Source organism: Streptomyces mesophilus, assembly GCF_040300965.1.
In the GTDB taxonomy this organism is placed as follows: domain Bacteria; phylum Actinomycetota; class Actinomycetes; order Streptomycetales; family Streptomycetaceae; genus Streptomyces; species Streptomyces mesophilus_A.
The window spans coordinates 1-41,452 of the sequence record NZ_JBEPEW010000070.1 but is presented as its reverse complement, the minus strand read 5'-3'; the positions used below and the strand labels follow the sequence as shown (position 1 = coordinate 41,452).

36 protein-coding genes and 1 pseudogene are annotated in these 41,452 nt (G+C 70.4%); 19 read left to right on the top strand and 18 right to left on the bottom strand.

Annotation, left to right across the window (positions count from 1 at the left end):
• The first annotated feature begins 167 nt into the window (after positions 1-167).
• A complete protein-coding gene (locus ABT367_RS23610) occupies positions 168-797 on the top strand; it encodes a LysE family translocator (protein ID WP_352255072.1) in 630 nt (209 codons plus the stop codon).
• 35 nt (positions 798-832) lie between these two features.
• Here the strand turns inward: ABT367_RS23610 and ABT367_RS23605 are convergent, their stop codons facing one another.
• Positions 833-1,528, bottom strand: a complete 696-nt coding sequence (locus ABT367_RS23605; RefSeq protein ID WP_352255070.1) for a TetR/AcrR family transcriptional regulator — start codon at positions 1,526-1,528, stop codon at positions 833-835.
• A 123-nt stretch (positions 1,529-1,651) separates the two neighbouring features.
• On the opposite strand from ABT367_RS23605, the gene ABT367_RS23600 reads away from it, so the two are divergent.
• Both ABT367_RS23600 and ABT367_RS23595 read left to right on the top strand, forming a co-directional pair.
• Positions 1,652-3,133 carry an APC family permease gene (locus tag ABT367_RS23600; protein ID WP_352255069.1) on the top strand — a complete coding sequence of 494 codons (1,482 nt, stop codon included), beginning with the start codon at positions 1,652-1,654 and terminating at the stop codon, positions 3,131-3,133.
• 46 nt (positions 3,134-3,179) lie between these two features.
• Positions 3,180-4,820: an amidohydrolase gene (locus tag ABT367_RS23595; protein ID WP_352255068.1), complete on the top strand. Its 1,641-nt coding sequence runs from the start codon at positions 3,180-3,182 to the stop codon at positions 4,818-4,820.
• A gap of 427 nt (positions 4,821-5,247) precedes the next feature.
• Here the strand turns inward: ABT367_RS23595 and ABT367_RS23590 are convergent, their stop codons facing one another.
• Entirely contained in the window at positions 5,248-6,234 is a 987-nt protein-coding gene (locus ABT367_RS23590) for an ArsR/SmtB family transcription factor (RefSeq protein WP_352255067.1), read from the bottom strand.
• A gap of 91 nt (positions 6,235-6,325) precedes the next feature.
• Here ABT367_RS23590 and ABT367_RS23585 point away from each other — a divergent pair, with 91 nt between their 5' ends.
• Positions 6,326-7,537 carry an MFS transporter gene (locus ABT367_RS23585; RefSeq protein ID WP_352255066.1) on the top strand — a complete coding sequence of 404 codons (1,212 nt, stop codon included), beginning with the start codon at positions 6,326-6,328 and terminating at the stop codon, positions 7,535-7,537.
• 45 nt (positions 7,538-7,582) lie between these two features.
• Here the strand turns inward: ABT367_RS23585 and ABT367_RS23580 are convergent, their stop codons facing one another.
• From ABT367_RS23580 to ABT367_RS23570, 3 genes are all read right to left on the bottom strand, one after another.
• Positions 7,583-7,915, bottom strand: a complete 333-nt coding sequence (locus ABT367_RS23580; protein ID WP_352255065.1) for a glyoxalase superfamily protein — start codon at positions 7,913-7,915, stop codon at positions 7,583-7,585.
• Positions 7,916-7,963: 48 nt separating this feature from the next.
• Complete coding sequence (locus ABT367_RS23575; protein WP_352255064.1) at positions 7,964-8,329, bottom strand: SAV_915 family protein; 366 nt, start codon at positions 8,327-8,329, stop codon at positions 7,964-7,966.
• A 150-nt stretch (positions 8,330-8,479) separates the two neighbouring features.
• A complete protein-coding gene (locus tag ABT367_RS23570) occupies positions 8,480-9,979 on the bottom strand; it encodes an acyl-CoA synthetase (RefSeq protein WP_352255063.1) in 1,500 nt (499 codons plus the stop codon).
• 178 nt (positions 9,980-10,157) lie between these two features.
• Between ABT367_RS23570 and ABT367_RS23565 the strand changes: the two genes are divergently transcribed.
• On the top strand, positions 10,158-12,572 hold the full coding sequence (locus ABT367_RS23565) for a penicillin acylase family protein (RefSeq protein ID WP_352255062.1): 2,415 nt from the start codon (positions 10,158-10,160) through the stop codon (positions 12,570-12,572).
• Between the two features lie 182 nt (positions 12,573-12,754).
• On the top strand, positions 12,755-15,730 hold the full coding sequence (locus ABT367_RS23560; protein WP_352255061.1) for a carbohydrate binding domain-containing protein: 2,976 nt from the start codon (positions 12,755-12,757) through the stop codon (positions 15,728-15,730).
• Positions 15,731-15,752: 22 nt separating this feature from the next.
• Here ABT367_RS23560 and ABT367_RS23555 read toward each other — a convergent pair whose 3' ends face one another.
• From ABT367_RS23555 to ABT367_RS23545, 3 genes are all read right to left on the bottom strand, one after another.
• Entirely contained in the window at positions 15,753-16,856 is a 1,104-nt protein-coding gene (locus tag ABT367_RS23555) for a calcium:proton antiporter (protein WP_352255060.1), read from the bottom strand.
• Between the two features lie 70 nt (positions 16,857-16,926).
• Positions 16,927-18,477, bottom strand: coding sequence for an acyl-CoA synthetase (locus tag ABT367_RS23550; RefSeq protein ID WP_352255059.1), 1,551 nt, complete (start codon positions 18,475-18,477; stop codon positions 16,927-16,929).
• A 97-nt stretch (positions 18,478-18,574) separates the two neighbouring features.
• Entirely contained in the window at positions 18,575-19,678 is a 1,104-nt protein-coding gene (locus ABT367_RS23545; protein ID WP_352255058.1) for an NAD(P)H-dependent flavin oxidoreductase, read from the bottom strand.
• Between the two features lie 193 nt (positions 19,679-19,871).
• Between ABT367_RS23545 and ABT367_RS23540 the strand changes: the two genes are divergently transcribed.
• Positions 19,872-21,683, top strand: coding sequence for a serine hydrolase (locus ABT367_RS23540; RefSeq protein WP_352255057.1), 1,812 nt, complete (start codon positions 19,872-19,874; stop codon positions 21,681-21,683).
• A gap of 13 nt (positions 21,684-21,696) precedes the next feature.
• Here the strand turns inward: ABT367_RS23540 and ABT367_RS23535 are convergent, their stop codons facing one another.
• Positions 21,697-22,524, bottom strand: coding sequence for a hypothetical protein (locus ABT367_RS23535; RefSeq protein ID WP_352255056.1), 828 nt, complete (start codon positions 22,522-22,524; stop codon positions 21,697-21,699).
• A gap of 177 nt (positions 22,525-22,701) precedes the next feature.
• Between ABT367_RS23535 and ABT367_RS23530 the strand changes: the two genes are divergently transcribed.
• On the top strand, positions 22,702-23,226 hold the full coding sequence (locus ABT367_RS23530) for a VOC family protein (RefSeq protein ID WP_352255055.1): 525 nt from the start codon (positions 22,702-22,704) through the stop codon (positions 23,224-23,226).
• 116 nt (positions 23,227-23,342) lie between these two features.
• Here the strand turns inward: ABT367_RS23530 and ABT367_RS23525 are convergent, their stop codons facing one another.
• The 7 genes from ABT367_RS23525 to ABT367_RS23495 all read right to left on the bottom strand — a co-directional run bounded on the left by ABT367_RS23525 (position 23,343) and on the right by ABT367_RS23495 (position 32,203).
• Complete coding sequence (locus ABT367_RS23525; RefSeq protein ID WP_352255054.1) at positions 23,343-24,911, bottom strand: phytoene desaturase family protein; 1,569 nt, start codon at positions 24,909-24,911, stop codon at positions 23,343-23,345.
• A gap of 139 nt (positions 24,912-25,050) precedes the next feature.
• On the bottom strand, positions 25,051-27,300 hold the full coding sequence (locus tag ABT367_RS23520) for a serine/threonine-protein kinase (protein WP_352255053.1): 2,250 nt from the start codon (positions 27,298-27,300) through the stop codon (positions 25,051-25,053).
• Between the two features lie 35 nt (positions 27,301-27,335).
• Positions 27,336-28,217 carry an oxygenase MpaB family protein gene (locus ABT367_RS23515; protein WP_352255052.1) on the bottom strand — a complete coding sequence of 294 codons (882 nt, stop codon included), beginning with the start codon at positions 28,215-28,217 and terminating at the stop codon, positions 27,336-27,338.
• 46 nt (positions 28,218-28,263) lie between these two features.
• Positions 28,264-28,740 (bottom strand): hypothetical protein, encoded by a 477-nt coding sequence (locus ABT367_RS23510; protein ID WP_352255051.1) that lies wholly within the window; start codon positions 28,738-28,740, stop codon positions 28,264-28,266.
• A 47-nt stretch (positions 28,741-28,787) separates the two neighbouring features.
• Positions 28,788-29,210, bottom strand: coding sequence for a hypothetical protein (locus ABT367_RS23505; RefSeq protein ID WP_352255050.1), 423 nt, complete (start codon positions 29,208-29,210; stop codon positions 28,788-28,790).
• An 84-nt stretch (positions 29,211-29,294) separates the two neighbouring features.
• Positions 29,295-30,821 (bottom strand): YfcC family protein, encoded by a 1,527-nt coding sequence (locus ABT367_RS23500; protein ID WP_352255049.1) that lies wholly within the window; start codon positions 30,819-30,821, stop codon positions 29,295-29,297.
• Positions 30,818-32,203: a M20/M25/M40 family metallo-hydrolase gene (locus ABT367_RS23495; RefSeq protein WP_352255048.1), complete on the bottom strand. Its 1,386-nt coding sequence runs from the start codon at positions 32,201-32,203 to the stop codon at positions 30,818-30,820. Before ABT367_RS23495 ends, ABT367_RS23500 begins: the two co-directional genes overlap by 4 nt.
• A 327-nt stretch (positions 32,204-32,530) precedes the next feature.
• On the opposite strand from ABT367_RS23495, the gene ABT367_RS23490 reads away from it, so the two are divergent.
• The 7 genes and pseudogenes from ABT367_RS23490 (at position 32,531) to ABT367_RS23460 (ending at position 36,500) form a co-directional block, all read left to right on the top strand.
• The gene (locus ABT367_RS23490; RefSeq protein WP_352255047.1) at positions 32,531-33,460 is read left to right on the top strand and encodes an expansin EXLX1 family cellulose-binding protein; all 930 of its coding nucleotides are present in this window, start codon (positions 32,531-32,533) and stop codon (positions 33,458-33,460) included.
• A gap of 318 nt (positions 33,461-33,778) precedes the next feature.
• Positions 33,779-33,922 (top strand): hypothetical protein, encoded by a 144-nt coding sequence (locus ABT367_RS23485; protein ID WP_352255046.1) that lies wholly within the window; start codon positions 33,779-33,781, stop codon positions 33,920-33,922.
• Between the two features lie 17 nt (positions 33,923-33,939).
• A pseudogene (locus tag ABT367_RS23480) lies at positions 33,940-33,987 on the top strand (hypothetical protein); the annotation flags it as partial.
• A gap of 3 nt (positions 33,988-33,990) precedes the next feature.
• Positions 33,991-34,137 carry a hypothetical protein gene (locus ABT367_RS23475; RefSeq protein ID WP_352255073.1) on the top strand — a complete coding sequence of 49 codons (147 nt, stop codon included), beginning with the start codon at positions 33,991-33,993 and terminating at the stop codon, positions 34,135-34,137.
• Positions 34,138-34,180: 43 nt separating this feature from the next.
• Positions 34,181-34,537 (top strand): PRC-barrel domain-containing protein, encoded by a 357-nt coding sequence (locus tag ABT367_RS23470; RefSeq protein ID WP_352255045.1) that lies wholly within the window; start codon positions 34,181-34,183, stop codon positions 34,535-34,537.
• Between the two features lie 25 nt (positions 34,538-34,562).
• Positions 34,563-34,925 (top strand): ANTAR domain-containing protein, encoded by a 363-nt coding sequence (locus tag ABT367_RS23465; RefSeq protein ID WP_352255044.1) that lies wholly within the window; start codon positions 34,563-34,565, stop codon positions 34,923-34,925.
• A gap of 162 nt (positions 34,926-35,087) precedes the next feature.
• Entirely contained in the window at positions 35,088-36,500 is a 1,413-nt protein-coding gene (locus tag ABT367_RS23460) for a carotenoid oxygenase family protein (RefSeq protein ID WP_352255043.1), read from the top strand.
• A gap of 60 nt (positions 36,501-36,560) precedes the next feature.
• Here ABT367_RS23460 and ABT367_RS23455 read toward each other — a convergent pair whose 3' ends face one another.
• Complete coding sequence (locus ABT367_RS23455; RefSeq protein ID WP_352255042.1) at positions 36,561-37,739, bottom strand: acyl-CoA dehydrogenase family protein; 1,179 nt, start codon at positions 37,737-37,739, stop codon at positions 36,561-36,563.
• A 191-nt stretch (positions 37,740-37,930) separates the two neighbouring features.
• Here ABT367_RS23455 and ABT367_RS23450 point away from each other — a divergent pair, with 191 nt between their 5' ends.
• Positions 37,931-38,419 carry a glutathione peroxidase gene (locus tag ABT367_RS23450; RefSeq protein ID WP_352255041.1) on the top strand — a complete coding sequence of 163 codons (489 nt, stop codon included), beginning with the start codon at positions 37,931-37,933 and terminating at the stop codon, positions 38,417-38,419.
• A 57-nt stretch (positions 38,420-38,476) separates the two neighbouring features.
• Here the strand turns inward: ABT367_RS23450 and ABT367_RS23445 are convergent, their stop codons facing one another.
• Entirely contained in the window at positions 38,477-39,058 is a 582-nt protein-coding gene (locus ABT367_RS23445; protein WP_352255040.1) for a cupin domain-containing protein, read from the bottom strand.
• A 47-nt stretch (positions 39,059-39,105) separates the two neighbouring features.
• Here ABT367_RS23445 and ABT367_RS23440 point away from each other — a divergent pair, with 47 nt between their 5' ends.
• The 3 genes from ABT367_RS23440 to ABT367_RS23430 form a co-directional block, all read left to right on the top strand.
• A complete protein-coding gene (locus tag ABT367_RS23440) occupies positions 39,106-39,690 on the top strand; it encodes a DinB family protein (protein ID WP_352255039.1) in 585 nt (194 codons plus the stop codon).
• 489 nt (positions 39,691-40,179) lie between these two features.
• Positions 40,180-40,854 (top strand): HAD family hydrolase, encoded by a 675-nt coding sequence (locus ABT367_RS23435; protein ID WP_352255038.1) that lies wholly within the window; start codon positions 40,180-40,182, stop codon positions 40,852-40,854.
• Between the two features lie 190 nt (positions 40,855-41,044).
• On the top strand, positions 41,045-41,452 hold a 408-nt coding region (locus ABT367_RS23430; protein WP_352255037.1), incomplete at its 3' end, for an MmcQ/YjbR family DNA-binding protein.

Below are 41,452 nucleotides of genomic sequence, written 5' to 3'. Positions count from 1 at the left end.
GCCGTGTCCACCGCGCTGCGTGCACCGCGCTGTGTGCACCGCGCTGTGTGCACCGCGCTGTGTGCACCGCGCTGTGCTCACCTGGCTTGAGCGCCGCGCAGCCGCGCAGCCGCGCCAGTTCCCGTAACCCGATTCCTCCAGGCCGCGGCAGATGGGAAGATCACCGGATGCCGGTCGATGCGCACCTTCTCGCCGCGTTCACGCTGAGCACGGTCATCGCTCTGGTCACCCCGGGGCCGGACATGCTGTTCGTGCTCGGGTGCGGCATGCGGGGCGGTGCCCGTGCCGGGCTGCTGGCCACCGCGGGCGTGATCACGGGAGACGCGCTGTACATCGTCGCGGCGGCCGCCGGACTCGCCGCACTGCTCACGGCGTTCCCTGTCGTGTTCACTGTGCTTCGGATCGCGGGGGCCGCGTATCTGATCCACCTCGGCGTACAGATGATCCGTCGCCGCAGGAGAAGTCAGGCCGGCGACCAGGTCGCCGGCGGGATGCCGGGACGGCGCGCCTTCCTCAACGGCGTGGTGTCCTCCATGGCCAACCCGCAGACGTTCGCGTTCATGGCCGCCTTCCTGCCCCAGTTCATCGATCCGGCGGCGGGGCCGGTCTGGCTGCAGTTCGCCGTCCTCGGCGGCGTATTGATCGTCCTGGAGTTCCTGGCCGACGGCACAGTGGGTGTCCTGGCAGGACGGATCGGCGGCTGGCTGCGCGGCCGTGAGGCGGTGCGCCGCAGGATGGACGCCGCGACCGGAACCGTCTTCATCGGCCTGGGCGTCACCCTCGCCACCGACCGCTGACCTCAGCCTCCCTCACCTCGAGGCGGCCTTCCCGGTCACCCCTGGCCCGCCCGAACCTCCAGCGCCGACAGAAACAGCTCGAGCGCGGTCTCGAACGAACTGACCGCCATCAGCGGCAACTCACCCCGCACCTCCGCCAGTTGCGGAAACTCACCCTCCGACAGCACCTGATAGGCCTCCGCCCAGGCCCGCGTATCCGCCCCCCGCCGCTCGGGCGCGAGCGCCTGGTGCGCCGCGTCCAGGGCAGCGTGGCCGAGCACCGTGTCGATGAACGCCGCGTAGTGCCGTACCGCCGTGGCCTTGTCGAAGCCGCCGCGCCGCATCAGGCCGATCCCGATCTCCACGGCACGGAACTCATGGGGACGGCGCGTCACACGGTACGCGGCGAGCGCGGCGATCTTCGGATGCCGGCTGTAGCCCCCGTAGACGCGGTGGGCCATCTCGCGCAGCCCCGCCAGCCAGTCGCCCTCGGGCGCGAAGCCGCCCATCGTCTCGCCGATGATCCGGTCGGCCACGGCGAGCAGCAGATCGTCGGTGTCGTGGAAGTACCGGTAGAGCGCGCTCGGATCGCAGCCGAGCGCCGCACCGAGCCGGCGGACGCTCAGCGCCTCCGCGCCGTGTTCGCCCGCGAGGCGCAGCGCGCAGTCGACGATCAGCTCCTCGGTGAGGACCGTGCCCGCCTTGGTCGGTCTGCGCCGCCGCCGCTCGACCGGAACCCGCCCTGCCGCCATGGCATTCCCTCCCTCGGCCGCCCTTATGTCAACACCATTGACGCAACTTTGGCAAGGCTGTTTGCTCATCGCCTCCGCTCGGCTCGTGCATCACTCCTTGTCCCTGGCCTGAGGAGCTCAACGATGAACAGCTCTACGTCCTCCGGCGCGCCCCCGCGGCTGCACCGTTCCCTCGGCGTCGTCGACGGCGTCGCGCTGGCCGCGTCCAGCACCGCCGCCACCACCAGCGTGGGCATCGGCATGGGCGCGCTCGCCGCGACCGTCGGTCTGCACGCCCCGGCGATCCTCCTGGTCGCCTTCCTGCCGATCCTGGGCATCGCCACGGCGTACGCCCGCCTGAACCGCTCCGAGCCCAACATGGGCAGCGGATACGTGTGGGTCGGCAAGTCGATCGGGCCCTGGCTCGGCTTCCTGACCGGCTGGGTGACGCTCGTCGGCACCGTCATCTTCATGGCGTACACGAGCGCGGTGACCGGCTCGGTGGTCCTGCAGTTCGCGAACAAGGCGGGGCTTCACGAGCTCCTGGGCATCGGGCTCGACCCCAACTCGACCGCGTTGAGCACGGTGTTGGGGCTCGGGGTGCTCGCCGCGGTGACGGTCACGGCTGTCACCGGCGTACGGCATGCGACGCGCTTCCAGACCTGGCTGCTCGTGTTCGAGTACGCGGTGCTGCTCGTGTTCTGCGGCTGGGCGATCGTCACCGGGGAGCACGCCTTCGACTGGTCCTGGTTCGACCCGTTCGCGATCGGGGACGGCACGGCCTTCGCGCAGGGCCTGGTGCTCGCGGTGTTCTTCTTCTGGGGCTGGGACGCGGCGTTCAGCGTCACGGAGGAGACCAAGGACACCCGGGACGTGGGACGTGGCGGATTCATCGCCCTGTTCACGATGCTGGCGATCTTCCTGTACGGGTCCGTCGCCTTCCAGCGCGAGTTCTCACTGACCGAGCTGATCGAGCAGGGGCCGCAGGGACTCACGTATCTGGGCGAGCAGTTGGCCTCCGAGCCCTGGGCGACGCTGCCGCTGCTCGCGCTGATGTGCTCGGCCGTGGCGTCCCTGCAGTCCAGCGTCATCCCGACCGCGCGCGGTCTGCACGCGATGGGGCGCGACCGCACGATGGGGCCGCTGTGGACGAGGATCAGTCCGCGCTACGGGTCCCCGGCCGCCGGCACCGTCGCCGTCATGGCCATCGCCGCCGTCGTCGCGCTGCTCGCGCTCGCCATTCCGAAGCTGAACGAGATGATCCTCGCCGCGGTCAACTCCATCGGCCTGATCGTGGCCCTGTACTACGGCCTCACCGCACTCGCCTGCGCCGTACGCTTCCGCTCCGATCTGCGCACCGCTCCCGGGCAGGCCGTCCGCTCGGTCCTCGCCCCGGGACTGTCCGGAATCGCCCTGCTCTGCATCGGCGGCTATCTCGGACACTCGTACTTCACGATGAGCGATCACTTCGAACTCAGCCCGGACAACGGCTGGTTCATGCTCGCCGTGCCCTCCTCGGTGGTCGCGTCCGGACTGGTGATGGCCGCCTGGGCGAAGTACCGGCGGCGCTCGCCCTACTTCGAGAAGCGGGGCTTCTCGCTCGCCGCACCCGAGTCCACTCGCTGAGTCCTTTTCTGTACCGCACACCGTTTCGACCGCAAGGAGTTCCTCGATGCACGCCGATCTGGTCTTCACCGGCGGCCCCGTCCACACCGTCTCCCCCGCTCGTACGCGCGCCACGTCCGTCGCGATACGCGGGGAACGGATCGTCGCCGTCGGGCAGGACGAGGTGCGCGAGCTGATCGGGCCGCGTACCGAAGTCGTCGACCTGAAGGGGAAGTTGCTGATCCCGGGCTTCCAGGACGCCCATGTACACCCCGTCGGCGGCGGGATCGAGCTGGGACAGTGCGATCTCAGCGGCGCGACAACGCTCGACGCGTACCGCCGCCGGATCCGCGCCTACGCCGACGCCCACCCGGACGCCGAGTGGATCACCGGCGGCGGCTGGGCGATGGAGGCCTTCCCCGGCGGCCTGCCCACCGCCGCCGAACTGGACACGTTGGTGCCCGACCGTCCCGTGTACCTCACGAACCGCGACCACCACGGTGCCTGGGTCAACTCCCGCGCCCTGCACCGCGCGGGCATCGACGCCCGGACACCCGACCCTGCCGACGGCAGGATCGAGCGGGACGCCGACGGCTCCCCCACCGGGATGCTGCAGGAAGGCGCCGCGAACCTGGTCGGCAGACTGCTGCCCGAACTCACCCTTCAGGAGACGATCGCGGGCCTCCTGCGCGCCCAGCACCTGCTGCACTCGCTCGGGATCACCGCCTGGCAGGACGCGCTGCTCGGCGAGCTCGGCAACCTCAAGGATCCGACGCCCGCGTATCTCGCCGCCGCGGGCGACGGCCGGCTCACCGCGCGGGTCGTGGGCGCGCTGTGGTGGGACCGGGCGCGCGGCACCGAGCAGCTCGACGAACTCCTCGCGCGCCGCGAGGCGGGGACGGTGGGCCGGCTGCGCTGCACGAGCGTCAAGATCATGCAGGACGGTATCGCCGAGAACCACACGGCCGCCCTGCTCACCCCCTATCTGGACGGCTGCGGCTGCACATCGGACAACAGCGGCATCAGCTTCGTACCGCCCGAGGAGCTCCAGAAGTACGTGACCGCACTGGACGCGCACGGATTCCAGGTGCACTTCCACGCGCTCGGCGACCGTGCGGTACGCGAAGCCCTCGACGCGGTGGAGGCGGCGCGGCGCGCGAACGGCTTCTCCGATACGCGGCCGCATCTGGCCCACCTTCAGGTCGTGCACCCGGACGACATCGGGCGCTTCCGTGCCCTGGGCGCGAGCGCCAATCTGCAGGCGCTGTGGGCCGCGCACGAACCGCAGATGGACGAGCTGACGATTCCGTTCCTCGGCGCCGAACGCTCGGCGACGCAGTACCCGTTCGGTGCGCTGCTGCGCTCGGGGGCGACGCTCGCGGCGGGCAGCGACTGGCCGGTCAGCAGCCCGGATCCGGTGCAGGCGCTGCATGTGGCGGTCAACCGGCGGCTCCCCGAGGCGCCCGAGGGGACCGGGGTGTTCCTGCCGGAGCAGCGCATCGACCTGGGGGCCGCGCTGGCCGCGTACACGGCGGGCAGCGCGTATGTGAACCATCTCGACGACGAGACCGGGACGATCGCGCCTGGGTATCTGGCGGATCTGGCGGTTCTCGACAGGGATCCGTTCGCCGGGCCCCCGGAGGAGATCTGTGCGGTCCGGGTGGAGCAGACGTTCGTGGGGGGCGCCCGGGTGTTCTCGCGCTCGTAGCCCGGAGGTCCCTGGGGCAGCGCGGCGGCCCGTCCTTCCGGAAGTTCCGGACGGACGGGCCGCGGGCTTCGTGATACGTCCCCGAGCAGGACGCCTCGCGCATCGATCGGCCGCTCCTCGACTCCGGTCGCCCTCACCAGGTGAGGACAGCGACGTGACCGGAGCCCACGCCTATCTCCTGCCGGTACATCCGCTCCTCCACGGGCCACGGGGCGGAGCCTTCTCCGCAACATAGGCAGCACCATGTCCCGTCCCCGAGGAGAACCCCGCCGCCGCCGCGCCGCCGCTCGGCGGGGTCCAATCGGATGACGAACCGTCAGCAAGTTCCGCCGATCGTTTGACATCGCGTCAGGAGTTCGGGGTGGCTGGTTGACGCGCCGTCAGGATGCAGGGGCCGACCGTCAGAAACCCTCACACCGGGGGAGGTTCATGCCTTGCCGTCCTGGCCCGCTGCCGCACTGACCAGCACTTCTCCCGCGGCCGACCGGAAGTACAGGACCGAGCGCGCGGACCTGCGGCGCACCGCGAGCCCCGCGTCGAGCAGCACTTTGAGGTGGCGGCCGACCGATCCGAGGCCCTGTCCGGTGAGGGCCACGAGCTGAGTGGTGGACTTCGGAGAGTCGAGCAGGACCAGGACACGCGCTCGGGCCGGTCCCAGGAGCGCGCCGAGCGCTTCCGGCACGCGCGCACGATCGGCCTCGGCGAGCACACCGGAGCATGTGTACACCACCGCGTGCCGGCTGCCGTCCGGCCGCCAGGCGACCCAGGCGCCCTTCATGGTCACCGGGACGAACAGAAGCTGGGTGGCGTCGAGTTGGCGCGGCGGATAGTCGTACGCGTTGATCCGCAGCCGGCCGTCACCGAGCCAGCGCATCCCGGGTCGCAGTCCGTCGAGTGCGGCGCTCCAGCCGCTCCTGCCGAGCTGCGCGGTCCGGGCGGCGATATCGGCCTCGAGGATCCTGCGCCGGCGGTCCCAGTCCGGCCGCACCGTGTGCGTCCAGACCCAGTGCAGGAGGTCCGCCGTGCGTTCGGCCAGGTCGTCGCGGTCCAGCTCGGGAGGCAGTGGTCCGCCGAGCGAGACCGTCAGGTCGGCGCGCGCGGCCGCCGCAGGGGTCGCAAGGAGCTCGGTCAGCTCTTCCTCGAAGGTCGACTTGCCCGCGGGGTCGGGAGCGGGCGTCAGGTAGTCCGCGGTCCAGGCGGGGCCGAAGGCGGCGTCGATGATCTGCGCGGTGAGCGGTGCGGCGGCGAGGTGGGCGCGGTAGGCGGGCAGGTGGGCGTCGAGCCAGGCGCGCTCGCCGGGGTGATGCGGTACGCCGCGTACGAGGGCCCGGAGGGCGGCGATGGTCTCGGTCAGCGGGGAGATCACGAAGCGGCTGTTGGCGAGCGTGTCGGTGCTGATCAGCCACAGGCCCATGGTCCGGCTCCGCTCCGTTCGACCAACCAGTGCTTTCGCGTCAGCGCGAAACTCTAACGCCCGCCGTCCACTGCCTGCGCACCCTCCCTCCATGCGCACCTACCGCGACCTGTTCTCCACGCCCGAGTTCACGCCCCTCTTTCTCGCCTCCGCCGGCCATGTCGCCGGGCAGACCATGAGCGGTCTGGCGCTCGCCACCCTGGTGCATGCGGCGACCGGTTCGCCGCTGCTGACCGCGCTCGCCATGTTCGGCCCCTCGCTCGCCCAGGTGCTCGGCGCGACGCTGCTGCTCTCCGCCGCCGACCGGCTGCCGCCGCGCGCGGCGATGACGGGCCTCGCCGTGCTTTTCGCGGCAGGCACCGCCGTACAAGCGCTGCCGGGGATGCCGGTGTGGGCCCGTTTCGCCGTGCTCATCTGCCTGGGGATGGCCGGTGCGCTCGGCGGGGGCGTGCGCTACGGCCTGGTCAACGAGGTACTGCCCAGGGACGGTTATGTGCTCGGGCGCTCGCTGCTCAACATGTGCGCGGGCACGATGCAGATCGCCGGATTCGCCCTCGGTGGCGTGCTTGTGGTGACGCTGTCCGCACGCGGAACGCTGCTCGTGGGCGCGGGTCTGTATCTGCTCTCGGCGCTCTGCGCCCGCTTCGGCCTGTCCCACCGGCCCGCCCGCGCGCAGGGCCGGCCGTCCGTGGCGCAGACCTGGCGCACCAACGCCCTGCTGTGGTCGGACCGTTCGCGCCGCCGCGTCTACCTCGCGCTGTGGGTCCCGAACGGCCTCGTGGTCGGCGCCGAATCGCTCTTCGTCTCGTACGCACCGTCGCGGGCGGGTGTGCTCTTCGCGTGCGCGGCGGGCGGCATGCTCCTCGGCGACATCCTCGTCGGCCGTTTCGTCCCCCCGACCTGGCGCCGACGCCTGGGCGTACCCCTCCTGCTGCTGCTCGCGGCGCCGTACCTGCTCTTCGCCCTGACGCCGGCGGTTCCGGTGGCGCTCCCGCTCGCCGCACTCGCCTCGGTGGGCTTCGCGGCGAGCCTGGTCCAGCAGGAACGCCTGATGGCGCTCACCCCGCATGAGCTGAGCGGCCACGCGTTGGGCCTGCACACCTCCGGCATGCTCACGATGCAGGGCGTCGCGGCGACCCTCGCGGGCTCCCTCGCCCAACTCACTTCGCCCGCGGCGGCGATCGCGGTGATGGGGTGTCTGTCGCTTGCGGTCACCCTGACGCTCGCCCGGGGGCTCGGAGCAGCTGATGCCCGCGCAGCGGCCCCCGTACCCGCGAGGACCGCGGAGAGCAGTGCGTCCTGAGACGGCACCGCTCATGCCGCATCGGGCAACGTCCGCCGACGAGGGTCATTCCGTCGGCGTGCCGATCCGCAGCCGGTTGCCGTCAGGGTCGCGCAGCTCGATCTCACGCGCCCACGGGGCATCCTCCACCCGCACACCGAACTCGGAGGCGACGGCCTCGACATCCAGAACGCGAAGGTAGACCAAGGTGTCGGGGCGGGCATCGCCGTTGTGCTCCGACAAGAACAACCGCACCCCGCCCCGGGCGACCTCGACGAATGCGGGAAGGTCCGGGGCGAAGCGGTGTTCCCACTGTTCGGCGAAGCCCAGCCGCGCGTACCAGGCGACCGCCGCCGCAGCGTCCTCGACGCGAAGAATGGGAATGACTTCCTCGTGCATGGCGCCATCGTCGCAGACCGCCCGGGGCGGACCTTGCCCGATGCGGTACTAGCAGGTCGTACGGCCGCTCATCGCACGCCGGTGCCCGGCTCGTCCGACCGTACGGTCCTGCGTCTCGGTCCTCTTCGGACGTGGCGCCGAGAAGAGCGGATCCACCGTGAGCAGCGCGATCCCGACCGGGGCGGCCAGGGCGCGCAGGGCCGGTTCGGACAGGCGGATGCGGGGGTGGTGCGCGCCCAGGAGTGAGGTGAGGCGCTGCTCGGACGTGAAGGCGACGGCGGTGCGGAAGCCGAGGGGCGTGCGGAAGAAGCGGGGACTCATGCCCGTGGGACCCGGCCGGACGGGGACGAACAGGGGTCCGGCCGGGCCCTGTTCACCAGGCTCGGCGTCCTCGGCGAAAGCGGCTGACGACATGACGTACTCCTCACGGGGCGTGCGGGCCCGGGCGGCGATCGCTGCTGAAGCGACGATATGCCCGGGTGCGCCGGACGTGCGCAGCCGTCTCACCATGCTGACGCCGGCTTGACGCACGGCTGTCGGCGTCCCGCTCCGTGAGGCCGGTGGTCAGCCCTCGTCCGCGAACCGGTCCCGCAGCTCCCGCTTCAGGATCTTGCCGCTCGCGTTGCGCGGCAGTTCGTCGACGAACAGGACGCGCTTGGGGGCCTTGAAGGCCGCGAGCTGCTCCTTCGCGTGCGCGACGAGGTCCGCCTCGGTGACCTCGCCGCGGGCCACGACCACCGCCGTGACCGCCTCGATCCAGCGCTCGTCCGGCAGCCCGATGACGGCCGCCTCGGCCACCGCCTCATGGGTGTACAGCGCGTCCTCCACCTGCCGGGAGGCCACCAGGACTCCCCCGGAGTTGATCACGTCCTTGACCCGGTCGACGACGGTGAAGTAGCCCTGGGAATCCCGCACCGCGAGGTCACCCGAACGGAACCAGCCGTCCCGGAAGGCTTCCGCGGTCTCCTCGGGCTTGTCCCAGTAGCCCTCGCACAACTGCGGTGACCGGTAGACGACCTCACCCGGTGTGCCGTCCGGCACCTCCTTGCCGGACTCGTCCACGACCCGGGCCTCCACGAACAGCACCGGCCGCCCGCACGAGTCCATCCGGCCCTCGTGCTCCTCGGGTCCGAGCACCGTCGCAAGCGGCCCGATCTCGCTCTGCCCGAAGCAGTTGAAGAAACCGAGCCCGGGCAGCCGGGCCCGCAGCCGTTCGAGCACGGGCACGGGCATGATCGACGCCCCGTAGAAGGCCTTGCGCAGCGCGGTCAGATCGCGCCGGGCGAAGTCGGGGTGGTTCGCGAGGGCGATCCACACGGTGGGCGGCGCGAACAGGCTGTCGTGTCCGGCCTCGACCAGATCGAAGATCCGCTCCGCCGCGGGCGCGTCGATCACGGTGTTCTCCGCGCCGACCGCGAGATACGGCAGCAGGAACACGTGCATCTGCGCCGAGTGGTACAGCGGCAGCGAGTGCACGGGCCGGTCGGTCTCCGCCAGGCCGAGGGCGTGGATCGCGCTGACGTACTCGTGGACCAGGGCGCGGTGCGTCATCATCGCGCCCTTGGGCAGGGCCGTGGTGCCGGAGGTGTACAGGAGCTGCACCAGGTCTTCCGGGGACGGTTCGGGGCCGTCGTACGCCGGGGCCGTCCGCAGCCGTTCGAGCAGCGAGTCGTCCTGGTCGCGCAGTGCAAGGACCCGTACGTCATCGGGGAGTCGGCCGGCGAGCGCGGGATCGGCCAGGACCAGGGTGCTCCCGGACTGGCCGACGATGTACGCGAGATCGTCCCCGGTGAGGTGATGGTTGACCGGGACGTGCACCAGACCCGCGCGCGAGCAGCCGAGGAAGCCGATCAGATAGGCGTCGGAGTTGTGGCCGTAGGCCCCCACGCGGTCGCCGGGCGCCAGGCCCGCGTCGCTCAGGACCCGCGCCGCCCGCGAGACCGCGTCGTCGAGTTCGGCGTAGGTCCATGTGCGGTCCGCGTAGCGCAGCGCCACCCGCTCGGGGGTGCGCCGGGCGCTGCGGCGGAGCATGGCGTCGACCGTGTTGCTGCGTACACCCGTCATGCACGTGATCCTGTGCCGGACCGCGGACGCGGGTCAAGAGCCGTGTGCGCGGGACGCTCCTGTGTACCGGCACAGCCCTCCTGTGACCCGGCACAACCACCGCGCACGGAGGGACGACAGGTGACCTACCGGTAGGTACGCTCAACTGCCCCTGCCCGCACACCCGTTGGGAGGACCCATGCGCCAGCGCGCGAGACGTTTCGTACTCCTCGCCACCGCGCTGCTCACCGCGGCCGCCACCGCAGCGCCCGCGCCCGCCGCAGACCAGGACCGCGGCGACCGGCATCCGTCGCACGGCGGACTTTCGGCCACCATCCGCTACACCGAGTACGGCATCCCGCACATCCTCGCGGGCAACTACACCGATCTGGGCTTCGGCACCGGGTGGGCCCAGGCCCAGGGCAATGTCTGTGTCCTCGCCGAGGGGTTCGTGACGCTGCGCGGCGAGCGGTCCAAGTACTTCGGCGTGGACAAGGCGCCCGACGGCTCGCTGTCGTCGGCCACGACGAACGCCTCCAGCGACCTGTTCTTCCGCGGGGTCAAGGAAGCCGGCACGGTGGAGAAGCTCGCCGAACTCCCGCCGCCGCTGGGCAACCGCCCCGAGCAGAAGAAACTGATCCGCGGGTTCGCGGCCGGCTACAACGCCTGGCTGAAGCAGAACCGCATCACGGATCCGGCATGCAAGGGCGCCGACTGGGTGCGGCCGGCGTCCGAACTCGACATGTCACGACTCGCGTTCGCGCTGTCCGTCCTCGGCGGCCAGGGCCGTGCGGCGGACGCGATCACCAGCGCGCAACCGCCTGCCGCGGGCGCGCGGTCCAAGGACGTCTCCCCCGCCGAGAAGGCCGAGGCCGCTCGCGCACTGTTCGCCACGGACGAGTCGGCGATGGGCTCCAACGCGGTCGCGTTCCACGGCAGTACGACGGCGAACGGCCGCGGTCTGCTGCTCGGCAACCCGCACTACCCCTGGCAGGGCGGACGCCGCTTCTGGCAGGTGCAGCAGACCATCCCCGGTGAGCTCAATGTCTCCGGCGGCTCGCTGATCGGTGCGGTGACCCCGTCCATCGGGTTCACGCCGTACGTCGCCTGGAGCCACACCGTGGCCACCGGCGTACCGATGAACCTGCACCAACTGGCCCTGGATCCGGCCGATCCGACCACTTACCTGGTGGACGGAAAGCCGCGCAAGATGACCAAGCGCACCGTCACCGTCGAGGTGAAGGGCGGCGCGCCCGTCACCCGCGACCAGTGGTGGACGGAGTACGGCCCGGTGGTCACCTCACTCGGCGCCGAGCTGCCGCTGCCGTGGACGGCCACGACCGCGTACGCGCTGAACGACCCCAACGCGGCCAATCTGCGCGCCTCCGACACCGCTCTCGGCATCGCGAAGGCCCGCAGCGTCAAGGGCGTCCAGGACGTCCTCCGCACCACTCAGGGGCTGCCCTGGGTGAACACCATCGCCGCCGACTCGGGCGGGCACTCGCTGTACACGCAGTCCCAGGTGCTGCCGCGGATCACCGATGACATCGCCGCGCGCTGCTCCACCCTGCTGGGCAAGGTCACCTACCCGTCCGCGGGTCTCGCGGTGCTCGACGGTTCGCGCTCCGACTGCGGTCTGGGACGTGACCAGGACGCCCTGCAGCCCGGGATCCTCGGTCCTTCGCGGATGCCGACCCTGGTGGACGCTCCGTACGCGGAGAACTCCAACGACAGCGCCTGGCTGGCCAACGCCGACCGCCCGCTGCGCGGGTACGAGCGGGTCTTCGGCAATATCGACACCCCTCGCTCGATGCGTACCCGAGGCGCCGTCGAGGACGTGGCCGCGATGGCGGAGCGCGGGAAGCTGACCGTCGCGGATCTGCAGCGGCAGCAGTTCGCCAACCGGGCACCGGCCGGCACCCTGGGCGCTGCCGCGGCGGCGGGGGCCTGCGCTCAGCTGCCGGGCGGCAAGGCAACAGGCAGTGACGGCGCGGTCGTCGACGTGACGAAGGCGTGCGCGGTCCTGAAGAGCTGGGACCGGACCATGGACACGGACAGCCGGGGCGCGCTGCTCTACGACCGGTTCTGGCGGGGCATGCGCTCCGCTCTCGGCTCGCAGGGCGTGTGGACGGTGCCCTTCGACCCGGCCGACCCGGTCCGCACCCCGCACACCCTCAACACCGCCTCGCCCGCGTTCGCCCGCGCCCTGGCCGATGCCGTCACCCAGCTCACCTCGGCCGGCATCGCCCTGGACGCCCGCCTCGGTGAGAACCAGTACGTCGTACGGGGCGGCAAGCGTCTGGCCGTGCCGGGCGGCACCGAGTCCCTGGGCGTATGGAACAAGATCGAGCCGGTGTGGGACCCCAAGTCCGGCTACACCGAGGTGAGTACGGGCTCCAGCCATATCCAGGCGGTCGGCTGGGACGGCTCGCGCTGCCCGGTCGCGCGGACCCTCCTGACGTACTCCCAGTCGCAGAACCCGAACTCGCCGCACTTCAGCGACCAGACGCGGCTGTTCTCCCAGGAGCGGTGGGTGACCTCACGCTTCTGCGAGAAGGACATCCACCGGTCGCCTGACCTGAAGGTGGTGAAGGTCAAGGAGCGCCGTCACTGACGGACCATGCTCAGCGAAGGCCCGAGGGTCGTGCCCCTCGGGCCTTCGTGCTGCGCGCTCCCTTTACGCGCCTGTCGTGTACCTGTAACTTCCGCGCTGCAATAACTTGCAGGAACTTTCCGGTTGTTCTTGCAGTCGCGCGCTGAACTCCTCACCCGGCAGCCCGTATCGGAGAGACGCCCATGAGACACAGACCCTTCCGCCTGCCACGACGTCTGCTCGCGTCGTTCACAGCGGCGGCCGGCCTACTGACCCTGGTCTCCGGGACGCCCGCCGCCGGTTCGGCGCCGGAGGCGACGGCCGCCGGCGCGAACACCGCGACCGTCTTCTACTACACGAAGACCAAGAACTGGCCCTCCACCTACCTCCACTACGCGCCGGACGGCGGCTCGTGGACGACCGTGCCCGGTACACGGATGGAAGCGGCCTGCACGGACTGGGTGAAGCAGACCGTGGACCTCGGCTCGGCCACCGGTCTGGCCGCCACCTTCAACAACGGAAGCGGCACTTGGGACAACAACGGCGGCGCGAACTACGACCTGGGCACGGGCGTCCTCACGGTCAAGGACGGCGTGGTCGCCCACAGCGACCCGTGCGCCGGCACCGACCCGGGCGAGCCCGGCAACGAAGCCACCGTCTACTACTCCACGGCGACCTCCGGGTGGACCACGGCCAACCTGCACTACGCCCCCACCGGCGCCTCCTGGACCACACCTCCTGGCATCGGTATGGCGGCCGCCTGCACCGGCTGGTGGAAGAGGACCGTCAGCCTCGGGACGGCCACGACTCTGCAGGCCACGTTCAACAACGGCAACGGCGTGTGGGACAACAACAACGGTGCCGATTACGCCCTTTCGGCCGGGCTCACCACCGTGAAGGACGGCACGGTCACCAAGGACGCCAAGGATCCCTGCGCCACCCAGGAGCCCGACACCCAGCCGCCGACGGCACCCGCCAAGGTCACCGCGAACGCCACCCACACGTCCATCGTGCTGACCTGGGAGGCGGCGACCGATGACACGGCGGTGACCAAGTACCAGGTCACCCGCACCGGCGGCACCAAGGGAACGGTCGTCACCGACGTCGGCTCAACCGTGCTCTCCGACACGGGACTGGAGGAGCGCACCGTCTACACGTACACGGTGAAGGCCCTGGACGCGGCCGGTAACACCTCGCACGCCTCCGCCGAGGCCAAGGCGACGACGGGCGAGAAGGCACCGGAGCCCGCCGCCGGGACCCCGCTGGGCACGGATCCGCGCAAGGACCCGATCTACTTCGTCCTCACGGCCCGCTTCCGCGACGGCGACCCGGGCAACAACCGCGGCGGCAGTCAGCATGTGAAGTCCGGCAACGCGGCGAACGACGACCCGATGTTCCGCGGCGACTTCAAGGGCCTGGTCGACAAGCTCGACTACATCAAGGCCCTGGGCTTCTCCGCGGTCTGGGTCACCCCGGTCGTCCTCAACCGCTCGGACTACGACTACCACGGCTACCACGGCTACGACTTCTACAAGGTCGACCCGCGTCTGGAGTCCGCCGGCGCCTCGTACCAGGACCTGATCAACGCCGCACACGCCAAGGGCATGAAGATCTACCAGGACGTCGTCTACAACCACAGCTCCCGCTGGGGCGCCAAGGGCCTGGCCACGCCGACCGTGTACGGCGTCCGCGACTCCCAGTGGAGCTGGTACTACGACGAGAAGAACGAGGGCTTCACGTACGACGGCCTGACCGTCGAGCCCAAGTCGGGGAAGTCCTACTACAACGGCGACCTGTGGTCGACGGCCGAGCCCTCCGGGAACACCTGCCTCAACTGGGGCAAGCCCACCGGCGGCAAGAGCCCGGAAGGCTACACCCTCTACAACTGCCAGTGGCCGAGCCCCACTTCGGGCATGTTCCCCAAGGACCTGTACCACCAGTGCTGGATCGGCAACTGGGAAGGCGAGGACTCACGCTCCTGCTGGCTGCACGAGGACCTCGCCGACTTCGACACCGAGAACACGGCCGTCCAGAACTACTTGATCGGCGCCTACAACAAGTACATCGACATGGGCGTCGACGGCTTCCGCGTGGACACGGCCGTGCACATCCCGCGCACCACCTGGAACCGCCGCTTCCTGCCGGCCATCAACGAGCGGGTGACCCAGCGGTTCGGTGCGGACAAAGCCAAGAACTTCTTCGTGTTCGGCGAGGTCGCGGCCTTCGTCAACGACAAGTGGAACCGCGGATCGGTGAACCATTCCGCGCAGTTCTACACCTGGAAGGAGCGCAAGGAGTACGCGGCCGACGACGCCGCGGCCGCGCTCGAGATGTACGCGTACGAGCAGCAGCAGGGCACCGGCAGCCAGCCCACGTCCACCAACGCCTTCCTGGACGGCAACAGTTATCACGCCCCGGACCACAGCAAGTTCTCCGGGATGAACATCATCGACATGCGCATGCACATGAACTTCGGTGATGCGCCGAACGCTTTCGGCAACGGCAAGGACTCCGACGACTCCGTCAACGACGCCACGTACAACGTGGTCTATGTGGACAGCCACGACTACGGGCCGAACAAGGGCAGCGAGCGCTACGCGGGCGGCACCGACGCGTGGGCCGAGAACATGTCCCTGATGTGGACCTTCCGGGGTATCCCGACGCTGTACTACGGCTCGGAGATCGAGTTCCAGAAGGGCAGGAAGATCGACTGCGGGCCGAGCTGCCCGCTCGCCACCACCGGCCGCGCCTACTTCGGCGACCATCTGGCGGGGTCGGTCACGGCCACCGACTTCGGCAAGGCCGGCTCGTCGAGCGGCACGGTCGCCACGACGCTGGACCAGCCCTTGGTCAAGCACCTGCAACGGCTCAACCTGATCCGGCGGGCCGTGCCCGCGCTGCAGATGGGCCAGTACTCCACGGAGGGCATCAGCGGCCAGATGGCGTTCAAGAGGCGCTACACCGGCGGCGGCACGGACAGCTTCGCGCTGGTCACGGTCACCGGGTCGGCCACGTACACCGGAATCCCGAACGGCACGTACACCGACGCCGTCACCGGAGACGTGAAGACCGTCGCGAACGGCACGCTGTCCGTCGTCGCCCCCGGCAAGGGCAACCTGCGCGTGTACGTCCTGAACGGCCCCGGGAAGATCGGCGACAGCGGTCCGTACCTCAGGTAGAGCTACGGAACCTCAGGTAGAGCTACGGGCTGATCGCCAGGAACACGAACGACGCGAACACCACGAGGTGCACCCCGCCCTGGAGGAGAGTCGCCTTGCCCGGCACCACGGTCAGGGCGCTCACCACCATCGTCAGGGCGAGCAGCACCATATGGGTGGCGCCCAGGCCCAGCTCGAGCGGGCCGTCCAGCCAGATCGAGGCTACGGCGATCGCGGGAATCGTCAGACCGATACTCGCGATCGCCGAGCCGTGGGCCAGGTTGAGGCTGATCTGGACCCGGTCGCGGCGGGCCGAGCGGAAGGCCGCGAGGGTCTCGGGCAGCAGCACGAGCAGTGCGATCACGACACCGACCGCCGACTGCGGCAGCCCCGCCTTGTCGATCACGGACTCGATCGTGGGCGAGATGCCCTTGGAGTTGCCGACCACCGCGACCAACGAGGCAAGCAGCAGCACCAGGCTGACGAGGGTCTCGCGATTGGTCGGCGGATGGGCGTGCGCTTCCTCGTCGAGCACCTCGCCATCGCGGGTGACGGGCAGGAAGTACTCGCGGTGGCGGATCGTCTGCATCGCCACGAACAGCAGATAGAGCCCGATCGAGACGATCGCGGCGAAGGCCAATTGCGCGCTGGTGAACTGCGGCCCCTGGACCCCGTGGGTGAAGGTCGGCAACACGAGGCTGAGGGTCGCGAGGGTGGCCACGGTCGACAGCGCCGCGACCGTCCCGTCCGTGTTGAAGGCGGCTACGCCATTGCGCCAGGCGCCCACGAGCAGAGTGAGGCCGACGATGCCGTTGCAGGTGATCATGACGGCGGCGAACACGGTGTCCCGGGCCAGCGAGGACGCTTTCGGCCCGCCGTCCGCCATCAGGGTGACGATCAGGGCCACCTCGATCAGCGTGACGGCGACCGCGAGCACCAGGGAGCCGAAGGGCTCGCCCACCTTGTGCGCCACGACCTCGGCGTGGTGGACGGCGGCGAGGACCGCGGCGGCCAGGCAGACGGCGACGATCGCCACCATGAAGCCGGGCAGGTCACGGCCCCAGGTGAAGGCCAGGACCACGAGGGCGATCAGCGGGACGGCGGTCGTCCCGACGGTGGTGAAGGTGCCCGGTTTCGCAGCTGCCATGATCCAACGCTGACAGCTCCCCGGACAGACCACACCCCCGGTGCCGGGGCTCCGGGGGTGGCTGGCGGGATCACATGGGCCGCTCGTGGCCCTCCCAGTAGGGCTCGCGCAGCCGCCGCTTGTACAGCTTCCCGTTGGGGTCGCGCGGCATGGTCTCGATGAAGTCGACGCTCTTGGGACGCTTGTATCCGGCGAGCTGCCGCTCGCAGTGCGCGAGGATCTCGGTGGCGAGCGCGTCGCCGGCCGTGTACCCCTCGGACGGCTCGATGACCGCCTTGACCTCCTCGCCCCAGTCGGCGTGCGGAATGCCGAAGGCGGCGGCGTCCGCGACGGCCGGGTGGGTGAGCAGCGCGGACTCGATCTCGGCCGGGTAGATGTTCACGCCGCCCGAGATGATCATGTCGATCTTGCGGTCGCGCAGATACAGATAGCCGTCCTCGTCGAGCATCCCGAGGTCGCCGACGGTGAAGAAGTCGCCGATGCGGTTCTTCTTCGTCTTCTCCTCGTCCTTGTGGTACGAGAAGCCGCCGGTCTTCATCTGCATGTAGACCGTGCCCAGTTCACCAGGTGGCAGCCGGTTGCCGTCGTCGTCGAAGATGGCCAACTCGCTGATGGGCCAGGCCTTCCCGACCGTGCCCGGCTTCTTCAGCCAGTCCTCCGCGGTCGCAAACGCACCGCCGCCCTCGCTGGCCGCGTAGTACTCCTCGACGCAGGTCCCCCACCACTCGATCATCGCCCGCTTCACATGGTCGGGGCAGGGCGCGGCGCCATGGATCGCGTGCCGCATGGACGACACGTCGTACGAGGACTTGACCGCGTCCGGCAGCGCGAGCAGCCGGTGGAACTGGGTCGGCACCATATGCGTGTGCGTGCACTTGTACGTGTCGATCAGACGGAGCATCTCCTCGGGCGTCCACTTGTCCATCAGAACCAGCGGATGCCCGATGTGCAACGACGCACCCGCGAACTGCAACACCGCCGTGTGGTACAGCGGCGAGCAGACGAGGTGCACATTGCCGTCGAAGGGCTTGATGCCGAAGATCCCGAGGAAACCGCCGAGATGCGCCTCCTCCGGCAGCTTCCCGGACAGCGGACGGCGGATGCCGCGCGGGCGTCCCGTCGTACCCGAGGTGTAGTTCATCACCCAGCCTTGGGTGCGGTCCTCGGGCACCGACTCCGGCTGTCCGTCCAGGAGTTGGTCGTACGGCCTGAATCCCTCCACGGAGCCGACCGCGAACCGCTGCCCGGCCGGCAGCTTCGCCTCGTCGGCGGCGTGGATCGCGGCCTCGGCGAACCGCTCGTGCGCGATGAGCACCTTGGCACCGGAGTCGGAGACGATCCAGGCGATCTCGGGGCCGACCAGGTGGTGGTTGACGGGCACGACGTAGAACCCGGCCTGGGACGCGGCGAGATACGCGGTGAAGAACTCCACACCGTTGGGCAGCACGACGGCGAACGCGTCGCCGCGCTCCAGGCCCGCGGCGCGCAACCCGTGCACGAGCTGGTTGACGGCGGCGTGCAGCCGCCCGGCCGTCCACTCCTCGCCGTCGGGGGCGATGAGCATGACGCGCTCGGGGTCGGCCGTCGCCTGCGCCCAGAAACCGTTGGGTGCTTGGGACATGAAGGCTCCTCCTGGCTTACGGGGTAGGCCGGGGTGAAAGTCGGGGTCGGTCGGGAAGGGGCCGGTCGGGGTGGTTGGTGCGTCCGGAACCGGGCTGTCAGTCCCGGCCGGCGATCTTGTTGATGCGGTCGATTGCGCGCTCGAAGCCGCGGGTGAGGTCGTCGAAGACCTCCTGGACGCTGCGTTCGGCGTTCATCCGGCCGACGATCTGGCCCACGGGCGTGCCGAGCAGCGGCGAGATCTCGTACTTCTGGATCCGCGTGAGCGCCTCGGCGACCAGGAGTCCCTGCAGCGGCATCGGCAGCGTGCCGGGCCCGTTGGGGTCGTCCCAGGCGTCGGTCCACTCGGTGCGCAGCTGGCGCGCGGGCTTTCCGGTCAGGGCGCGCGAGCGGACGGTGTCGCCGGAGCCCGCCGCGAGGAGCTTCTCCGTGACGGCCCGTGAGTGCATGTCGGCCTCGGTCGTGGTCAGCCAGATCGATCCGGTCCACACGCCCTGCGCGCCCAACGCCAGCGCTGCCGCGACCTGTTCGCCGCTGCCGATGCCGCCGGCCGCGAGCACCGGCAGCGGTGCGACGGCCTCCACACACTCCGGGGTGAGCACCATCGAGGCGATCTCGCCGGTGTGCCCGCCGGCCTCGTAGCCCTGCGCGACCACGATGTCGATGCCGGCCTCGGCGTGCTTACGCGCATGGCGGGCGCTGCCCGCGAGCGCGGCGACGAGGACGTTGTTGTCGTGCGCGCGCTGGATCACATCGGCCGGTGGTGAACCGAGCGCGTTGGCGAGCAGTTTGATCGGGTAGTCGAAGGCCACGTCGAGCTGGTTGCGGGCCACCTGCTCCATCCAGCCGGTGATCCGCCACCCCGACGCCTCGCCCTCGGCGAGCTCCGGGACGCCGTACTTGGCGAGCGTCTCCCGTACGAACTCCCGGTGAGGCGCCGGAATCATCGCTTCGACATCGGCCTCGCTGACGCCCTCGACCTTCTTCGCGGGCATCACGACGTCGAGACCGTACGGCTTGGAGTCGGTATTCGCCTCCATCCAGTCGAGGTCGCGTTTGAGTTCGTCGGGGGCCGTGTAACGGACCGCGCCGAGCACGCCGAATCCGCCGGCCCGGGTGAGCGCGGCGGCCACGGCGGGGAACGGCGTGAACCCGAAAACGGCGTGCTCGACTCCGAGTTTCTTGCTCAGCTCCGTCTGCATGCGGGCAGGATGCCGCAGCCGCGCGGGCGAGGGAAGAGATTTTCTGACTGAGTGTCAGATTCTTTGCCCACCACGCCACTCGACCCGCCACAAGCACGGACTCTTGACAGGGACACCACCGCGAAAGAAGGTTTCACTCGGCTGTCGAGATCGCGAAAGTATCTTTCAATATCGATACGCGGAGGAGTACGGCATGCGTGAGGCGCACGCAGAGAACACCGGCGAGGTTCCCAGACGAGCGGCCCTTTCCCGGCGCCGGTTCGGCCAGGGCCTGATGGCGCTCGGCGGCGCCCTCGCCCTGGTGCCCTTCCCGGCGGGCCCCGCGACGGCGGCAGGCACCGCGGCGGCCGAACAGGGCCATGGACGCACCCTGCGCCGGGGCTCCGCCGAACAGGCGGGTCTCCTGCCGGGCGAGCTGCGCCAACTGGTCCTGGACGCCGAGAAGTTCCTCGGCCCCTCCCCCAAGCACCCCTGGTTCGCGGGCGCCGTGCTGCTCGCGGGCCGCAGCTCCACCGTCGCCCTGCACGAGCCGATCGGCATGGCGGTGCGCTACTCCGCGTACGACGAGAAGACCGACACCGGCGTCGAGTTCCCCGCGGACCAGCAGATCCCGGCCGCCGAGGACACCGTCTACGACCTCGCGTCCGTCTCCAAGCTCTTCACCTCGATCCTGGCCGTGCAGCAGATCGAACGCGGCACGTTGGAGCTGGAAGCCCCCGTCGCCACCTACCTCCCTGACTTCGCCGGCGGCGGCAAGCAGGACGTCACCATCCTCCAACTCCTCACGCACACCTCCGGCTTCCGCTCCTGGATCCCGCTCTTCAAGGAGCCGACGTACGAGGCGAAGCTCCAACGCCTTTGGAGCGAAACCCTCCTGAACCCGCCGGGCACCAAGTACCTCTACTCGGACCTCAACCTGATCTCGCTCCAGCTCGTCCTGGAGAAGATCACCGGCCGAGCGCTCGATGTACTCCTGCGCGAAGAGATCACCGCCCCGCTCGGCATGCGCCGCACCCGCTTCAACCCGCCCGCGTCCTGGAAGCCGAAGATCGCCGCGACCGAGGACGCCCGGCTGCCCTGGTCGGGGCTCGACCGCGGCCTGGTCTGGGGCGAGGTGCATGACGAGAACGCCTTCGGTTTCGGCGGGGTCGCCGGCCACGCGGGGGTGTTCTCCTGCGCGTGGGACCTCGCGATCCTCGGCCGCTGTCTGCTCAACGGCGGCTCCTACGGCCGCGCGCGCATTCTGAGCGAGGATTCGGTGGAGCTGATGTTCACCGACTTCAACACGGAGTTCCCCGGCGACGAACACGGCCTGGGCTTCGAGCTCTACCAGCACTGGTTCATGGGTGCGATGGCCACCCCGGGTTCGGCGGGCCACACCGGCTTCACGGGCACCTCACTGGTGCTCGACCCGACCACGGACTCGTTCCTGGTCGTACTCGGCAACTCGGTCCATCCGGTGCGCAGTTGGCGCTCCGGCTCGGCGCCACGCGTCGCGACGGCCAACCGACTGGCACGTGCGGTGCCGGTGCGTCCGGCGAGCGGGCGCGAGGCGTGGTTCTCCGGCATGGCGGGCGCCACGACCGCCACCCTCGCGCTGCCCTCCCTGGACCTGCCCGCGCAGGCCCGGCTGCGGTGCTCCCTGTGGTGGGACACCGAGCCCGGCTCCGACCGGCTCCACCTGGAGGCGTCCACGGACGAGGGCGCCACCTGGTCACCGCTCGCCTTCACCACGGAGGGCCACGTCTCAGGACCGCACCCGGACGGATCGGTCACAGGGTGGTCGGGCCGCACCTGGCACACCGTCACCGCCGACCTCTCCGGGATCGGCGGCGCGGCGGCCCGGCTGCGCTGGCGCTATGCCACGGACCAGTTGTACGTGGGACGCGGCGCCTACGTGGACGGACTACGCGTCCAGTCCGGCCGGCACAAGCTGTTCGACTCCGACCGGCCCGCGGACGCACGGCGCATCGAGGCGACAGGGTGGACCGTGTCCCGCGACTGAGAACGGCCGACTGCTACTGAGGGGGCTGGTGCGGCGGCTGCGGGGCGTACGGGGTCTGCTGCTGGTACGGGGCCGCCTGATGGGGCGGCGCGTAGGGCTGCTGACCGTACGGCTGCGGCTGGGGCTGCTGACCGTACGCCGGCGTTTGCGGGTGTCCATAAGGCTGAGGCTGCCCGTACGACTGCGGCTGAACGTGTCCATAAGGCTGAGGCTGCCCGTACGGCTGCGGCTGAACGTGACCGTAAGGCTGAGGCTGCGGCGCGTACGGGCTTCCCGGTGGAACCAGCCGCAGCCGCCCCGTCGGCTCGGTGAGCGGTACGAACCCGCTCGCCTGCAGCCGTTCACCGCACTCGCGGCGCCACTTGCGCCGCACCAGGAAGCTCACACCGGCCACCACCAGCGCGACACCGAGCAGCGCACCGAAGAACACCGCCAGATCCGCCTGCCGCAGCATCTGGAAACCGACGATCCCGCAGGCGATCGGGACGGCGACCAGACGCCGCTTCTCGTTCTGGGCGGCGTACATGTCGAAGCGGATCCGGGTCCGCAGCAGTTCCGGCACCTCGGCCGGAAGCTGCGGCAGGGGTCCGCCGGCCTGCGGGGCGTACTGCGCCCAGGCCTGCTGTGCGCGCTGCTGCGCGGCCGGGTCGGGATCGGGGACCAGCAGCATCTTCAGGCCCTGCATGGTGAAGACGACATCCGCGTACTGATAGCCGAAGCGTTCGCCGAGGGCGGCGAGCCGGGAGAGCTTCTTCACGGAGCCCCAGTAGCTGGTCACTTCGACCGGCTGACCGTAGGCCATCGTGTTCAGCATGGTGCGGATCTGCCCGCTGGTACTCATACCGTTCTCCCTCCCGTACGTGCGCCACCTTCGCACACGCGGACCAGTCCCCGACAGCCTCCCCTTTCGCGCCCGCCCCACCCGTCCCATCTAGGACAGGAACAGACCTATTTCGTCCCTAGAGTCGAAGACGTCGCCGATCCCGGCAGGCGCTCCGTACCGCGAAGGGACCCAGCCATGAAGCACTCCGCGCCCCAGGGCTACACCTCCGTCGCACCCTGGGTCGTCACCGACGACACGGGAGCGCTGCTCGACTTCATCACCGCCGCCTTCGACGGCGAGGAGATCGCCCGGGTCCCGGTCGAGGACGGCAGCATCGGCCACGGTGAGATCAGGGTCGGCGACACGGTCGTGCTGGCCTTCGACCGGCGGGCCGACTGGCCGGTGATGCCCTCGCTGCTGCGGATCTACGTGCCCGACGCGGATGCCGCGATGGCGGCCGCCGTCGCCGCGGGCGCCCAGGTGATCACCGAACTCTCGGACAGCGCCTGGGGAGACAGGGGCGGCCGGGTGCGCGATCCCTTCGGGAACATCTGGTGGGTGGTCAGCCGCGTCGAGGAAGTGGACCCGGAGACGTCCTGGCGTCGGATGTCCGAGCCGCCGTACGCCGAGTCGATGCGCATCGCGCAGGAGACACTGGACGCCGCGCTCAGCGGCCGGTCCGCCGGCATCTCCAGTCCCCCGGTCCGCCTCGCCGACTGAGACGCTCTCTGCGGCCCGGTGCGTCAAACCGGCTGAAGCACTCTCAGGGGCCGGGTACATCCAGCCGGCCGAGGCGCTCTCTCAGGGGCCCGGTGCATCAAACCGACCGAGGCAGCTCACTCCCCCAGCACCGCCATCGCCGCATTGTGTCCGGGAATGCCGCTCACCCCACCGCCGCGCACGGCGCCCGCCCCGCAAAGCAGCACATTGGCGTGCGCGGTCTCCACACCCCAGCGGCCCGTACCTTCCTGCGCGTACGGGAAGGCCAGGTCGCGGTGGAAGATGTTGCCGCCGGGCAGGCGCAGGTCGCGCTCCAGGTCCAGCGGGGTCTTCGCCTCGATGCAGGGCCGGCCCTGCACGTCGGTGGCGAGCACCTCGGCGATGGGCTCGTCGAGATACGCGTCGAGCTGGGCCAGCGTGGCCTTCAGGAGTTCCTCGCGTACGGCGTCGTTGTCCTCGGTGAACAGCCGCGCCGGCGTGTGCAGACCGAACAGCGTGAGGGTCTGGTAGCCGAGGGCGAGAAGGTGCTCACCGAGGATGCTCGGATCGGTCAGCGAGTGGCAGTAGATCTCCGAGGGCGGCGCGGACGGCAGCGCACCGGCCGCCGCCTCGCGGTACGCGGTGGCCAACTGCTCGTATCCCTCGGCGACATGGAAGGTCCCGGCGAAGGCCTCCCGAGGGTCGACGGATGCGTCACGCAGCCGGGGCAGCCGCTTGAGCAGCATGTTCACCTTGAGCTGCGCACCCTCGGCAGGCGCGGGCGGCGCCTCGCCGAGGAGCTCGGCCAGGGCCTGCGGTGAGGCACCGACCAGGACGTGCTCGGCGGCCACCGTGAACTCGTCCGCATCGCCCCGGCAGGTCACCTCCGCCCGCACCCCGTCCGTCTCGATCCGCGTCGCCTCGTACCCCGTCGCGCACTCCGCGCCCGCCGCACGCGCCGCCTGCGCCAGGGCGTCGGTGAGCGCGCCCATGCCGCCGACCGGCACGTCCCAGGCCCCCGTACCGCCGCCGATCACGTGATAGAGGAAGCAGCGGTTCTGCCGCAGCGAGGCGTCGTGCGCGTCGGCGAAGGTCCCGATCAGGGCGTCGGTGAGTACCACTCCCCGTACGACATCGTCCTGGAAGTACTCCTCGATCGCCGCGCCCACCGGCTCCTCGAACAGCATCCGCCAGGCATCCTCGTCATCGACCCGTGCCCGCAGCTCCGCGCGCGTGGGCAGCGGCTCGGTGAGGGTCGGGAACACGCGCTCGGCGACCCGGCCCGTCAACCCGTAGAACTGCTCCCAGGCCGCGAACTCCGCCTCCCCGCCGGTGAACCGCCCGAACGCCTCCCGCGTGCGCGCCCTGCCGCCACCGACCAGCAGACCGGTGTCCTGCCCGGCGCGCCGGACCGGCGTGTACGAGGAGACATCGCGCCCGCGCACCGCGAAGTCGAGGTCCAGATCCCGCACGATCTTCCGCGGCAGCAGGCTCACCAGGTACGAGTAGCGCGAAAGCCGCGCGTCGATGCCCTCGAAGGCGTACGTGGAGACCGCGGCCCCGCCCGTGTGCCCGAGCCGCTCGACGAGCAGCACGGACCGTCCCGCACGGGCCAGGTAGGCGGCGGCGACCAGTCCGTTGTGCCCGGCGCCGACGATCACGGCGTCGTAGGCGCGGCGTGCGGGCGGAGCTCCTTGTGCGGTCATGGCTCTTCGTAACACGAGGAGCCGTGGGAGGGCGAGCGGTCGGGCGCGCCTCGGGGGCCGCATTACCAGGTCCACCTCGAGAGGCCGCGTTACCGACTCCCCCTCGGGAGACCGCGCAACCGGCTCCGCCTCGGGAGGGCTACCGCGTCCCCCGCTGCTGCCGCAGCGCCGCCACCCGCCGGTAAAGCTCGACCGCCTCGGCCCCGCGTCCCAGCTGTTCCAGACAGTGGGCCTCGTCGTTGCGGCTGGCGAGGGCGTCGGGGTGGTCGGCGCCCAGGACCCGTTCGCGGGCGGCCGCGACCCGGCGGTACTCGACGAGCGCGTCGCTCCAGCGGCCGAGCCAGCCGAGTCCGACGGCGACCTCGCGACGGCTGACCAGGGTGTCCGGGTGCTCGGGACCGAGCACGCGCTCGCGGACCGCGCAGACGTCGCGGGCCTCGTCGAGCGCCTCCTCCCAGCGGCCCATCCGGCCGAGGTTCACGCCCAGACCGTGCCGGGCGCGCAGGGTCTCGGGGTGGTCGAGGCCGTGCACGCGGGCGCGGTCCTCGACGAGGTCGCGGTAGAGGGTGAGCGCCTCGGCGCTGCGCCCGAGCCGGCCCAGGCTGATGCCGACCTCGTAGCGGGCGGCCAGGGTGTCGGGGTGGTCGGCGCCGAGTGCGGTCTTACGGGCCTCGGCGACCTCGCGGTACGTCTGAAGCGCTTCGTTCCAGCGGCCCAACTGACCGAGCGCGTAGGCGACTTCGTAGCGTGTGACGAGAGTGTCCGGATGCTCGGGGCCGAGCACCCGCGCGCGGGCGGTGGCCACTTCGCGCGCCATGCGGAAGGAGTCCTCGAGCCGGCCGAGTCTCGACAGGTTGAACGCGAGGTTGTGCCGGCAGCGCAGGGTGTCGGGGTGGTCGGGTCCGAGCCTCGGGTTGCGTTCGCGGGAGGCGAGTACGGCGAGGTACACCTGGTGCGCCTCGAAGTGGCGCCCCAACTGGCCGAGGACGTAGGCGACTTCCTGGCGGGCGGCGAGCGTCTCGGGGTGATCGGTGCCGAAGGCGCGCTCCCGCCCCTCGGCGACCCGGGTGTACTCGCGCAGCGCGTCGGCGGCGCGCCCGGTCCGGCTGAGCGTGAAGCCGACCTCGTAGCGGCTGGCGAGGGTGTCGGGGTGGTCGGGCCCCAGCACGTGTTCGCGCTCGGCGGCCACCGCGCGGTGCACCTCGCCTGCCTCCTCCCAGCGGCCGAGCCGGCCGAGGCTGAGTCCGGCGTTGTGCCGACCGGCGAGTACGGCGAGCAACTCCGGGGAGGGGGTGGGGCGTTCGGGCTCGGAGAGACGTCGTTCGCCGCGGGTGTCACTTCGCGGGATCCACTCGCCGGTCAGGCCCGCGGTCGCGTCCGGCGGGGTGGTGCGCAGGGCGGCGGAACCGCCGGCCTTGTGCCCGGTGGTCATCCCGCGGGTCCAGGACGGCAGCCGCGGCTCGTTGGACGGCGGCTGCTCGGGCCGGCGGGTGGCGGGCAGGGGCTGTGCGGGGATGCCGGTGACACCCAGGCCGGGCACGCCTCGCCCTTCGGTGACACGGCGGGCCAGTTCGCGGGCGTCGCCGGGCCGCTCGTCGGGGCTCTTGGCGAGCAGGTCGAGCACGATCCGCTCGAAGTACTCGGGCAGTTCGGACCGGTGGCTGCGCAGCGGCTCGGGCTCGGTGTCGCGGTGGCCGACGAGGACGGCCCAGGCGTCGTCGAGGTCGAACGGCGGTGCACCGGTGGCGATCTCGTACAGGACACAGCCGAGCGAGTACAGGTCGCTGCGGTGGTCGACCTGCTGGCCGCCGATCTGCTCGGGCGACATGTAGTGCGGTGTGCCCATCGCGATGCCGGTGCCGGTGAGCCGTGAGGTGAAGCCGATGTCGGCGCCGAGTCGGGCGATGCCGAAGTCGCAGATCTTCACGGTGCCGTCGCCGAGCCGCATGATGTTCGCCGGCTTCAGATCGCGGTGCACGATGCCCTGGTCATGGGTGTACGCGAGGGCGTGCGCGACCTGTTCGGTGATGTCGACGATGTCGGGCACGGGCAGCGGGTGCTGCCGGTTGTCCTCGAGGAGCTGGCTGAGGTTGCGGCCTTCGAGCAGCTCCATCACCAGGTACAGGACGCCCTCGGACTCACCGAAGTCATGGACGACGGTGACCCCTCGGTGCTGCAGCGCGGCCGCGACCCGCGCCTCGCGCCGGAACCGCTCGCGCAGCACGCGCGTGAACGACGCGTCGTGCTGCGGACCCATGGGCTTGAGGCATTTGACGGCGACGCGCCGCCCGAGCGACTCGTCGCGGGCCCGCCACACTTCGCCCATGCCGCCGCGCCCGATCAGATCGAGCAGTCGGTAGCGGCCCTGGATCAGCCTGGTCTCCCCCACCTCTGGCATGTCGTGCTGTCGCCCCCGTCGATTCGCTACGCCCTCCCCGGCCCGTCCAGTATGGCGGCGCGCCTGCGGAGTTTGTACGGTGCCGGGCGGCTGCCCGGGCCGAGTCGCTCCATGGCGCGCAGGATGTGCTTGGGCGGTAGCTGCCAGCGTACGCGGGCCGGAATGCGGCGCAGCAGGACGCCCGCGATCCGCAGCCGCCGGTCCGCAGTCTTCACCGAAGGCCCCCGCCGGCCGTACAACTCCTGCGCATACGGCGGCAATGCGGCATACGCCAGGTTCGCCACGCGTCGCCAGACGAGTGCGCGCAGCGGCACGAGGAGCGGATGGGTGGGCGGCCGCTGCAGGAAGTCGTCGACGTCGCGCGCCTCGGGACCGGCGGCCAATTCGGGGCGCACCCGTTCGAAGTAGGCGGTCAACTCGGCTTGATTGGACGGGACTTGGTCCGGATCGAGACCGAGCAGCCGCGCGTCCACCCGGTGCTCGTCGATGTAGCGGTCGACGAGCGCGTCGTCGAGCGGGAATCCGGACCTGCGCGCCACGTGCACATACGAGTCGATCTCGGCGCAATGCACCCAGAGCAGCAACTCCGGCTCGTCCACCCCGTACACCTCACCCGTGTCCGGGTCCGTCGCCTTGAGCATCCGGTGGATCCGCCGCACGCGGGCGCCCGCCTTCTCGGCGGCCTCGGTGGTGCCGTAACTGATCGTGCCGACGAAGTTCGCGGTCCGAAGGAGCCGCCCCCAGGCGTCCTTGCGGAAGTCCGAGTTCTGCATGACGCCCCGCACCGCCCGCGGATGCAGCGCCTGCAGATACAGCGCCCGCACCCCGGCCACCCACATCATGGGGTCCCCGTGCATCTGCCAGGTCACCGATTCGGGTCCGAACAACCCGGGATCCGCCTCCCGCATACGCCCCACCTCCGCTTTCAGATTAGGCGCAGCCACGCCGCCCGGGTCAGTCGCAGGCACGATCCGATGTGCCGGGCACGAACTCCAGGGGCGGCAGCTGCGAGGAGACGAACATCGCGTGGTCGTCCTCCTGCACTTGGATGTACCCGGCCAGGAAGTTGAAGGAGGCGTGCCGGCCGGCGTTCTCGTCGGGCGGCACGGGCGAGGTGAGGTCCGTGCGCACGGCGTGCAGGATCCACGACTTGCCGGCGAAGCGGGTGCTCTCGGCTCCGCAGTGCGAGAAGAGATCGTGCGGGTACCAGGTCCCGGTCCTGGGGTTGTCCGGTCCCTGGACCGGGTCGAGGTCGTCGGCGGGCTCGCGCGGGGGCAGCGTCTCTTCGTCTCCCGGGTACGAGGTCGGGGTGGACCGGGCTCGTTCCGCGCTGAGCGAGGTGCCGGGCGTACCGGTGGGGTTGTCCGCGCAGCCCGCGAACAGCAGGGCGGCCGGCAGCGCGAAGGCGGCGAGTATGCGGCGGCGTTTCATGCTCCAAGGACGTGGCGCGCACCGTTTTCGTTCACACCGGGGTGCCGTCACATGCAGACGGAATCCGTCTCTCCCGGCTGGAGTTCGACGGGCGGCAGCGCGGCGGAGACGAAGACGGCGAGGTCGGGGCTCTCCAGTTTGATGTATCCCGCGAGCACGGGCTGCGCGACGGACAGTTCACGCGGGGCGAGCGGCGATTCCAGATCTGTGCGCACGACGTGCACCAGCCAGGTGCGGCCTGCGAACTCGGTGCTGTGCAAACCGCAGTGGGAGCTGAAGTCGTGCGGATACCACTTCCCCGGCTCGACCTTGCGCGGCGGCTTGGCCGGCTCCCAGCCGGTCTCACCGGCGTTGCGGGCGGGCAGCGAAGCGTCCGGTCCTGACTCCGCTCCCGGGCCGGAAGCCGCCGCGGATGCACCGCAGCCGGTGAGGAGCAGCAGGGCGGGCAGGACCAGCGCGGCGGCACTCATTCTCCGTGTCATGCCCCTTGGACGCCGACTGTGTGCGTTTCGTTCGCCGCCCCACGGCAGTTCGGGCCGCCCCTGCGCGGCCCCTCAGGTCACCGCCGCACCCAACGCCAGGAACCCGCAGATCAGCACGAACAGAATCGCCAGCAACGGCCAGACGAACCGCAGGTACTTGTCGTAGCCGACCTTCGCCAGGGCCACACCGCCGATGGTCACGGCCGTGGTCGGCACCCACAGGTTCATCCAGCCGCTGGCCGCCGCCCAGGCCGTGACCACCACGGCCCGCGAGACGCCCGCGAAGTCGGCGAGCGGCGCGAGGATGGGCATGGTGAGGGTCGCGTGCCCCGAGGTGGAGGGGATCAGGAACGCCAGCGGCAGGTTCACCACGAACACGATGATCGCGAACAGCGCGGACGAGGTGCCCTTGACCACGCCTTCGATGGAGTGCAGGACCGTGTCCGTGATCTTCGAGTTGTTCATGATCACTGTGACGCCGCGGGCCAGCATGATGACAAGGGCGGGCGAGATGAAGTCCGCCGCGCCCTGGATGATCGTCGAGCTGAGCTTGGGCTCGTTCATCCGCGCCACGAGGCCCACGAGTACGGCAGCGACCAGGAACAGCGCGGCCAACTGCGGGAAGGACCAGCCCAGTTCCCAGCCGTACGGCGTGGCGTCGGCCTTGCCGCTCAGCGCGCTCGACCAGGGCACCACCGAGAAGATCATGAAGGCGAAGACCAGGCCGACCATGACGAGCACGCCCTTGTGGAGCCGCGTCAGCTCGGGCGGCTCACCCACGGTGGCCTGCGCGGCCTGCTCCCGGTCCCCGGGCTGGAAGCCGCCGATCGACTTCGACGGATCCTTCTGTACGCGCTTGGCGTACCGCACCACGTACGCGATGGTCACGGCGGTGAGCACGATCCACATGGCGAAGCGCAGCACGATGCCGTCACCGAGCGAGATCCCGGCGGCGGACGAGGCGACACCGGTCGCGAACGGGTTGACCGTAGAGCACATCACTCCCACACCGGCGCCGAGAATGGCCGTGCCCACGGCCACCATCCGGTCGAACCGGAGCGCGAGCATCATCGGTACGAGCAGTCCGTAGAACCCGAGGGTCTCCTCGGCGAACCCCTCGACGGTGCCGAGCAGCGAGAACACCACCATCACACCGGCGATCAGGAGCGCACCGCGGTCCCGCAGCCGGTGCGCGAGGCGGGCGATACCGCGGTCGAGCGCGCCGGTCGCGAAGACCACGGTGATGAACGCGCCGATGGCGAGCACGAACAGGAAGACGCCCGCGCTGCCGTACAGCGAGCCCACCATGTCCGGGCCGACCTGGCCGGTCTTCTCGTCCTGCACGCCGTACAGACCGTTGACCGGCGCCAGGAACAGGTCGTTGAGCCGGTCGACGAAGGACTGCCCGGACGGGACGCGGTGGTACGTGCCCTCGATCGGGCCGCCGTCCTCGTTGCGGTCGTACTGCCCGGCCGGGATCAGGAACGCAAGGAGCCACACGCCGATCGTGACGATCGCGAGGATGGTCAGGGCGCTCGGGAACGTGAACTTCTTCTTCTCCGGCTCCTGTTCGGGCGCCCGGGTGTCGGTGGTGCTCACGAGGTGGCTCCCGGTGCACCCGTACGACCGCGGTAGTCCTCCGCGTACTCGGTGACGAAGGCCGCCATCGCGACGACGGTGTTGCGGAGCTCGGAGAGCAGCACGCGCTCGTTGGGGGCGTGCAGGTTGCACATGCCGTCCTGGGCGCCGAAGAGCAGCACTTCGGCGTCGGGAGCGGCTTGCGCGAGACCGTTGACCAGCGGGATGGAGCCGCCGGTGGCGACGTATCCGGCCTCCTTGCCCCAGGCCTTCTGCAGTGCGCTGCGGGCCGCTGCGTAGGCCGGTCCGCCGGTGGCCGCCTCGTATCCGGGGCCGGTGTCGCCGGGGGTGACGGTCAGTGGGATGCCGAAGGGCCGCTGTGCCCGCAGATGCTCCACGAGTTTGTCGCGCGCGTCCTTGGGGTCCTGCAGCGGGTGGAACCGGAGGTTGAGCTTGGCCCGGGCGTACGGCACCACGGCGGACGCCGCGTGTTCGACGCTCGGCGCGTCCAGGCCGATCACGGTGATCGCGGGCCCGGACCACAGCCGCTCTCCCAGCCCACCCGACCCGATCAGCGGCAGCCCTTCCTGGACGCCGGCGAGCGAGCGGAACTCGTCCTCGGTGTAGCCCGCCCCGCTCCACTCGTCGCGGCGCAGCCCGGGTACGGCGACATCGCCCTTGTCGTCGTGCAGGGAGGCGAGGGCCCGAAGGAGTACGAGCAGGGCGTCGGGCGCCGCGCCGCCGAACTCGCCGCTGTGCCGGGGCTCGTCCAGGGTGCGTACCTCGACGACGACCTCCGCGGCGCCCCGCAGCCCGGTCGTGAGCGTCGGGGTGCCCGGGCGCAGATTGCCGAGGTCGGCGATGACCATCGCATCGCACGCGAAGCGTTCGGGGTCGGTGGGCGGATAGTCGTCGAAGGGGCTGCCGTACTCCTCCTGCCCCTCGATGATCATCTTGATCCCGACCGGAGGCCGGCCACCGAAGACCCGGAGCATCCCGAGGTGGGCGATCACATTCGACTTGTCGTCGGCGATCCCCCGCGCCCGCAGCCCGCCGCCGGGGTCGTCGGTGGGGGTGGGCACGAAGGGCGGGGACAGCCAGGAGGACTCGTCACCCGGCGGCTGCACGTCGTAGTGCCCGTACAGGAGGACGGTGGGTGCGCCCGGGTCGGGCGGCGGGATGTGCGCGTACACCGCAGGTGCCGTGTCCGGCAGGTCGAGCCGCTCGATGTGCTGGACGCCCGCGCCGCGCAGCAGCTCCACCACCAGGTCATGGGCCTGTTCGAGCGGTTCGGGCGGGAAGCCCGGGAACGCGATCGAGGGGATCGCGGCGAGCCGTTCGAGGTCGGCGCGCAGGCTGTCCATCAGCCCGTCGACCGTGGCCTCCAGATTGCCGATCTCCATGGTGCTGCCCCTGACTGTGGCGCGGACGTACTTCGACGCCACACTTCCCGACCACTCGAGGGCTCGCATTCCGGGCGGGGCAGGCGTGTGGTGCCGCGCGGCAGTTCTGGTTCACCACTGCTTTCCCGAGGCTGCGACCGCGCGCGCCGCATGAGGCCCGTACGCCTCCGGGAGCGCGGCTTGCCGCCGCCGTACGACCAGCAGGTGACGTCGGGCGCGAGCAGCGCCCGTTCTCCTTGTGAGACCCCGGAAGTCCTCGGCAACCTTTGCGCGCACGGCGGCCACTCAGCAGTGCACCATCGGCTCGACATCGCGGACGGACGGAACATGACCACACCGAGACAGGCCGCGCGGCAGCGCAGACACCGACGCAGGCTCATACTCGGCGCCGCCGCGGCGGTGATCTGCGCCGGCGTGCTCGCCTCCCTGCTCATGGCGCTGCTCCCCGGCCGCGATACCGACGCTCGGTCCGCCACCAACACGACCACGCCCGCGGGCGCCACCACGGCCGCCGAAGCCCCGACCCCGACGACGGCTGGAACGAGCTCCCCCGCCCCGAAGCGTTCCGCGAGCACCGAGCCGGCGCCCCCGTCGCCCACCAAGACAGCGCGGTCCTCCCGAGAGCCCGCCACGGCTTCGCAGGCGGGCCGGATCCAGCCCGGCACCCCGTACAAGGGCGTGGCCACCGCGTACGAGGCCGCGGACGGGGACGGCGCCTGTCTGTTCGGCCCCAGCCCCGACCTCATGATCGCGGCCATGAACACCACCGACTACGAGACGGCCAAGGCGTGCGGCGCCCATGTGCTCGTCCGCGCGGCCAACGGCAAATCGATCACCGTACGCATCACCAATGAATGCCCGCTGCCCTGCGCACCCGGGCAACTCGACCTCAGCCAACAGGCCTTCGCCGAGCTCGCCGACCTCGAGGTCGGCCGGATCCTCATCACATGGAGTCTGGTGAGCCCCGGCACCTCGGAGACGATCTCCCTGCGGTACAAGACGGGCTCCAGCCGTCATTGGTGCGCCGTCCAGGCGATCGGCCACCGCAATCCCGTGGCCGGGCTTGAGGTCCGGACCCCGAACGGCTGGCGGCGGCTGCCCCGTACCGCGTACAACTACTTCCTCTCCGAGAACGGCAGCGGGTGCGGTGGCACGGTCCGGCTGACCGACATCTACGGCGAACGGCTGACCGTCACGGGAGTCGCGGTGCGGCCGAACGTCGCGCAACCCACCCGGGTCCAGTTCGCGCGCCACTGATCCTGAGCCTGAGCCTGCACCTGCACCTGCACTGCTCATCGGCTGCCACGATCGGAGGCACCAACCGAGCCTCCCTACAGGCCGGTTCCGGCGCCGGGCCGTACGGGCTGCCGCCGGAAGCTATCTCCAACCTCTGCGCAGGACTACCCTGTTGAGTGAAGCCCGAGCCCCCGGCAGCGACCAATTCCCTCTGACTCGCAGCACCACGCGAGCGGGGACCCTTCGCGCGGGAAGGCCCGCCGTGATCCCCTTGTCCGCCGTCACTGCCATTGCCGAAGACCGCCGTGACCGAGCCGGCACCATCACCGGACGGACGCCATGAACCCGACGGTCACGGTCAGGGAAGAGCGCTGGGCACTGAAGGCCCGGATGGCATGGGGAGATCAGGCCCTGGCGCCGGCCGTCGCCATGCTGCGCGCGGAGAACGACTCACTGCGCCGACACTGGCCGGACGTGCGGTGATCGACCAGGCACGCGGCATGGTGATGGCCCTGACTCCGTGCACCCGTGGAGAGGCCAGGAGTCTGCTGGTGGATGTCTCACGCCAGTGTGACCTCAGGCTCCGCGAAGTCGCCGCGGCCCTCGTGGCCACCTCGGACGGGGCACAGCTGCCCCGCCATCTGCACGTAGCACTGCGCAAGGCGCTGCGGCGACTGCACACAGCACAGCGCCGATGACCTGGCGCCGAGCATCGGGCGAACTTCCCGGAAGGGCCGGAACATGATCCGCACAGCTGACATCCGCGAGTGGCGCGACCGCAACGTGGTGGACGCCGAGGGACACAAGATCGGCGTACTCGAATCGGTCTATGTGGACACCACCACGGACGAGCCCGCCATGGTCACCGTGCGGACGGGCCTGCCGACCCGGCACCGGCTGCTGTTCGTCCCCCTCGACGAAGCCGTTGCGGGGCCGGACCATCTGCGGGTCCGGTACGTCAAATCCTTGGTGCGCAAGGCACCTTCGATCGGGACGGACGACATCCTCCCGGCCGAGCAGGAGGCAGCGATCTTCCAGCACTACGGCCTCACCTACCAGCCCGGCGCCGGGGGCGAGAGGCAACTTGCCCGCCGATGACCACCTGCGTGACGAGGGATGCGCCATGCAGCAGGCGATCACGGCTCCCGAAGCCCGTCGAAGGCTCACGGCTGTCCCCGAGGCGGAGGCGGTGGATCCCCTCGCAGCCGAGGTCCTCGAACTACGGGCTCTCAATGAACAGTTGAGCCGGGCCATGGCCAGCCGTGCGGTGATCGACCAGGCACGCGGCATGCTGATGGTGCTTGCACCGTGTTCCAGCGATCGGGCCTGGGGTCTGCTGGTGGAGTTGTCGCAGCGCTCCAACGTGAAGCTGCGGCTCGTGGCGGCCGCCCTGGTCGCTGCCGCCGGCGACGAGCCGCTCCCGGAGCCCGTGCGGCGTGAACTGCGCGCCGTCCTGCGGCGCCTGCAGTCGGCCGGCTCGCCGTGACGGGCGACCGAACCCGATGGGTTGCGACGAGGCCGACGGGCGCCACCGGGAGCTGAGAATTCAACCGAGCCGGGGTGCCCGGCAGGGCTCGACCCGGACCGGGTTTCGCTGGATGGTGGAGTCAGGGGCCACCGCTCTGCCGGACCCGTCGAGGAGGCCGTCATGGCCGATCAGGGAAATCCGTATCTGCGTGGGCTGTTCGCTCCCGTACGCGAGGAGGTCACCGCTCATGACCTGCCCGTGAGCGGCCGGATCCCCGACGGTCTCGAGGGACGGTATCTGCGCAACGGACCCAATCCGCTGAATCTCGACGACCCGGCGACCTACCACTGGTTCAGCGGGCCGGGCATGGTGCACGGAGTGCGGCTGCGGGACGGACGGGCGCAGTGGTACCGGAACCGGTGGGTGCGCAGCGACGCGATGGCGACCGCGCTCGGCGACAAGCCGCTGCACGGACCGCGCCACCTGGACATGGATACGGCGCCGAACACCCACATCCTGAACTTCGCCGGCCGCTGCCTCGCCACCGTCGAGGGCGGGGCGCTGCCCTACGAGCTGGACGGCGATCTCAACACCCTTGGACCGTACGACTTCCAGGGCACTCTGCCGGGTGGGTTCGCCGCGCACACCACGCTCGACCCGGTCAGCGGTGAGCTGCACGCCGTGGCGTACTGCTGGGCGTACCCGTATGTGCAGTATCTGGTCGTGGGGGTCGACGGGCGCGTACGCACGTCGGTGGACATCCCCGTCGACGGGCGGCCGATGATGCACGACTTCTCGCTCACCTCGTCGCACGTGCTCCTGTACGACCTGCCCGTGGTCTTCAGCGATCCCGCCACCTCCCCATCGACGATGCCCTATGTCTGGGATCCCCAGCGCACGCCCCGGCTCGGCGTGCTGCCGCGTGAGGGACGGGCCGAGGACGTGCGGTGGCTGGAGATCGAACCGTGCTTCGTCTTCCACCCCATGAACGCGTACGAGGACGGCGCGGGGCGGATCACCATTCATCTCGTGCGCTACGACCGGATGTTCGCGGGGCAGGACAGCCGAGGACCCGACGAGACACCGCCACGGCTCGTCCGCTGGACCGTCGACCTGGCGGCCGGGACAGTGCGCGAGGACGGACTCGACGAGCGTGCCGTGGAGTTCCCGCGGATCGACCCGCGGCGCGAGACCGGCGTCCACCGGTACGGCTACGGAGTGCTCGAACCCACCGACGGATACGCCGCCGAGCGCGCCCGCCGCCATCTCCTCTCCCCCACATCACCAGCACCCGATCTCACCCAAGTCGGCGTCGGCATCATCAAGTTCGACCTGGAACGGGGCAGCAGCGAGGTGCATCGCTTCCACCGGGACGGGGACGTCGGCGAAGGCGTCTTCGTCCCGTCGACGGACAGCGGAGCCGAGGACGACGGGTGGATCCTGTCGTACGTATTCGATCCCGAGCGCGGCGCCACGGACCTGGTGGTCCTCGCCGCCCAGGACCTGGGCGGCGAGCCCCTCGCGCGCGTCCATCTGCCGGTCCGGGTGCCGGTGGGATTCCACGGCAACTGGATTCCGGACCACGTGAGCTGACCGTCGGCGTTCGCGGGGCGCTGCGCCGTACGCCGCCACCTGGCCGCCGCGGGTTGGGGCTCAGCGCCGCACGCGCGGCATCCCGAGACCGATCCAGGAGATGATCTCGCGCTGGATCTCGTTGTTGCCGCCGCCGAAGGTGAAGATCACAGCGCTGCGGTAGCCGCGCTCCAGCTCGCCGTGGAGCACCGCCCCCGCCGAGCCCTCCTTGAGCGGCCCGGCCGAGCCCACGACCTCCATCAGCCAGGCGTACGCGTCCCGGCGCGCCTCGGATCCGTACACCTTGACGGCCGAGGCGTCCTGCGGGGTGAGTGTGCCGTTCTGGACGGCGTTCACCATCTGCCAGTTGAGCAGCTTCATCGCATCGAGCTTCGTGTGCGTCATCGCGAGGCGCTTGCGCACCCAGCCGAGGTCGAGCACGCGCCGGCCGTCGGCGAGCTTGGTCTCCTCGGCCCACTTCTGTACGTCGTGCAGGGCGCGGATCGCCATGGTGCCGTGGGCGGCGAGCGTGACGCGCTCGTGGTTGAGCTGGTTCGTGATCAGCCGCCAGCCCTTGTTCTCCTCGCCGACCCGCCGGCCGACCGGCACCCGGATGTTCTCGTAGTAGCTGGCCGTGGTGTCGTGCGAGGCGAGCGTGTTGATGATGGTGCACGAGTAGCCGGGGTCGCTGGTCGGCACGAGCAGCATGGTGATGCCCTTGTGCGGCGGCGCGTCCGGATCGGTGCGCACGGCCAGCCACACCCAGTCCGCGGTGTCGCCGTTCGTCGTCCAGATCTTCTGCCCGTTCACGACGTACTCGTCACCCTCACGCACCGCCCGCGTCTTCAGGGCGGCGAGGTCCGTGCCCGCGTCGGGCTCGCTGTACCCGATCGCGAAGTCGATCTCCCCGGACAGGATCTTCGGCAGGAAGTACGACTTCTGCTCCTCGGTGCCGAACTGCATGATCGTCGGGCCGACGGTGTTCAGACCCATGATCGGCAGTGGCACGTTGGCCTGCGCGGCCTCGTCGAAGAAGATGAACTGCTCCATGGGGCTCAGCCCACGGCCGCCGTACTCCTTGGGCCAGCTCACGCCGAGCCAGCCGTCGCGGCCCAGCCGCCGGATGGTCTCGCGGTAGTACCGCTTCTGCTCGGCCGGGTCCTCGTACCGGGAGTAGGCGTTGTCCGGCACCAGCTCGGCGAAGTACGCACGCAGCTCGGCGCGCAACTGCTGCTGCTCAGGCGTGTATTCGAGGTGCACGGCCCCTCCTGGATCTGGCTGTCCTTGGCGGCGCACACAGTAGAACTTGTTTCAGTAATGGGGAAGAGACAGCGACACACGGGCTGCCTCTTTCCCCTTCTTTCCGCTGCGTAGGATGCGAAGAGCGCCTGCCGAGCGCTGGAAGACCCCATGAATCGCCCCCTCACACACGCCCCTCACGAGGAGTCCCGATGAGCCTGTACGACATCCCGCTGCGCACCCTCACCGGCGCGGACACCACCCTGGCCGACCACAAGGGCAAGGCGATCCTGCTCGTCAATGTCGCCTCCCGCTGCGGCCTCACCCCGCAGTACGAGGGCCTGGAACGCCTCCAGAAGCGCTACGCGGACCGCGGCTTCACGGTGATCGGCGCCCCGTGCAACCAGTTCGGCGCCCAGGAGCCGGGCACGGCCGAGGAGATCGAGAGCTTCTGCTCGACGACGTACGGCGTGACGTTCCCGCTCCTGGAGAAGCTGGACGTCAACGGCGCCTCCCGCCACCCCCTGTACACGGAGCTGACGCAGACGGCGGACCCGGAGGGCGCGGCGGGCGACGTCCAGTGGAACTTCGAGAAGTTCCTGATCAGCCCGTCCGGCGAGATCCTGGGCCGCTTCCGCCCGCGTACGGAACCGGAGGCGGAGGAGCTGGTGGCGGCGATCGAGGCCGCGCTGCCCGCCTGATCGACCCGCCACCGAAGGCGCCGCACTCACCGAGTCGGCGCCTTTCGCATGGAGCCGCTAGGTGCGCAGGAACGGCTTCAACGCCTCGGCGATATGCGGGAGTTCGGCGAGCACGGCCGGCGTGGCGTACTCGTGATCGGCGTAGTCGAAGCCCGGGGTGACGACCTCCGCGACCAGCGCATGGCGCCCCCCGTCGAGCAGCCTGCTGGCCTTCCACCATCCTCCCGGCACGGCCAGGAACAGGGCCGCGTCCCCGAGCCGGGTCCGGGTGAGCGCGCCCTCCGGATCCACCGTCACGTACTCGACGGGCCCACCGTCCAGCAGGAAGTGCAGGATGTCGCTGCGGTTGCGATGCAGCAGTCCGGACGGCTGGGACTCGTCGAGCAGGTAGTAGATCGAGCTGGCCAGCGGACGCTCGCCCCGCGGCGCGGGAATCGTATGAGAGCTGGTGTGGATACGCCGGAAGTAGCCGCCTTCGCCGTGGGGCTCGAGGCCGAGCTCGCTACGCCAGTCGTACGTGCTGTCCCGCATGGGCTTGGTCTCCTCCGCGTCACGCCAAAGGCGGTCGGGTCCTGGTCGGTTCGACACCTCGATGATGAGCATGGCCGGGCCTCGGCGCCGGCAGTCGTCGCGGACCACCTACGGGATCTTGAGACCACGGGCGGCGCATGGCAGGCTCATGCCGCATGATCGATGAGTTCGCGAAGAACCACCTGCACAGCAGACTGCGGCGGGACCGCGAGGCGCTGCTCTGGAAACTCGACGGCTTGTCCGAATACGACGCCCGCCGGCCTTTGACGGCGACCGGGACCAACCTCCTCGGCCTGGTCAAACACGTGGCCACCGTCGAGGCCAGGTACTTCGGCGAGGTCTTCGACCGGACCTCCCCGGAACCGCTGCCCCACTGGCAGGACTCCGACGGCAGCGATCAGTGGGCGGCCGAGGACGAGACCCGCGATCAGATCATCGCGTTCTACCGGCGCACGTGGGAACACTCGGACGCGACGATCGACGCACTCCCCCTCGACGCCGCCGGACACGTGCCGTGGTGGCCGGGTCCGTATTCCAACACGAACCTGTTCGCCGTCATGCTCCATGTCCTCAGCGAATCCGTCCGGCATGCCGGGCACGCCGACATCCTGCGCGAGGGCCTCGACGGCCGGACCGGGTTGCGCGCCGAACACGAGCAGGAGATCGACGAGGAAGCCCGTGCGGCCCACCGCGCGAAGATCGAGCGGGCCGCCAGGTCGGCCGCACCGGTCAACGGCTAGGGGTTGTCCGACGTGGCTTGATGTTCTTGCGGCGAGAAAGCGTTGCCGGCTCCCTCTCGGAAACCGAAGCGTCGCGAGCAACCGGCGCACGGTCATCGACGTCTTCCTGCACGGCGAAGGCGGGCGCGGCCGGAGTTCGAGGAAACCCTGGACGCGCACGCGTGCGTTCCCGCCGCACTGAGAACTCGAGAAGCAGGTGCCCGCGCGGACCGCCGGCAGAGGTCCGAGAGTCCATCGACGACACGGAGCGAGCGCAGGCGAGCAAGAGGGGGAAGGGATGACCACGCCCACGCCGACCAATTGCCCCATCTGCAATGGGCCGATGCCCTGCCTGAAGCATTTCCTCGCGGACGCCACTGCACGGTCCCGGCACGTAGGCACCTCGCCCAAGCGGCTCGGGAGCACTGACAGGGCATGCTCAGTGCTCCCGGACCGCTTGGAACAGGCACGGCGGGCATGTCGTCGGGGTGCGCCTGGCATGATCCATACGTGAATGGTGAACAGGGGCGGGGCCGCTTCAAGTACGTGCTCTTCGATGTCGACGGCACACTCATCGACGCGGTGAGCAACCAGCGCCGGGTGTGGGCGAGTTGGGCCGAGCAGTACGGACTGGACGCGGACGAGGTCCATCGGGTGGCGCTGCGGACGCGGCCGATGGAGACCTTCGCCGAGGTTGCTCCGGGGCACGATGCGCGCGAGTGCCTGGCCGTCCTGCACGCGCTGGAGGACGACGACGTCCGCACCGGGGTGTACGGGGCGTTCGACGGCGCCGCCGACCTGCTGCATGCCCTGGGCGAGGGGACCTGGGCTCTGGTGACCTCGAACTACGAGCATCGGGTGCGCGGCCGCTTCCAGCGGACAGGGCTGCCCCTGCCGGAGATCGTCGTGGACGCGGCGGCGGTCGAGGAGGGCAAGCCCTCCCCCGTCCCCTATCTCCAGGCGGCCGCGTTGCTCGGCGCCGAGCCGGCCGAGTGCCTGGTCATCGAGGATGCCCCGTCAGGCGTGCGGTCCGGGCTCGCGGCCGGGATGACGGTGTGGGGCGTGAACACCGAGAGCGCGGTCGACGGCGTGCACCGCCACTTCACCGAGCTGCGCGAGGCGGTCCCGCATATCCTGGCCGAGCTGCCCGTCCCCCGGCGTACCCTCAGGCCGCAGGCCTCTTGACGAAGACAGCGATCTCGATGGCCTGACCGGCACGGGACCGACGGCCATCGCGACCGGACGACCGTCGCCACCTGGAGCCGAACGCGGCGCCGCGCCGGACCCGGCGCCGAGCCCGCACGCTACCCACCGCACCGCGCGGCCCCCGGCTTGCCGCTCCGGGCGTGTCACCGCCCCGTGCCAGACTTCCCGCATGACCACTGTCGCCCAGCTCCGCAAAGCCGCTCTCGGACTTCCCGAGGTGGAGGAGGGCACGCATTTCGGAATGGTGTCCTTCGCCGTACGGGGGAAAGGGTTCGCCTCCGTCACCAAGGACGGGCAGGTCCAGCTGCAGCTCCCGGACGCAGCCGCCGAGGAGGCCCTCGCCGCGCACCCGAGCGGTGAGCGTCTCGAGCGGATGGGCAAGCCGATCGGGTTCCGCGTGCCGCTCGAGGACATCAACGGCAAGGACCTCAACGCGCTCGTCCACGCCTCCTGGGCGCACCGCGCCCCGAAGCGCCTCGCCGCCACGCTCACCGACGCCCGGACCGCCGCGGAGGGACCGGTCGCGGGGGTGGGGGGGGGGGAGGGGGGACAGCGCCCGCGGGCGCGGGGAGGTGTG

What these genes read in the sequence shown, in the direction of transcription:
- ABT367_RS23610 (WP_352255072.1), top strand. Translation starts at nt 168, where the DNA reads ATGCCGGTCGATGCGCACCTTCTCGCCGCGTTCACGCTGAGCACGGTC.
- ABT367_RS23605 (WP_352255070.1), bottom strand. Translation starts at nt 1,528, where the DNA reads ATGGCGGCAGGGCGGGTTCCGGTCGAGCGGCGGCGGCGCAGACCGACC.
- ABT367_RS23600 (WP_352255069.1), top strand. Translation starts at nt 1,652, where the DNA reads ATGAACAGCTCTACGTCCTCCGGCGCGCCCCCGCGGCTGCACCGTTCC.
- ABT367_RS23595 (WP_352255068.1), top strand. Translation starts at nt 3,180, where the DNA reads ATGCACGCCGATCTGGTCTTCACCGGCGGCCCCGTCCACACCGTCTCC.
- ABT367_RS23590 (WP_352255067.1), bottom strand. Translation starts at nt 6,234, where the DNA reads ATGGGCCTGTGGCTGATCAGCACCGACACGCTCGCCAACAGCCGCTTC.
- ABT367_RS23585 (WP_352255066.1), top strand. Translation starts at nt 6,326, where the DNA reads ATGCGCACCTACCGCGACCTGTTCTCCACGCCCGAGTTCACGCCCCTC.
- ABT367_RS23580 (WP_352255065.1), bottom strand. Translation starts at nt 7,915, where the DNA reads ATGCACGAGGAAGTCATTCCCATTCTTCGCGTCGAGGACGCTGCGGCG.
- ABT367_RS23575 (WP_352255064.1), bottom strand. Translation starts at nt 8,329, where the DNA reads ATGTCGTCAGCCGCTTTCGCCGAGGACGCCGAGCCTGGTGAACAGGGC.
- ABT367_RS23570 (WP_352255063.1), bottom strand. Translation starts at nt 9,979, where the DNA reads ATGACGGGTGTACGCAGCAACACGGTCGACGCCATGCTCCGCCGCAGC.
- ABT367_RS23565 (WP_352255062.1), top strand. Translation starts at nt 10,158, where the DNA reads ATGCGCCAGCGCGCGAGACGTTTCGTACTCCTCGCCACCGCGCTGCTC.
- ABT367_RS23560 (WP_352255061.1), top strand. Translation starts at nt 12,755, where the DNA reads ATGAGACACAGACCCTTCCGCCTGCCACGACGTCTGCTCGCGTCGTTC.
- ABT367_RS23555 (WP_352255060.1), bottom strand. Translation starts at nt 16,856, where the DNA reads ATGGCAGCTGCGAAACCGGGCACCTTCACCACCGTCGGGACGACCGCC.
- ABT367_RS23550 (WP_352255059.1), bottom strand. Translation starts at nt 18,477, where the DNA reads ATGTCCCAAGCACCCAACGGTTTCTGGGCGCAGGCGACGGCCGACCCC.
- ABT367_RS23545 (WP_352255058.1), bottom strand. Translation starts at nt 19,678, where the DNA reads ATGCAGACGGAGCTGAGCAAGAAACTCGGAGTCGAGCACGCCGTTTTC.
- ABT367_RS23540 (WP_352255057.1), top strand. Translation starts at nt 19,872, where the DNA reads ATGCGTGAGGCGCACGCAGAGAACACCGGCGAGGTTCCCAGACGAGCG.
- ABT367_RS23535 (WP_352255056.1), bottom strand. Translation starts at nt 22,524, where the DNA reads ATGAGTACCAGCGGGCAGATCCGCACCATGCTGAACACGATGGCCTAC.
- ABT367_RS23530 (WP_352255055.1), top strand. Translation starts at nt 22,702, where the DNA reads ATGAAGCACTCCGCGCCCCAGGGCTACACCTCCGTCGCACCCTGGGTC.
- ABT367_RS23525 (WP_352255054.1), bottom strand. Translation starts at nt 24,911, where the DNA reads ATGACCGCACAAGGAGCTCCGCCCGCACGCCGCGCCTACGACGCCGTG.
- ABT367_RS23515 (WP_352255052.1), bottom strand. Translation starts at nt 28,217, where the DNA reads ATGCGGGAGGCGGATCCCGGGTTGTTCGGACCCGAATCGGTGACCTGG.
- ABT367_RS23510 (WP_352255051.1), bottom strand. Translation starts at nt 28,740, where the DNA reads ATGAAACGCCGCCGCATACTCGCCGCCTTCGCGCTGCCGGCCGCCCTG.
- ABT367_RS23505 (WP_352255050.1), bottom strand. Translation starts at nt 29,210, where the DNA reads ATGAGTGCCGCCGCGCTGGTCCTGCCCGCCCTGCTGCTCCTCACCGGC.
- ABT367_RS23495 (WP_352255048.1), bottom strand. Translation starts at nt 32,203, where the DNA reads ATGGAGATCGGCAATCTGGAGGCCACGGTCGACGGGCTGATGGACAGC.
- ABT367_RS23490 (WP_352255047.1), top strand. Translation starts at nt 32,531, where the DNA reads ATGACCACACCGAGACAGGCCGCGCGGCAGCGCAGACACCGACGCAGG.
- ABT367_RS23485 (WP_352255046.1), top strand. Translation starts at nt 33,779, where the DNA reads ATGAACCCGACGGTCACGGTCAGGGAAGAGCGCTGGGCACTGAAGGCC.
- ABT367_RS23470 (WP_352255045.1), top strand. Translation starts at nt 34,181, where the DNA reads ATGATCCGCACAGCTGACATCCGCGAGTGGCGCGACCGCAACGTGGTG.
- ABT367_RS23465 (WP_352255044.1), top strand. Translation starts at nt 34,563, where the DNA reads ATGCAGCAGGCGATCACGGCTCCCGAAGCCCGTCGAAGGCTCACGGCT.
- ABT367_RS23460 (WP_352255043.1), top strand. Translation starts at nt 35,088, where the DNA reads ATGGCCGATCAGGGAAATCCGTATCTGCGTGGGCTGTTCGCTCCCGTA.
- ABT367_RS23450 (WP_352255041.1), top strand. Translation starts at nt 37,931, where the DNA reads ATGAGCCTGTACGACATCCCGCTGCGCACCCTCACCGGCGCGGACACC.
- ABT367_RS23440 (WP_352255039.1), top strand. Translation starts at nt 39,106, where the DNA reads ATGATCGATGAGTTCGCGAAGAACCACCTGCACAGCAGACTGCGGCGG.